The following is a 56,817-nucleotide window of genomic DNA, read 5'->3' on the forward strand; positions in this document are numbered from 1 at the left end:
CGCCACCCCGCGCATGAGCCGCCTGCGCGGCGAATAGCCAGCGCACCCGGCCGGCACAAAAAAGGCGGGCGACCCGGTCGCCCGCCTTTTGCATGTCCGCCGCCGCTGGCTCAGAACCCGCGCATGAACCGCAGCGACAGCTGCCGGTTGTCGCCGCGTCCGCCCAGGCGCTGGTCGTAGCCCAGCGACAGCTGCGCATCGCGCGCGACCCAGGCATCGAGCGACACGCCGAACAATCCGGCGGCGCGTGCGGGCTGCAGGCCATACAGCGGCGCCCAGGCATCGATGCCGGTGAAGCGTGCCTGCAGCGGCCCGGCGCCGGCGGACAGCGCCTGCTGCCACTCGGCGTAGCCGCCCAGCTGCAGCCCGCGCCAGCGGTAGTCGGCGCGCAGGCCGGCCAGGCCGCGCACCTGGCTGGCCTGCCAGCCGCCGGCGCTCAGCCCGAACCCGTAGCCGCCCTGCTCCTGGAACGCGTCGCTGTCGATGCGGGCGTAGTCGGCGCCCAGGTACGGGGTGAACGCGCCCCGTCCCAGCTCGAAGCGATAACCGGCCTCGGCGCTGCCGGACAGGAAGCGGCCGGCGTAACGCGCCATCACCCCGGCACGTTCGCCGCCCAGCAGCAGGCCGCGATCCAGCTCGCGCTGGTAGCAACCCACACCGAGCTGCCCGAGCGCGTATGCCTGGCCCCACTGGCGCCCGGCATAGAACCGGGCCTGGGTCTGGCGGTCGCGGCCGCGGTCACCGGCCTCGCCGCCGGCCAGCTGCGCCTGCACCTGCCCGAACGCGAAGCCCACCCGGGCATCGCCCATGCCGGTCTCGCGGCCCAGCATCCAGCCGCCCAGGCGGTAGTCGCCGCCGGCAAGGCCGCCCTGGCCGCCCTCCCCCAGCGAACGCGACCAGGCCCCGTCGGCGCGGCTGCCGTCCTCGCCGAACTGGGTAGACAAGGCCCGCCGGTTCATGTCGATGCTGTCGAAGGTCATCGCCAGCGCCAGCGCATGCGCTTGGCCGGTGAGGCTGCGCAGGCTCGCGCCCAGCCCGTCGAAACCGCCACCGCCACGCTGCAGGGCGCTGGCACCGGCCGCAAACGCACCTGACTGCAGGGTCACATCGCCATCGAGCAGCTCGAAGGCCTGCTCCACCCGTTGCGCCGCGGCCATCGCCGCGGCATCCGCGCCCGCCACCCGCGCGGCCGCGGTCACGTTGACCCGCTGCAGGTCCAGCCAGGCATTGTGGCTGTCATAACCGTAGCCGGCCTGCAGCAGTGCAACGCCGGCATTCTGGGTGGCGGCAGGGGCCGCGTCGAACTGGCCGCTGACACCGCCATCGGCGCGGATCAGGCCCTGCCGCGTGCCGTCCTGTGGCACGTAACCGGGCACCACCCCGTTGATCAGCACCCCGCCGCCCTGCAGGGTTGCGCTGCCGGTGACCTGCAGCGCATTGACGCCCAGCGCGATCAGCAGGCGGGAACCGCTGCGCTGCAGGTAATCGCCGTCGATGATGCTGCTGTTGCCACCGCCAAGCATCACGATGCTGGCACCGTTGTCGACATTGCCGGTCACCCGGGTGGCACCGCCCATGAACTGCAGGGCTGCCTGCGTCGGATCGGACCGCGGCACGAGGGTGACGCTGGAGCGTATCGAGGCGCCATCGCGCAGGGCCAGCGTGCCCTGTTCGATGCGGGTGGCGCCGCCGTAGGTATTGGCACCAGCCAGGGTCAGCGCCCCTGCGCCGCGCTTGACCAGCCCGCCGGCGCCGCTGATGTCATTGCTCCAGACCGATCCCAGCCCCAACTGGTTGACGTCCACCGTCACGTCGCCCCAGTCGAACCGGGCCGGGCCCTTCACCGCCTTGCCGACGTTGAGCAGGCCATAGCCGAACACCGCATCCGGGCCGGGATCGCCCAGGTCGGTGGCGGTGCCCAGCAGGGTCTGCCGCACCAGGTTGTTGTCGAAATACGGGAACGCCTGCCACACCAGCGCCGCCGCGCCCGATACCAGCGGCGCGGCGTAGGAGGTGCCGCTGCCGTAGTAGTAGGACAGGTTCGACGCCGTGGCGCTGGGCCCCACGAAGGCGGACGTGCCCGGCGCCACCAGGCAGTAGTTGCGGGCCACGCCGCAGGCGTTGGAGTAATCGGCCAGGCGCCCCGGGTTGGCCGTGTCCAGCGCCGCCACCGCCAGCCAGCCACGCTCCAGGTCGGCCGCCGGGCGCGAGCCATTCTCGCCCGGCTGGCTGGGCAGCGCGGCCATGTCGCTGGGATTGGCGCGCGATTCGTTGCCGGTGGCGAACACCACCAGCCCGTCGTTGCCGGCGATGAACGGGCGGTACTCGGCGGCGATCTGCGCCGTCACCGTCGGCCGCGTCCAGTACAGCCCGCCCCAGGAGTTGTTCATGATGCGCACGCCGGCGCGGATCAGGTCGTCATGGACGCCGCCCATGCCCAGGCCACCGGTGACCTCGTTGCCCTGCCCGGAGCCATCGTCCTTGGGCCGCTCGTCGTTGATGATGCGCGCCGAGACGATCTGCGCGCCCGGCGCGATGCCCCCGGGCCATTGCCCGGTGGCCGCACCGGCGGCCAGCTGCGCCACCGTGGTGCCATGACCGACCACGTCGTCCACCGCCAGATTGTTGCGGCGCGGATCCACGTAGCTGAAATTGGCCACCACCCGCCCGGCCAGCGTGGGATGGTTGCGCATCACGCCCGAATCGACCACGCCGATGCGGACGCCGGCACCGGTGAAGCCGGCGGCCTGCGCGGCGCGGGCGTTGGTCAGCGCCAGATGCGCGTCCATCGCCGGCTGCGGCGTGGTCGAAGTGGGCGGCGGCGAGGTCGGCGGCGGACTGGGCGGCGGTGGCGGGGTCGATTTGCTGCCACCGCCGCCGCCGCAGGCGGCCAGCGCCAGTGCCATCGAAGCGGCCAGTGCGGTGTGGCCCCTGAACGTGTTGCGCATGCCCTCTCCCCCATGACTGGCCGGACACCGGTATCCCTGCGGACGGGGCCACCGGCCGGCCATGCGGTGGCTCACCTTCTATACTGCAACGACAAACCGCTGTCTGCCGGGATGTGCCGTTGGTCCAATGGGCACCCCGCCGGCGGCTTTCGATAATCGTTGCAGGATACAACCGAGACCGCACATGTCCGACATCGTCATCGCCGCCGCAAAGCGCACCGCCATCGGCTCCTTCCTCGGCCAGTTCAACGGCGTCCCCACCCCGACCCTCGGCGCCACCGCGATCCGCGCGGCCATGGAGCAGTCCGGCGTTGCCGCCGCCGATGTGTCCGAAGTGATCATGGGCTGCGTACTGCCGGCCAACCTCGGCCAGGCGCCGGCGCGCCAGGCATCGCTCGCCGCCGGCCTGCCGGCCAGCACCGGCTGCACCACGCTCAACAAGGTGTGCGGCTCGGGCATGAAAGCGATCATGCTGGGCCATGACCTGATCAAGGCCGGCTCGGCCAGCATCGTCGTCGCCGGCGGCATGGAGTCCATGTCCAACGCGCCGCACATGATCCCGAACTCGCGCACCGGCAACCGCTACGGTAACTTCCAGGCGGTGGACCACATGGCCTGGGACGGCCTGACCAACCCCTACGACGGCCAGGCCATGGGCGTGTTCGCCGAAGGCACCGTCGCCAAGTTCGGCTTCACCCGCGAGGAGCAGGACGCCTACGCCATCGAATCGGTCAAGCGCGCGCAGGCCGCGCAGGCCACCGGCGCGTTCAAGGACGAGATCGTCGCGGTGAAGGTGGCCACCCGCAAGGGCGAGGTCGAGGTCGACCAGGACGAACAGCCGGGCAGGTCCGACATCACCAAGATCCCGACCCTGAAGCCGGCCTTCAAGAAGGACGGCAGCGTCACCGCGGCCAGTTCCTCCAGCATCTCCGACGGTGCCGCCGCGGTGGTGCTGATGGACGCCGCCGACGCCGCGCGCCGCGGGGTGCAGCCGCTGGCCCGCATCGTCGCCCACGCCACCTACGCGCAGGAGCCGGAGTGGTTCACCACCGCGCCGATCGGTGCGGTCAGGCAGGTGCTGGACAAGGCCGGCTGGCAGGTCGGCGACGTGGATCTGTTCGAGATCAACGAAGCCTTCGCGGTGGTGGCGATGGCGCCGATCCGTGAACTCGGGATCCCGCATGACAAGCTCAACGTCAACGGCGGCGCCTGCGCGCTGGGCCATCCGATCGGCGCCTCGGGCGCGCGCCTGGTGGTCACGCTGGTCCACGCCTTGCGCAGCCGTGGCCTCAAGCGTGGCGTCGCCTCTCTCTGCATCGGCGGCGGCGAAGCAACGGCCATCGCCATCGAATTGATTTGATTGGACTTAATGCCTTTTTTACAAAAATGAATGCGCGGTCGCTTGACAGCCCAAACGGGCTTGTCATCATGTTTAAGGCGCGCAATGGCGCGTTGCCTAATCTAACGACGAGGATTCACACAATGAGCATCAACAAGCTGCTGATCGCGATGGCCCTGGGCCTGGCCCTGGCCGCCTGCTCGAAGCAGGAAGCTGCCCAGGACGCCGCTGCTTCGGCCAACGAAGCCGCCACCGACGCCCAGGCCGCCGCTGACCAGGCTGCTGCCGCCGGCGCCGAAACCGCCGACGCCGCCCAGGCTGCTGCCGACACCGCCGCCACCGCTGCTGACGCCGCTGGTGACGCCGCTGCCGCCGCTGCCGGCGCCGCCACCGACGCCGCTGCCGGCGCCGCTGCCGACACCGCCAAGGCTGCTGAAGACGTGGCCGACAAGGCCAAGGACGCTGCCGAAGAAGCCAAGAAGTAATAACTTCTGCTTCGACGCAAGTCGGAAAAGCCGCTGGTTCGCCAGCGGCTTTTTTTTTGCCTTCTCCCGCCTGTTCCCCGCGGCCACAGGGGCCAGGCGCGCGCGCCACCCAGCCGCGGATCGCCCAAGGCGCCGATGGCCGGCGCAGCCGGCGGTGCCGGGTCGGCGTTGACGCAATCTGAATCCGCGTCCGCCTACGCTGCGCGCGTCGTCCCCCAAACCCAGGAGAACGCGATGAAGCTGTTTGTACCGCTGCTGGCCGGCAGCCTGATGCTGGCCCTGTCCGCCTGCAACGACCCCAATGCCGAACAGGCCAAGCGCGATGCCGAAGCCGCGGCCGACCACGCCGCCGATGCCGCGCGCAACGCCGGTGAGTCGGCGGCCGACGCCGCCCACAGCGCCGCCGACCGTGCCGCCGACGCCACCCGCGAGGCCGCCGCCAAGTCGGAGCATGCGCTGGACCGCGCGGCCAACGCCACCAGCGCCGCGGCCGAAGATGCGTCGGCGGCCGCCAAGGAGGCCGCGGCCGATGCCAGCGCCGCCACCGCCAACGCCGCGCAGAAGGTCGCCGACGAAGCGCACGACGCGGCCGAGAAGGCGCGCCAGAAGGCGGACGACGCCAAGCACTGATCGTCCCCACCCCGTCGCGCAGCCGTCCCTGGCGGGCGGCTGCGCGATCCCTGCGACGGCGGCGACGCCGTCCAGCGACCTGTCCGGCGCCGTGGATGCCGGTTACCGAGGCCAGCGCGCTCAGGGTGCCGGCACGGCCCGCTCCAGGATGTCCGCGAACGCCACCGACGCATCCAGCATGCCGTAGGCGGGCGGCAGCGGCGCCGCCAGCCGCGCGGCCACGAACAGGCCCGCCACCGGGCTCCCGGCCCGCAGCAGCGTGGCCGCCTGCAGCAGCAGCGCCAGCGAAGCGGCCACGCGCCGTGCCGCGGCTTCGGCCACCGTTGCCCCGTCCAGCAAGGGCGGCAAGGCCTCCAGCGCCGCGTCGTAGGCCGCCTCGCGCCCACGCGCCTGCTCCAGTTCGCGCAGCAGCGCCTGCCGCGATTGCGGTTCGCGTGACAGCGCGCGCAGCACGTCCAGGCATTGCACGTTGCCGCTGCCTTCCCAGATCGAATTGAGCGGCGCCTGCCGGTACAGCCGCGGCAGCATCGATTCCTCGATGTAGCCTGCACCGCCCAGGCACTCCTGCGCCTCGTTGACGAAGCCCGCCGCGCGCCGGCAGACCCAGAATTTGCCGAGGGCCGTGGCGACGCGCGCGAACGCCGCTTCGGCGGGGTCGCGCGCGGCCGCATCCACCGCGCGCGCGACCCGCAGCGCCAGCGCGGTGGAGGCCTCCGATTCCAGCGCCAGGTCGGCCAGCACGTTGGCCATCAGCGGCTGCTCGACCAGGCGCCGGCCGAAGGCGCGGCGGTGCCGTGCATGGTGCAGCGCCTGGGCCAGCGCCATGCGCATTTCCGCGGCCGCGCCGAGCATGCAGTCCAGCCGCGTCAGCATCACCATCTCGATGATGGTCGCCACGCCGCGCCCTTCGGCGCCGATGCGCCTTGCCCACGCGCCGCAGAACTCGACCTCGCTCGAGGCGTTGGCCCAGTCGCCGAGCTTGTCCTTCAGCCGCATCAGCCGGAAGCCGTTGCGCGCACCGTCGGGCAGGCGCCGCGGCATCAGCAAGCAGCTCAATCCGCCCGGCGCCTGCGCCAGCACCAGCCAGCCGTCGGACATGGGCGCGGACAGGAACCACTTGTGCCCGACCAGCGAGTATTCGCCCTCGCCGGCCAGCGGCGTCGCGCAGGTGCGGTTGCTGCGCACGTCCGAGCCGCCCTGCTTCTCGGTCATGCCCATGCCTATGGTGATGCCGGGCTTCTGCGCGATGGGCAGGTCGCGCGGGTCGTAGTGCGGCGCGGCGGCCTTGGCCGCCCACTCGGCCAGCGCCGGTTCGCGGCGCAGCACCGGCACCGCGGCATGGGTCATGGTCAGCGGGCAGCTGCTGCCCGCCTCCGCCTGGTGGTGCAGGAAGCTCAACGCGGCGCGCGCGACGTGCGCGCCCGGTTGCGGCTGCCGCCACGACAGCCCGGCCACGCCGTGCGCCTTGGCCGCGTCCATCAAGCGGTGCCAGGCGGGGTGGAAATCCACGGTGTCGATGCGCTGGCCCTGCGCGTCGTGGGTGCGCAGCAGCGGCCGGTTGCGGTTGGCGTCGAAGCCGAGCCGGTACAGTTCGCCGCCAGCCAGCGCGCCGTAGTCGTCCAGCGCCGTGGCGAACGCGCCGCCGCCTTCGCGTGCGACCGCCTCGCGCAGCACCCGGTCGTCGCGCCACAGGTTGCATTCGGGAAACGGCGGCGGCTGGTTGAATACCACGTGGGTTTCGAACGGCGCTGCTTCGGTGTTCATGGCCGGCCCCTGCGCACGGGAGGATGCCGTCCATTCTGCCGCACGCCGGGACCGCGCCGTACGGCGCCGGGGCGGCCGGCTCAGCCGCCGGTGGCCAGCGCCTGTACGAACCCGGGCGCCAGCGGCAACGTGCCGAACACCCCCTGCTGGGTGCCGCTGAGCACGCGCAGCATGTGCCCGCGCCCGCCCGGCATGCGCCCCAGCGGCCCGAACAGGAGATCGCGCGCATGCGCGATCCAGTCGCGGTCGGACTGGAACAGCGGCGTCAGCCAGCGGCTCCAGAACTGGTACAGGCGCACATGCGCCTGGCGGGTTGCCTGGTAATGCGCCAATGCCGCATCGAGGTCGGGCTGCCCGCGCAGTGCGTCGCGCAGGGCCAGGGCGTCGAGCAGCGCCATGTTCACGCCCTGCCCGAGCTGCGGACTCATCGAATGCGCGGCGTCGCCGGCCAGCACCAGGCGGCCGCGGTACCAGCGGTCCAGCACCGCGTCGCGGTAGCTGGCCCGCGCCAGCTGCGACGGCATGCCGATGTCCTGCATCCGCAGCCGTGCCTCCGGCCACAGCTGCGCGATCTCGTCGAGCCAGGGCGAGAGCCCGGCCCGCTCCCAGGCCTCGAAGCCATCGCCCGGCAGGCTCCAGAAGAAGCTCAGCCGCGGCACCGCGTCGCCGGGGCGCGTGCCCACCGGCAACAGGCCGATCATCCGCCGCGCGGCCACGTAGCGCTGCCGCAGTTCGTCGACGAACGGCCAGTCGCCGGCCGGCAGCAGGCACCACAGCGCGCCCCACGGGTACGGGCGGTCCAGCCGCGTGCCGCGCACCTGCGCGCGCAACGCCGACGCCGCGCCGTCGGTGGCGACCACCAGGTCGAAGGGGCCGTGCCACTGCCCGTGCTGGTCGCGTACCCGGCGCAGGCCGTCGTCGATGGCGCCGATGCAGCAGTCCACGTGCAGTGCGTCGCCAGGCTCCCACGCCGCGTCCAGCAGCGCGAACAGCGCCCCGCGCTGCATGCCCACCCCGTGCAGGCGCGCATCCAGCCCGGCATAGCGCATGTCCATCACCGCGCGCCCGCACGGGGTCTCGCCGTACAGGCGGCGTACCGCCGCGCCATGGGCCAGCACCTGCGGCAGCAGGCCCATCCGCCACAGCACCTGCAGCCCGCTGGGCTGCAGCAGGAAGCCGGCGCCCACCGGCCCGGGCCGCGGCGCGCGTTCGAATACCTGCACGCGGTGGCCGTCGCGCGACAGCAGCACGGCCAGCGACTGGCCGGCGGTGCCGTAACCGACGATGGCGATATCCAGTGACCTGTTCATTGCGTTCCCCGGAGGCGGCCGGCTAAAAAAAAACCCCGCCTCGGCGGGGTTTTTCCGGCACAGCCGAGTGGATCACTCGACCGGCGTGATATTGGAAGCCTGGGCGCCCTTCGGGCCCTGGGTCACGTCATAGCTGACGCGCTGTCCTTCCTGCAGGCTGCGGAAACCCTTGGAATTGATCGCGGAGAAGTGCGCGAAGACATCGGCGCTGCCGTCCTCCGGTGAGATGAAGCCAAATCCCTTGGCGTCGTTGAACCACTTGACGGTACCGTTCGGCATGGTGATGCGAGACCTTGTTCGATGAATGGATTGATGCACGCTGAATGAAGCGCGCTCGCGGAGTATGCAAAGCTTGGGCCGCGATGACAATCACCCCCGGGCCAGCTCCCCCACCAGCGCGGGCAGCCCAGCCGAGGCGGCGGCGACGTTGGCCAGCACTTCTTCCATGGTGATCTCGGCCGCGTCACCGCAGCCCGCCGCCCAGTTGGCGACGATGGCCAGGCAGGCGTAATCCAGCCCCAGCTCGCGTGCCAGCCCGGCCTCGGGCATGCCGGTCATGCCGACCAGGTCGCAGCCGTCGCGGCGCATCCGCGCGATTTCGGCGATGGTCTCCAGGCGCGGGCCCTGGGTGGCGCCATAGCAGCCGCCGTCATGCACCGCGACGCCACGCGCACGTGCCGCGGCCAGCACCTGCGCGCGCAGCGCAGGCGTATAGGGATGGCCGAAATCCACGTGCAGCACCTCGCTGCCCTCCTCCTCGCACAGCGTGGAAACGCGGCCCCAGGTGTAGTCGATCAGCTGGTCCGGGCAAGCCAGCACGCGCGGACCGAAATCGCCGGTGATGCCGCCGACCGTGTTCAGGGCGAGCACGCGGGTGGCGCCCAGCTGCTTCAACGCGGCCAGGTTGGCGCGGTAGTTGACCTTGTGCGGCGGGATCGAATGCCCTTCGCCATGGCGGGCGAGGAACGCCACCCGACGGCCATCCAGCCGTCCGACCCGCACCGGGCCCGACGGCGCACCGTAGCGGGTCGGGACCTCATGGGCCTGGACATCGTCCAGCGCGGCGAGCTTGTAGACACCGGTGCCGCCGATCACGGCCAGTGCGATATCGTCCATCGTGGTTTCCTGGTTTCTGTACGCAGTCGGGGGCGACACGGGGCGTGGCCCCGTCATCGTAGCGGCCGCACGCCGGCGCCCACCAGCGCGCCGGGGCCCGGGACACGGCCCGCACCCCGGCCGCTGCGGGTCGGCGCGCGTTGCGCGGGAGGCGGCAGCGCGATCGCGCGGACCGGTTACCCGGCCGTTACTGCTTCATCGCGTAGATCGCCGGCAGCGAGCGCAGCGATTCGCTCACGTCCATGCCGAAGCCGAAGACGAAGCGGTCCGGCAGCTCGATGCCCGCGTAGTCGGCCTTGACGCCGTCCAGGCAGCGGTCGTGCTTCTTGACCGTCAGCACCGCGATACGGACGTCGGTAGCGCCCTGTTCCAGGCACCAGTCGCGCACGCCCTGCAGGGTGAACCCCTCATCGAGGATGTCATCCACCAGCAGCACGCGGCGGCCGAACAGCGAGGATACCGGGCGGTGCTTCCAGACCAGCTCGCCACCGCTCTCGCCGTGGTAGCGCGAGGCCTGCATGTAGTCGAACTGCGCATCCTGGCCGCGCGCGCCCAGTTCCAGCGCAAGCTGGCCGGCGAACGGCAGCGCGCCATTCATGATCGACAGGAACACCGGCACCTCGCCCTTGTAATCGCGCGCGATGGCGTCGGCGATGCTGGCGATGGCCTGGTCGATGGCGGGACGATCGACCAGCAGGTCGGCCTGGGCCACGGCTTGTGCAAGAGTGAGTTTGGACATCAGGCGGTTCTTCCAAGAGTTTCGAGCAGACGGGTTCGGGTATCGCCGTGGCGGGCATCGGCCAGCAGGCCGCCCCAGCCCATGGCACCGTGGGCGATCAGGCCCAGCAGCGCGGCGGTGTTGAGGCTGCGGCCGGCCACGGCCTGCAGCGATTCTTCGACCAGCTCCGGGTGGCAGACCAGCACCACGTCGCAGCCGGCATCCAGATGGGCTTCGACCCGGGCCTTGACCCCACCGGCGGCGGACGAGGCCGCCATGCCGATGTCGTCGGAGAACACCACGCCGCGGAAGCCCATCTGCCCGCGCAGGATCTGGTTGATCCAGCGCGGCGAGTAGCCGGCCGGTTCCGGCGCCACCTGCGGGTAGATGACGTGGGCCATCATCACCGCATCGGCGCCGGCGTCGATGCCGGCGCGGAACGGTAGCAGATCCTCCGCTTCCAGCGCGTGCAGCGGGCGCGGGTCGATGGCGGTGTCGTGGTGGGTGTCCTCGCGCACCGTGCCGTGGCCCGGGAAGTGCTTGAGCGTGGCGGCCATGCCGGCCGCGTGCATGCCGCGCACATAGGCCTGGGCCAGCGCCGCCACGACCTGCGGGTCCCCGGCGAAGGCGCGGTTGCCGATGGCCAGGTTGCCGCGCCCCAGGTCCACCACCGGGGCGAAGCTCAGGTCCAGCCCGGTCGCGCGGATTTCGCTGGCCATCAGCCAGGCATGCTGCTCGGCCAGCGCCAGCGCGGCGTCCGGGTCGGTGGCGTGCAGCCGGCCAAAGCCGTCCAGCGGCGGCAGTTCGGTGAAGCCGGCGTGGAAGCGCTGCACGCGGCCGCCTTCCTGGTCCACCGCCACCAGCAGCGGACGCGCGGTGGCGGCACGGATCGCAGCGGTCAGCTCGACCACCTGGTCGCGCGAAGCGAAATTGCGCTTGAACAGCACCACGCCGGCCACGGCGTCATGCTGCAGCCAGTCGCGTTCCCGTGCGGTCAGTGTGGTGCCGGCGACGCCGATCAGAAGCATGTGCGGATTCCCATACGGCCAAGCCCGGCATTGTCGCAGATGGCGCCCGCCGCGTCAGACGCTGCAGCCGTCCGCACCGCAGCCCGGTTCATGGTTCCCGGCCACCGGCGCCGGCGCCAGCTCGGCGGCCACCTTCTCCAGCACCTGCATGAACACCTCCGGCGGTTGCGCGCCCTGCACCGCGTAGCGGCCGTTGATGACGAAGGTCGGCACCGACTGGATGCCCAGCGCCTGCGCCTGTCCCAGCCCGGCACGGACCTCGGCCAGGCCTTCGTCCGAGGCCAGCAGGGCCTCGACGCGCGCGGCCGGAATGCCGCCGGCGGCCGCGGCCTCCGCCAGCACCTGCGGGTCGGCCAGGTTGCGGCCCTGCTCGAAATGGGCGCGGAACAGCGCCTCGCCGACCGCGTCCTGCACGCCCTCGCGCCCGGCCAGCCACAGCAGGCGGTGCGCCGGCAGCGTGGTCACCCGGACCTGGCCGCGGTCGAAATCCATCGGCAGGCCTTCGGCGCGGGCGGTGGACTGGGTCTGCGCCAGTATCTGCTCGGTACGCTCGGCGCCACCGAACTTGGCCGCGTAGGCCTCGCGCAGCGGTACCGGCGTGGCGTCGGCGCCGGGGTCGAGCAGGAACGGATGCCAGCGCACCTCCACCTGCGGCGCCTTGTCGCCCATCAGCGCCAGCGCGCGCTGGAAGCGGTGCTTGCCGATCCAGCACCAGGGGCAGACCACGTCGGACCAGATGTCGATGCGCATGGGGGTTCCTTCTGTTCTCCCGGGGGCTCAGCCGCGCTCGGCGGCGCTCCAACGGGTGTAGGGGTGCGAGGCCAGGGCGAGATTGTAGTAGCGCGGCGCGTCGGTCACTTCGGCACCGGCCCAGTCCGGTTTGTCGAATGGCTGGTCGGCGCTTTCCAGCTCCACCTCGGCCACCACCAGCCCGGCGTTGTCGCCGAGGAACTCGTCCACTTCCCACAGCAGGCCGGCGTGCCTGACCAGGTGGCGGCGCTTGTCGACCAGGCCGCCGACGCACAGCACCAGCAGTTCGCGGGCCTCGTCCACCGGCACCGGGTAGTCGAACTCCTGGCGGGTATGGCCCAGCTCGCGCGATTTGATGTTCAGGTACGCCGCATCGCCCTGGATGCGCACCCGCACCGAAGCCTTCTGCGCGCCGCTGTCCATCGCCGCCATGTCATTGATGTAGCCCTGCGCCATCGGGATGACGGCATGCGCGGCAGCGCGCCAGGCGTCGCCGGTGACCAGGAATTTGCGTTCGATCTCGATGCCCATCACCACCTCGTTGGTGCGCCCGTTGGTGCGCGTTTCCCGCGTGACCCCGCGCGTCGCTGCGCGTGCGATTCGTTGATGCCGAAGCAGCGCACGTCCGTGCGCGCGGAGTCAACCGGCGCCAATCCCCCCGCAGGAGCGGCTGCACATCCCTGTGCGCGGATTTTATTTTTTCTCGAACACCGCGATGCTTTCCACGTGCGCGGTGTGCGGGAACATGTCCATCGCGCCGGCCGAGACCAGGGTGAAGCCCTGTTCGTTGACCAGGTAACCGGCATCGCGCGCCAGCGAACCGGGGTGGCAGCTGACGTAGACGATGCGCTTGAACTGCTTGAGCGGCAGCTGCTGCAGCACGTCGATCGCGCCCGAGCGCGGCGGGTCGAGCAGCAGCTTGTCGAAGCCCTGCCGCATCCACGGCGCGGCGCGCTGGTCCTGGGTGAGGTCGGCGGCAAAGAACTGCGCGTTGTCCAGGCCGTTGCGCTGCGCGTTTTCCCTCGCCCGCACCACCAGCCCGGCCTCGCCCTCCACGCCCACCACCTCGCGCACGGTGCGCGCCAGCGGCAGGGTGAAATTGCCCAGGCCGCAGAACAGGTCGAGCACGCGCTCGTCCGGCTGTGCGTCCAGCAGGGCCAGCGCATGCGCGATCATCTGCTGGTTGAGCTTGGCGTTGACCTGGATGAAGTCCAGCGGACGGAACGCCAGCTCCACGTCCCACTGCGGCAGCGCGAAGGACAGCGGCACGCCGTCGGCCGGCCACAAGGGATGCACCGACTCCAGCCCGCCGGGCTGCAGATAGATGGCGAAGCCGTGCTGCTGGCCGAACGCCTGCCAGGCCTGGCGGTCCGCGTCGGACAGCGGCTGCAGGTGGCGCACGGTCAGGGCGATGGCGGCATCGCCGCCGATGAACTCGATCTGCGGAATGTCGCGCTTGCCGTCCAGGCCCTCGATGAAGGCCGACAGTGCCGCCACCCGGGTACCGATCTCGGGAATCACGGTCAGGCACTGCGACAGGTCGGCGACGAAGCGCGGGTCCTGCTCGCGGAAGCCCACCAGGGTCTTGTCCTTCTTCTCGACCCGGCGCACCGAGAACCGGCCCTTGCGCCGATACCCCCAGTTGTCGCCGACCAGCGGCGCCAGCACCGTGCCCGGGCTGACATGGCCGATGCGGGTCAGGTTGTCCATCAGCACCTGCTGCTTGGCCACGATCTGCTGGCCCTCGTCCAGGTGCTGCAGCACGCAGCCGGCGCAGACGCCGAAATGCGGGCAGCGGGGCTGCACCCGGTGCGGCGAGGCCGTGAGCACCTCCACGGTCCGCGCCTCGTCGAAATGGCGGCTCTTGCCGGTCTGTTCGGCCATCACCGTCTCGCCAGGCAGCGCACCGGCCACGAAGGTCACCTTGCCGCCCTCGCCTTCACGGCGGGCAACGCCGCGTCCGTCATGGCTGAGGTCGAGGATGTCGGTCTGGAACGGGGTCTTGTCGATGCGGGATCTGGATCGGGCCACGTGGCGAAAGGCTGCGGGTTGCGGGGCGCCATTGTCGCAGATGCACATCGGCCTGACTTCCGCCGCTTGCGCGGCACGGCCACATCGCCAATGATGCCGGGCACGGCTGACATGGAGGCAGCATATGAATACGCACGCCCAGGGGCATCCACCGCGCCTGCTGCTGGTCGAGGACGACGCGACCAGCCAGGGCTTTTTCCGGGCCGCGCTGGAAGCGTTGCCGGCCACGGTCGACATCGCCGGCTCGGTCGCGCAGGCATTGCGGATGGGCAGCGCCGTCCGCTACGACCTGTGGCTGGTGGACGTCCATCTTCCCGATGGCAGCGGCCACGCGCTGCTGCGGCAGCTGCGCGCGCTGCACCCGCAGGTGCCCGCGCTGGCGCACACCGCCGACAATGGCGCGGACATCCGGCGGTCGCTGCACGAGGCCGGTTTCGAGCGGGTACTGGTCAAGCCGATGACCCGCGCCGAACTGCAGGCCGCGGTGCGTGAGGGCCTCGGCCAGGCCACCGCCGGCGAGGCCCCGGCCAGCGAGGATGCGGCCGCGCCCGACTGGGACGAAGGCGCGGCGCTGAGCGCGCTCAATGGCCAGCAGGCGCATGTCGTGGCGTTGCGCGAACTGTTCCTGTCCGAACTGCCGGTGGCCCGCGACGCGGTGTCGGTGGCGCTGCGGCAGCATGACGATGGCGCCCTGCGCCGGCAGCTGCACCGGCTGCAGGCCAGCTGCGGTTTCGTCGGCGCCTCGCGGCTCGGCCGCGCGGTGCGGCAACTGCACCAGGCGCCGGAGTCGGACATGGCGCGGCGCCAGTTCGATGCGGCGGTGAGTGCGCTACTGCATTGAAGCCAGGAGTGAGTGAAGAGGAGTGAGGAGTGAGAAGAAGCAAGAGCGATCTCCGCCTTCGTGGAGATGACGGCTTTTGCTCCTGCCTTTTCTCACTCCTCACTCCTCTTCACTCACTCCTGCCTCTCAAATCCCCCAGCATTTCCCAGGACTTGAGCCCGCGCCCCCCCAGGTGGTGCAGCAGCACCGCGCGCATCTGCGGCCGCAGGCTGGCGATGTCGGCCGCCGCCGGCGGCTGGTCCGCGGCCAGTGCCAGCAGCGCCGCGCCGGTGGCCAGGCCCCGGCGTTCGCTGGCGTTGCGCTCGCTGAGCAGCCGCAGCGGCCCCTCCTGCGGGTCCAGCCGGTAGCGGGCCGCCGGATCGATGGGCTGCCCGTCCGCGGTACAGGTCCAGTCGAAACCGAACCCCAGCGCCTCGAGCAGGTCGCGCTCGAAACACCGCAGCGCCCACGCCAGCCCCGCCGCGTCGGCCAGCCGGCCGCGGACCTGGCCATAGGCATGGTGCAGCTCGGGCAAGGGGTCGTGGCGCGGCGCCAGCCGCAGCACCAGTTCGTTGACGTAGAAGGCGGCCAGCATCGCCTGCCCATGCAGCCGCGGTGCCGCGTCCTGGCTCTCGGCGCGCCGCAGCTGCGCCAGTTCGCCGCGCATCACCGCATCCAGGCGGATCGACTGCAGCGGCTGCAGCGCGGCGCGCAGGAGCTGCTTTTTCGGGCCATGCACGCCACGCGCCAGCAGGCCGATGCGGCCATGCCCGCGGGTCAGCGCCTCGACCAACAGGCTGGTTTCGCGCCAGGGGCGCGCATGCAGCACGTAAGCGGGTTCGTCGTCGATGCGCATGCGCTGGAGCCGGGAGTGGGAAGCAGGGGTCGGGGGATGCAACCGTGCCGCGTCCGCAGTCTGGCAGAGCGCCGGCCACCTGCCACCCGCGGGCCGTGGCACGACGGTGCGGAGCCGACTACGCGCGCGCCCTCATTCCTGGTCGCCCGCCCCCGTTACCGGCCTCACTCGTAACCGAACGCCTTGAGCGCGGCCTCGTCGTCGGACCAGCCTTCGCGTACGCGCACCCAGGTTTCCAGGAACACCTTGGCGCCGAACAGGCGCTCCATCTGCAGGCGGGCCTTGGCGCCGATTTCCTTCAGCCGTGCGCCGCCCTTGCCGATCACGATGGCCTTCTGGCCCTCGCGCTCGACCCAGATCACCGCGCCGATGCGCAGCAGGTTGCCGTCCTCGGCGAAGCGTTCGATCTCCACCGTGGTCGCATACGGCAGCTCCTCGCCGAGCTGGCGCATCAACTGCTCGCGCACCAGTTCGCCGGCCAGGAAGCGCTGGCTGCGGTCGGTGATCTCGTCCTCGCCGAACATCGGCGGGGCCTCCGGCAGCAGCTTGAGCACGTCGCGCACCAGTGCTTCCAGGCCATTGCGCTTCTGCGCCGAGATCGGGTGCACGCCGGCGAAGTCGCGGCCTTCGGTGATTTCCTGCAGGAACGGCAGCAGCGCGCCCTTGTCCTTCAGCCGGTCGACCTTGTTGACCACCAGCAGCACCGGGATGCCGGCGTCGCGCAGCACGTTGAAGGCCAGCGTGTCCTCCTCGTCCCAGCGCCCGGCCTCGATCACCAGCAGGCCGGCGTCCACGCCTTCCAGCGACCCGCGCGCGGCGCGGTTCATCACCCGGTTCATCGCCCGCTTCTGCTGGCGGTGCAGCCCGGGGGTGTCGACCAGCACCAGCTGCCCCTCGGGGAAGGTGGCGATGCCCAGCAGGCGGTGACGGGTGGTCTGCGGCCGGTTGGAGACGATGCTGACCTTGGCGCCCACCAGGGCGTTGGTCAGGGTCGATTTGCCGACATTGGGGCGGCCGATGACGGCGACGCTGCCACAGCGGTGGGAGGAGGTGTCGTTCACTTGGAATCCAGTTGCTCGATCGCGGCCGCAGCCGCCTGTTGTTCGGCCAGCCGCCGGGAGCTGCCCTCGCCCGCGGTGGTCACATCCGGGTCGGTCAGGCGGCAGCGTACCCGGAAATGCCGGGCATGGTCATCGCCGGTTTCCGATACCAGTTCATACACCGGCAGCGGTTTCTGCCGCGCCTGCAGCCATTCCTGCAGCCGGGTCTTGGGGTCTTTCTCGGGCTTGCCGACCGGCACCGCGGCCATCGGCGCCTCGAACCAGGGCAACACCCGCGCACGGCAGGCCTCGAACCCGGCATCCAGGTAGATCGCCGCCACCACCGCCTCGAAGGCGTCGGCCAGGATCGAATCGCGGCGGTGGCCACCGGATTTCATCTCGCCGGGGCCCAGGGTCAGGCGCTCGCCCAGGTCCAGGGTACGCGCCATGGCCGCCAGTGCGGCTTCGCACACCAGCGCCGCCCGCGCCCGGGTCAACGCGCCTTCGTCGGCCTTGGGCCAGCGCGCGAACAGCGCCTCGGCCACGATCAGGTTGACGATGCTGTCGCCGAGGAACTCCAGGCGCTCGTTGTGCGGCGCGCCCGCGCTGCGATGGGTCAGGGCCTGCCGCAGCAGACCCGGATCCCGGAACGGGTGGCCGATGCGGTCACCCCGCGTCACCGTCCTACTCACCGTGCGAGGTCAGGTCCTGGGAGTTCTCGAAGCGGCCGACGATGTCGAGGTTGCCGACCAGCGGGCGGCGCACTTCATAGCTCACGTTCATGCGCACGCCACCGTCGATGCGGTCGAACTTGATGTTGTCGCGCTTGACGCTGTCCGAGTAGTTCATGTCCATGCGCTTGAAGAACAGCTCCTGCGCCTTGGCCGGATCCGACGTGCCCGGCTCCTTGGCCAGCGCCTTCATCGAGGTCTTTACCGCGTAGAACTCCTGGTACATCGGGAACAGCTTCATGCCCACGTAGAGCGCGAAACCGACCACGGCCAGCACCATCAGGAACGACGTCAGCGTCATGCCGCCTTGCTTGCGATTCATAGCATTCTCCCCCGGTTTGCGCCTAGGTTACTGGATGCCCGAGCCGATCCGCGACGGCTCGAAGCCGTCCTTGCAGAACCAGCCGCTGCAGTTGAGCCAGATCAGGAACGCCTTGCCGCGCAGGTTCTGCTCCGGCAGGAAGCCCCAGAAACGGCCGTCGTCGCTGTTGTCGCGGTTGTCGCCCATGACCAGGTACTGGCCCTGCGGCACCTGCCAGTCGCCCTGGCCGGCCGGATTGGCGCGGCCCAGGTACTCCAGCACGGTGTGCGGACGGCCCGGCAACGCCTCGCCGAGCAGGGTGGCGCCATTCATTTCGGCACCGCGGCCCTTGCCCACGTACTCGCCCTTGATCTCGTAGGCCAGCGGCTGCCCGTTGATCGACAGGGTGTCGCCGTGGAAGCCGATGCGGTCGCCCGGCAGGCCGATGACGCGCTTGATGAAATTCTCGCCGCGCTGCGGGTCACCGGGCATGTCCGGGTGGCCGGGGAACTGGAACACCACCACGTCGCCGCGCTTGGGCTCGCCGGTCGGGATCACCTTGGTGTTGGTGATCGGCAGGCGGATGCCGTAGGCGAACTTGTTGACCAGGATGAAGTCGCCGATGAGCAGGTTGGGCATCATCGAGCTGGACGGGATCTTGTACGGCTCGGCGATGAAGCTGCGCAGCACCAGCACCACCGCCAGCACCGGGAAGAACGCGCGCGAGTAATCGACGAGCGCCGGTTCTTCGCTGTCCAGCAGGCTGCCCTTGGTCGCGCGGCGCTTGGCCAGGAACAGTTTGTCCAGCAGCAGGACCAGGCCCGATCCCAGGGTCAGCACCACCAGGGCGATTTCAAACCATTTCATTCCAGAGTCCTTGAGTGCGGGGACCGGGGGCCGGAGACCCCTGGCCTCTTACTTGTTGTCCATCTGCAGCACGGCCAGGAAGGCTTCCTGCGGGATCTCCACGCGGCCGACCTGCTTCATGCGCTTCTTGCCTTCCTTCTGCTTCTCCAGCAGCTTCTTCTTGCGCGAAACGTCGCCACCATAGCACTTGGCCAGCACGTTCTTGCGCATCGCCTTGACCGTGGTGCGGGCGATGATCTGCGAGCCGACGGCGGCCTGGATGGCGACGTCGAACATCTGCCGCGGGATCAGGTCCTTCATCTTCTCGCACAGCTCGCGGCCGCGGCGGTCGGCATGGCTGCGGTGCACGATCAGCGACAGCGCGTCGACCTTGTCGCCGTTGATCAGCACGTCCACGCGCACGAACGGGCCGGCCTCGAAGCGCACGAAGTGGTAGTCCAGCGACGCATAGCCGCGGCTGACCGACTTGAGCTTGTCGAAGAAGTCCAGCACCACCTCGGCCATCGGCAGCTCGTAGCTGATCTGCACCTGGCTGCCCAGGTAATTGATGCCGATCTGGGTGCCGCGCTTCTCTTCGCACAACTTGATGATGTTGCCGATGTACTCCTCGGGGGTGAGCACGTTGGCGCGGATGATCGGCTCGCGGATCTCCTCGACCTGGTTGACCGGGGGCAGCTTGGCCGGGTTGTCCATCATCACGATGGAGCCGTCGCTCTTGAGCACCTCGTAGACCACGGTCGGCGCGGTGCTGATCAGGTCCAGGTCGTACTCGCGCTCCAGGCGCTCCTGCACGATCTCCATGTGCAGCATGCCGAGGAAGCCACAGCGGAAGCCGAAGCCCATCGCCTCGGAGCTTTCCGGCTCGAAGCGCAGCGCGGCGTCGTTCAGGCGCAGCTTGTCCAGCGCCTCGCGCAGGTCCGGGTAGTCCTCGGCGTCGACCGGGAACAGGCCGGCGAACACGCGCGGCTGCATTTCCTGGAAGCCGGGCAGCGGCGCCGGCGCCGGGTCGGCGGCCAGGGTCAGGGTGTCGCCGACCGGCGCGCCGTGCACGTCCTTGATCGACGCGGTGATCCAGCCCACCTCGCCGGCCGACAGTTTGCCGGTGACCTTGCGCTTGGGCGTGAACACGCCCACCGCGTCGACCTGGTGGTTGCGGCCGGTGGACATGACCAGCAGCTTGTCGCCGGTCTTGACCTCGCCCTGCATCACCCGCACCAGCGAGACCACGCCCAGGTAGTTGTCGAACCAGGAGTCGATGATCAGCGCCTGCAGCTTGTCGGTATCGCGCGGGGCCGGCGGCGGGATGCGGTGGACGATGGCCTCCAGCACCTCTTCCACGTTCAGCCCGGTCTTGGCCGATACCGGCACCGCGTCGGTGGCGTCGATGCCGATCACCGCCTCGATCTCGGCCTTGGCGCGCTCGGTGTCGGCGGTGGGCAGGTCGATCTTGTTCAGCACCGGCACCACTTCCAGGCCCATCTCCACCGCGGTATAGCAGTTGGCCACGGACTGGGCTTCCACGCCCTGCGCCGCGTCCACCACCAGCAGCGCGCCCTCGCAGGCGGCCAGCGAACGGCTGACCTCATAGGAGAAGTCGACGTGGCCGGGGGTGTCGATGAAGTTCAGGTAGTAGGTTTCGCCGTTGCGCGCGGTGTACGGCAGCGACACCGACTGCGCCTTGATGGTGATGCCACGCTCGCGCTCGATCGGGTTGTTGTCCAGGACCTGCGCTTCCATTTCGCGCGCGGTCAGGCCGCCGCAGATCTGGATGATGCGGTCGGCCAGGGTGGACTTGCCATGGTCGACGTGGGCGATGATGGAGAAATTGCGGATGTTCCGCATCGAATCGGCAGACATAAGGTGGCGGCGGCGCGTCGCGTCGTCAGGATAACGCGCCATTATCGCACGGCCGGCGGGCAGCCCGCACAGGGCGGCCGCCGCAACGGCAGGGGCCGCCCGGAGGCGGCCCCTGCGTACAGCTTGATGAATATCGGGTTCAGCCGCCGGCACGGACCGCGACGAAGGCGCTGTTGGCGCCCGCGCGCACCAGCAGCATCACCACGTCGCCCTTCTTGTAGCCGGCCAGCTCGCGGTTGAGCGCGGCCACGCTGCCGACCGGGGTACGCCCGACCTGCAGCACCACCATGCCCGGCGCCAGCCGTGCCTCGCGCGCGGCCTGGCTGTTCACGGCGGTGATGCGCACGCCCTCGCCGGCATCCAGGCCCAGCTGGCGGCGCTCGGCGGCGGTCAGGTCGGCCACTTCCAGCCCCAGCAGCGCGTTGGCACCGGCCTGCGGCTTGTCCTCGCCGGCCGTGGCCGGGGCATTGGCCGTGCGCGCGGCGTCCTCGGCCAGTTCCGTCAGGGTCACGGTGATCTCGCGCGGCTTGCCGTCGCGCAGGATGCCCAGCCGCACCTTGCTGCCCGGCGGCATGGCGCCGATCAGCGGCGGCAGGTCGCTGGAGGCGGCGATCTCGGTGCCGTTGACCGAGCGGATGACGTCACCCAGCTGCACACCGGCCTTCGCCGCAGCCGAGTCCTCGACCATCTGGTTGACCAGCGCGCCACGGCTGTCCGGCAGCTTGAAGCCCTGCGCGATGTCGGCGGTCACCGCGCCAACCATCACGCCCAGCTGGCCGCGGCTGACCTTGCCGGTCTTCTTGATCTGCTCCACCGCGCTCATCGCCAGGTCGATCGGAATGGCGAAGCTGATGCCCATGTAGCCACCGGAGGCGGAGAAGATCTGCGAATTGATGCCGACCACCTCGCCGCGGGTGTTGAGCAGCGGGCCGCCGGAGTTGCCCTGGTTGATCGCCACGTCGGTCTGGATGAACGGCACGTAGCGCTGTTCGGCGTAGGGGTTGCTGCGGCCGGTGGCGCTGACGATGCCGGCGGTCACCGAGTGATCCAGGCCGAACGGCGAGCCGATCGCCACCACCCACTGGCCGGGCTTGAGCGTGTTGGAATCGCCCACGCGCACGGTCGGCAGGCCCTTGGCGTCGATCTTCAGCAGCGCCACGTCGTACTGCTGGTCGCTGCCGACGACCTTGGCGTCGAACTCGCGGCGGTCGCTGAGCTTGACCTTGACCGTCTCGGCGCCGTCGATCACGTGGTGGTTGGTGAGCACGTAGCCGTCGGCGGAAATGATGAAGCCCGAGCCCATGCCGCGGCCGCGCGGGCCGTCCTCAGGCGCCTCGCGCGGCATCTGGAAATCCGGCCCGAAGAAGCGCCGGAAGAATTCCGGCATCTGGTCCATGTCCGGTCGTCCACCGCCAGCCATGCGCGGCCCGCGCCGCGCGCCGATGACGGTCTCGACGTTGACCACGCCGGGCCCGACCCGGTCCACTAGCTGGGTGAAGTCGGGCAGGCCGCTGACCAGCTGCGGGGCCGGCGTGGCCGGGCGCGCGGCGACCGCCTGTTCGGCGGGGGCGGTGGGGGCATTGCTCTGGGCGCAGGCGACCAGCGGCAGGGTCATTGCCAGCAGGCCGAACAGCCGCGTGGGGATACGGTGGGTCATCAGACTCGAGCCTCCGATTGGAAAATGAAGAAACACGCTCCGCCCGGCAGTGGCCGCCAGACGGGGAAATCCCGGGAAAAGGTACCCGCCGCACAGCGCCGCGGGCACCTGGACAAACGCCGGCTCAGGGCCGCGCCGGCTGCGCGTCCGGCTGCGCCGGCGCCCCCTGCGGGGGCAGGCGCGGCTCGAACGGGTAGAAGGTCGCACCGCCTTCGGCAGACGCGCTGGCATTCAGGGCATTGCCCGACGACAGCGCCGGCGCCAGGCTCGAGCGCGGCCATGGCCGCGCCTGCAGCACGCTGCCGGGGTCGGCGAACGGGTCATGGCGCACGACCGGCAGCGGCGCCTGCACGGCCACCGCGCGTGCCGGCTCGGCCTGCCGCGCGGCGACGCCGCGTGCCACCTGCTGGTTGCGGGTGGCGCTGCCGCGGCGTGCGGCGGCATCTGCCCGCCGCAGTGCGACGGCGGCCACGGCGGGCGCCGCGGCGGCCAGCCCGGCTTCGGCATCGGAGGTCGTGGCCGGGCCGGCATCGGCGACGACGGGGGTCGCCGGGACCTGCGCCGCGGTGGCGATCACGGTTTCGGGCACGCCCGGCGCCGGCAGCTGTCCGCGCGCCATGAACAGCGCCACGGCCGCGACCGACGCGGCCAGGGCGGCACCGCCGCCCCAGCGCCGCCAGCCCGCGCGACGCGACGGGCGCACGGAGACCGTGCCCCCCTGCTCCGCGTCGGCGGCGATCGCCGCACGGATCCGGCGGTCGAACCCGGCCGGTGCCGGCGCGCAGGCCTGGCCGCGCAGTACGTCGCCCAACAACTGCCAGCGCTCATGGCAGCCGGACAACTCGTCGTCGTGCTCAAGCCGGCGCAGCAGGAAGCGCGCCTCGTCGGTGGCAAGCTCGCCATCGACCAGCGCCGACAGCTGCTGCCGGTAGTGCAGTTCGAATTTGTCGGCGGCATTGCCCGCCGCCGCATCGACGCGGCCGGAAACATTCATGCGCGGCTCCTCTCGCGGGTGGCGCTGGCGGTGTCCAGCAGGGGACGCAACTGCGCGTCGATGGCTTCGCGGGCACGGAATATCCGCGAGCGCACGGTGCCGATCGGGCACCCCATTTTCTGTGCGATTTCCTCGTAGCTCATGCCTTCCACCTCTCGCAACGTGATGGCCGAACGCAGCTCCTCGGGAAGCGCGTCGACCGCCTTCATCACGGTCTGTTCCAGTTCCTGCCGCATCAGTTCGCGCTCGGGCGTGTCGGTATCGCGCAGGCGCGCGCCGGCGTCGAACTGTTCGGCATCGCCGATCTCGACGTCGTCGGTGGGCGGGCGCCGGTTGTGTGCGGCAAGGTAGTTCTTGGCGGTATTCACTGCGATTCGATGCAACCAGGTATAGAACTGGGCGTCGCCACGGAAATTCCCGATCGCGCGATAGGCGCGGACGAAAGTGTCCTGGGCCACGTCCTGACATTCACTCCAGTCGGCGATGTAGCGCCCGATCAGCGCGACGATGCGGTGCTGGTACTTGCGCACCAGGACATCGAACGCCGCGCTCTCGCCGCGCTGCACGCGCCGGACCAGCTCCAGATCCAGCTCCTGCGGTGTTTCAACCTCGGCCATGCGGGGCCGCACTCCTGTCAGCCCAACCGACGTCGGGCAATGAGACCGCCTGGGGCGGAAAAAGTTCAGCGTCCCGTCCCCGGAGCGCCGCGCCGTCCTTCAGAGCATGTTTACCTTGCGGCCGCCAGGCCCGGGCCGGCGCGCACTGCACCCGAGCATAGCGGCTGCCCTGCGCGCGCCGCCGTGACGCGCGCGCACGGGATGTAGACATGCTGCAACCCGCGTTCGGATAGCCTGTCGCTGGCGACCGGCCGGCGCGAACGCGCCTGCCTCCCCAGCATTGGGATTTGACGCCGGGGAAACAACCTCTGGATCATAGCGATCTTCTCCATACACAACCGGATGGAACGTCCCATGCTTTCAGGTTTCGATGGGCTCCGCTTCACTCACTGGCAGGCCGAAATCCGCGACGACGGCGTCGTCGTGCTGGCCCTGGACCGCCGCGACAGTCCGGTCAACGCGATGTCCCAGGACGTGCTGCTGGAACTGGGCGACATCGTCGAACGGCTGGCGATCGACCCGCCCAGGGGGGTGGTGATCCGCTCGGCCAAGGCCGCCGGCTTCATTGCCGGGGCGGACCTGAAGGAGTTCCAGGAGTTCGACCGCCGCGGCACCGTCAATGACGCCATCCGCCGCGGCCAGTCCACCTACCAGAAGCTGGCCGAGCTGCCCTGCCCCACCGTGGCCGCGATCCACGGCCACTGCCTGGGCGGCGGCACCGAGCTGGCCCTGGCCTGCCGCTACCGCGTGGCCTCCAGCGATCCATCCACCCGCATCGGCCTGCCCGAGACCCAGCTGGGCATCTTCCCGGGCTGGGGCGGCAGCGCGCGCCTGCCGCGCCTGGTCGGCGCACCGGCGGCGATGGACATGATGCTGACCGGACGCACCCTGTCGGCGTCGGCCGCCCGTGGCATCGGCCTGGTCGACAAGGTCGCCGCCCCGGCGGTACTGGTCGACGCGGCGGTAGCGCTGCTGCAGTCAGGCGTGACCCGGCCGTTCAGGCAACGCGCCACCGCCTGGGCCACCAATACCTGGCTGGCGCGCAGGATCCTGGCCCCGCAGATGGCCAGGCAGGTCGCGCGCAAGGCCAGGAAGGAGCATTACCCGGCGCCGTACGCGCTGATCTCGACCTGGGAACGCAGCGGCGGCAGCGGCATCCAGGCGCGGCTGGACGCCGAGCGCCGCGCGGTGGTCAAGCTGGCCGGCGGCCCGACCGCGCGCAACCTGATCCGCATCTTCTTCCTGACCGAGCGGCTCAAGGCCCTGGGCGGCAAGGAATCGGACATCCGCCACGTGCACGTGGTCGGCGCCGGGGTGATGGGCGGCGACATCGCCGCGTGGGCGGCCTACAAGGGGTTCGACGTGACCCTGCAGGACCGCGAACAGCGCTTCATCGACCCGGCCATGGCCCGTGCCCAGGTGCTGTTCGAGAAAAAGGTGAAGGACCCGGCCAGGCGCGCGGATGTCGCCGCCCGGTTGAAGGCCGATCTGGCCGGCGACGGCGTGGCCCAGGCCGACCTGGTGATCGAGGCGATCATCGAGAACCCGGAAGCCAAGCGCGCGCTGTACCAGGCGCTGGAGCCGCGGCTGAAGGCCGACGCGCTGCTGACCACCAACACCTCCTCGATCCCGCTGGACGAACTGCGCGAACACATCGCGCAGCCGGCCCGGTTCGCCGGCCTGCACTACTTCAATCCGGTGGCGCAGATGCCGCTGGTGGAGATCATCCACCACGACCGCATGGCGCCGCAGACCGGACAGCGGCTGGCCGCGTTCTGCAAGGCGCTGGGCAAGTTCCCTGTGCCGGTGGCCGGCACCCCGGGGTTCCTGGTCAACCGGGTGCTGTTCCCGTACATGCTGGAAGCGGCCACCGCCTATGCCGAAGGCATCCCCGGCCCGGTGATCGACCGCGCCGCGGTGAAGTTCGGCATGCCGATGGGCCCGATCGAACTGCTCGACACCGTCGGCCTGGACGTGGCTGCCAGTGTCGGCCGCGAGCTGGCGCCGTTCCTGGGCCTGCAGATCCCGGCCGCGCTGGCGTCCGTGGACGCCGGCAAGCGCGGCAAGAAGGACGGCCAGGGCATCTACAAATGGGAGAACGGGCGCGCGGTGAAGCCGGAGGTGGTCAAGGACTACCAGGCGCCGTCGGACCTGGAGGACCGCCTGATCCTGCCGCTGCTCAACGAGGCGGTCGCCTGCCTGCACGACGGCGTGGTCGCCGATGCCGACCTGCTCGATGCCGGGGTGATCTTCGGCACCGGCTTCGCGCCGTTCCGCGGTGGCCCGATCCAGCACATCCGCGCCACCGGCGCCGACGCTCTGGTGGAAAAACTCAGGACCCTGCAGGCCCGCCACGGCGACCGTTTCGCGCCGCGTCCGGGCTGGGACATGCCGGTACTGCGCACGCCCGTGGCCTGACCGCTGGCGGCGGTCGCCCTCCCCGGGCCGCGCCATGCCCCCGGGGGACGCCGCTTTTGCGCTTTTGCGCTTTTGCGCTTTTGCCTTTTTGCTCCTTTGCTCCCTCATGCGTTCGCCGCGGCTTCCGCGGCGTCGACCGCGCATCCGGGGGAAGCACGCCGAACGCGCCGATGCCGGCCACCGCCGGCTTGATTGACCCAGATCAAGGAAATCCGGCGCGTCTGGACCGACCCTATGCGCGTCGCCCGGCACACGCCTGCGCCGGGCCGTGACGGTCAGGCCGCACGCTGCGTCCACACATATCCCACAGGAGCAACACCCATGAAAACCTCGCGCCGTCTTCTCCTCGCCCTGGCCCTTGTCGGTGCCGCGGGCGCGGCCCAGGCTGCCGGCAACTGCACCGTTTCGCTCAAGGGCAACGACGCGATGCAGTTCGATCTCAAGGAAGCCACCGTCTCGGCCGGCTGCGCCACGATCACCCTCGAACTGACCCATACCGGCAAGCTCCCGGCCACCGCCATGGGCCACAACGTGGTGGTGTCCACCACCGCCGACATGGCCGGCGTCAACCGTGACGCGATCCGCGCCGGCGTGGCCAACAACTACGTGCCGGCCAAGGACGCCCGCGTGATCGCCCACACCAGCCTGATCGGCGGCGGGCAGAAGACCCAGGTGCGCTTCCCGGGCAACAAGCTCACCGCCGGCGGCGACTACAGCTTCTACTGCTCGTTCCCCGGCCACTCGGCCATGATGAAGGGCAAGCTGGTCGTAACCCGCTGATTCCGCTGCACCTGGACGGAGGCCCGGGCGACCCAGTCGCCCCGGCCACCCGAGAATAAGGTTCAAGATGGCCTCCACCCGGACCGCGCGGGTCCCCGCCCCCCCGCCCGCGCGCCCCGGGCCCCCCCGCCCCCCGGGCCTCCGTCATATACTGTTCAGGATGGCATCCACGGGGAAGGATCCATGGATGGCCGCAACCGCCCGGGACACGGATTGATTCAAGTCAATGCCCGGAGTGCTCCACACGGGGGATGATTTTCCCCGTTCAGACCGAGGATCAGGCCGCATGCAAAGCGTGCAGGGGACGTATAACGACAAGGTGGTGCGCCAGTTCGCGGTGATGACCGTGGTCTGGGGCATCGTGGGGATGCTGGTGGGCGTGATCATCGCCGCCCAGCTTTACTGGCCGACGCTCGGCGAAGGCATACCGTGGCTGGGCTACGGGCGGCTGCGACCGCTGCACACCAATGCGGTGATCTTCGCCTTCGGTGGCTGCGCGCTGTTCGCCACCAGCCTGCACGTGGTGCAGCGTACCTGCCACGTCCGGCTGATATCGGACAAACTGGCGGCCTTCGTGTTCTGGGGCTGGCAGCTGGTGATCGTGGCCGCGGCCATCACCCTGCCGCTGGGTTACACCCAGGGCAAGGAATACGCCGAGCTGGAATGGCCGATCGACATCCTGATCGCCGCGGTGTGGGTGGCCTACGCGGTGCTGTTCATCGGCACCATCGCCAAGCGCCGGGTCAAGCACATCTATGTGGCGAACTGGTTCTACGCCAGCTTCATCATCGCCATCGCGCTGCTGCACATCGTCAACAACATCTCCATGCCGGCCGGCGCGACCAAGTCCTACTCGGTCTACAGCGGCGCGGTGGACGCGATGGTGCAGTGGTGGTACGGCCATAACGCGGTGGGCTTCTTCCTGACCGCCGGCTTCCTGGGAATGATGTACTACTTCGTGCCCAAGCAGGCCGGCCGCCCGGTGTACTCCTACCGGCTGTCGATCGTGCACTTCTGGGCGCTGATCGCGGTCTACATGTGGGCCGGCCCGCACCACCTGCAGTACACGGCCCTGCCCGACTGGGCGCAGTCGCTGGGCATGGTGTTCTCGCTGATCCTGCTGGCCCCGTCGTGGGGTGGCGCGATCAACGGCGTGCTGACCCTGTCCGGCGTATGGCACAAGCTGCGCACCGACCCGATCCTGAAGTTCCTGATCGTGGCCGTGTCGTTCTACATGATCGCCACCTTCGAAGGCCCGATGATGTCGATCAAGACGGTCAACTCGCTGTCCCACTACACCGACTGGACCGTGGGCCACGTCCACGCCGGCGCACTGGGCTGGGTGGCGATGATCTCGATCGGCTCGATCTACGCGCTGATGCCCAAGCTGCTGGGCCGCGAGCAGATGTATTCGGTCAAGGCCATCGACACGCACTTCTGGCTGCACACCATCGGCGTGGTGCTGTACATCGCCTCGATGTGGATCGCCGGCGTGATGCAGGGCCTGATGTGGCGCGCGACCAATGACGACGGCACCCTGACCTACACCTTCGTCGAATCGCTGAAGTTCACCTATCCGTACTACCTGATCCGCCTCGGCGGCGGCCTGGTGGTGCTGAGCGGCATGTGCCTGATGGCCTGGAACGTCTGGCGTACCTGGCGTACCGCCCCCGCGATCGAACCGCAGCCGCTGCTGCCCGTCGACGCCTCCGAAGTGCGTGCCTGAGGAGGAAGGAACCCCATGAGCGAGAACAAGAATCCCCACGAGAAAGTCGAGAAGAACGTCGGCCTGATGGCGGTGCTGATCGCGGTCGCCGTGTCGTTCGGCGGCCTGGCCGAGATCGTGCCGCTGATGTTCCAGGCCGAGGCGATCAAGCCGCTGGAGGGCGTCGAGCCCTACCCGGCGCTGGAACTGGCCGGCCGTGACGTCTACGTCCGCGAGGGCTGCTACAACTGCCATTCGCAGATGGTGCGCACCCTGCGCTTCGAGACCGAGCGCTACGGCCACTACTCGCTGGCCGGCGAATCGGTCTACGACCGCCCCTTCCAGTGGGGCAGCAAGCGCACCGGCCCGGACCTGGCGCGTGTCGGCGGCCGTTATTCCGACGCCTGGCACCGCGTGCACCTGATCAATCCGCGCGACGTGGTGCCGGAGTCGAACATGCCCAGCTTCCCGTGGCTGGAGAAGAACCAGGTCGACGGCGCCACCGTGGCCCGGCACATGAGCGCGCTCAAGGCGCTGGGCGACCCGTACAGCGACGAGCAGATCGCCAGCGCCGCCGAGGACGTCAAGGGCAAGACCGAGCTGGATGCGGTCGTGGCCTACCTGCAGGGACTGGGCCGTCATGCGCCGCGGGGAGGCCAGCCATGATCTCCGGCATCGTGACCGCGCTGCTGCTGGTGCTGTTCGTCGGCGGCTGGATCTGGGCCTGGAGCCCGAAGCGCAAGCGTGAGTTCGAGGATGCGGCACGCCTGCCGCTGGAAGATGACAACGTGCAATACGGCAACGGGGGAGAGCGCGGATGATGAGCATGGGATGGACGTGGTACGTCATCGCCCTGGTTGCGCTGAACATCCTGGGCTGCGTGTGGCTGCTCTGGTGGACCGCACGCCGCCGCCCGGGCGACCCGAAGCCCGAGGACACGCTGCACACCTGGGACGGTGACATCACCGAGTACAACAAGCCGCTGCCGCGCTGGTGGATCAACCTGTTCTACCTGACCATCTTCTTCAGCATCGGCTACCTGTTCTGGTACGGCGGGCTGGGCAACATCCCCGGTTACAGCGGCTGGACCTCCAAGGGAGAGCACGCCAAGGAGAAGGCCATCGAGGACGCCAAGCTCGAGCAGACCTTCAAGCCGTATGCCGGCAAGCCGATCGACCAGCTGGCCAAGGATCCCAAGGCGCTGGCGCTGGGCCGCTCGATCTTCGGCAACACCTGCGCCACCTGCCACGGCTCCTCGGGCCAGGGTGCCATCGGCTACCCGAACCTGACCGACGACATCTGGCACTGGGGTGGCTCGCCCGAGCGCATCCTGGAAACGGTGCTGGACGGCCGCGAAGGCATCATGCCCGAGTGGGGCACCGTGCTCACCGGCATGGGCGGCCCGGAGGCGATCGACTACACCATCGCCTACGTGCGCACCCTGTCGGCCCCGGAGACCCTGCAGAACAACTACATGGCCGCCCGCGGCAAGAAGCTCTACGAGGGCGTCTGCGTGGCCTGCCATGGGGTCGACGGCAAGGGCAACCAGGACATCGGCGCGCCGGACCTGACCGACAACTACTGGCTCTACGGCAACAGCCGCGAAAGCCTGTACAAGACGATCACCGAAGGCCGCCACGGCAGCATGCCGGCGCACCGCGAACTGCTCGGCGAGACCCGGGTCCGGCTGGTCGCTGCCTATGTCTGGTCGTTGTCGCATAATCAGGCGGACACCCCGGCAGGCACGAGCGCAAAGTGACCGACTTCAGCGAGCCACGCTTCGACCACCCCCCACGTCCGCTGACCCAGCGCGTGGGGGCCATCGCCTGGCCCAGCTTCTTTGCCGCCGGCGTGGCGACGATGGTGTTCTTCGCCTTCGTCGACCCGCTGACGCTGCGCGACATGACCTTCCCCGACCTGCCCATTTCACGCGAGCTCGGCTATACGCTGGGCTTCGCCATGTTCTGGCTGGCCACCGCGTCCTCCAGCCTGTTCACCTGGATCCTGCTGCGGCCCGCCAGCCGCTTCAACCGCGCCCTGCCGCCGGATCGCTGAGCGGCGGCTGCGACAATCCGTCGCTTCCTTGCCTCCGTTACGGACCGATACTGAGCGCTCCCGCGCAGCAACACGCCCCGCAGACCCCATGACCGCTTACCGCCCGTTCCCGCTCCCTCCCCCGCCAGCCCCCATGGAACGCACGCCATGAGCAAGCGCATTCCGCTGGATGTCGTGGACGAACAGGGCAATTCGTTCTACGTCAGCGAGCGCAAGGTCTACCCGCGCGATGTCTCGGGCCGCTTCAACCGCCTGCGGGTGGCCGCGGTGGTGTGGCTGTTGGGCATGTACTACGTGTTCCCGTGGCTGTCGTGGGACGGCCGCCAGGCGGTGCTGTTCGACCTGCCCGCGCGCAAGTTCTACATCTTCGGGCTGGTGTTCTGGCCGCAGGACTTCCTGTTCCTGGCGCTGCTGCTGATCATCGCGGCGATGACCCTGTTCTTCTCGACCGCGCTGTCCGGCCGGCTGTGGTGCGGCTATGCCTGCCCGCAGACGGTGTGGACCGAGACCTTCCTGTGGATGGAGCGCTGGACCGAGGGCGACCGCCCGCGGCGGATGAAACTCGACGCCGGCCCGTGGAACCGCGAAAAGGTGCTGCGCAAGGGCAGCAAGCACCTGCTGTGGCTGCTGTTCGCGCTGTGGACCGGGTTCACCTTCGTCGGCTTCTTCACCCCGATCAAGGACCTGGGCGCACGCCTGCTGCCGTTCGAATGGGGCGGCTGGGAGACCTTCTGGGTACTGTTCTACGCGCTGGCCACCTGGGGCAACGCCGGCGTCCTGCGCGAGCAGGTGTGCAAGTACATGTGCCCGTATGCGCGCTTCCAGAGCGCGATGTTCGACCGCAACACGCTGCTGATCGCCTACGACCCGATGCGCGGCGAACCGCGCGGCCCGCGCAAACGCGGCCTCGGCAGCGTGCTGGAGCGCGCACGCGGCCTGCTGATCCCGTCGGTCGCCTATGACTACGTGTTCCGTGCCGGCCGCCATCCGTCCGCCGCCACCCAGGCCGCCCACGCCAAGGGCACGATCACCTGGGACGGCGACCTGGCCGAAGTCGCGCCGCTGCCGAAATTCGCGCCCGAGGAACTGGGCGACTGCATCGACTGCACCATCTGCGTGCAGGTCTGCCCGACCGGCATCGACATCCGCAACGGCCTGCAGTACGAATGCATCGCCTGCGGCGCCTGCATCGACGCCTGCGACGAAGTCATGGACAAGATGGGCTACCCGCATGGCCTGATCCGCTACTCCACGCAGAACGCCATCGACGGCAAGCCGACCCGCGTGCTGCGCCCGCGCATCTTCGTCTACGGCCTGCTGCTGCTGGGCCTGTGCAGCGCCTGGGTGTGGGGCGTGGGCCACCGCAGCGAGCTGATCGCCGAAGTCCTGCGCGACCGTAATGCGCTGTACCGGCAGTCCGCCGACGGCACCATCGCCAACGACTACACGCTCAAGCTGATCAACAAGAGCCAGGAGACGCGGCGTTACCGCATCACCCTGGAGCCTGCCGACGCCGGCCTGCGCCTGCAGGGCCAGACCGAGGTCCAGGCCGGCCCCGAGCAGGTGCTGCCGGTGGCACTGAACGTGGTCGCCGACGGCCAGGTCAGCGGCCGCCGCGCGCTGCGCTTCGTGGTCGAGCGCGAGGGGGGCGACGAGAAGCGCGTCGTCGAAAGCAGTTTCTTTGGTCCGGTGCAATGAACGAACGTCCGAAATCCCCCTGGCGGGTCCCCGTGTTCTGGCTGGTGGTCGGCCTGCCGCTGCTGTCGATCGTGGCCGGTGTCGGACTGGTGATCGTTGCCGTGCGTTCCGGCGGCGCCGATGTCGTGTCCGACCCGGTACAGCGCGTGTCGCAGATCCAGACCACCGACCTGGGGCCGGATGAAGCGGCCGCCAAGCTGGGCCTGAGCGCGGTGCTGCGGGTCGAGGACGGCGTGGTCGAAGTGCTGCCGGCCACCGGCAGGTTCGCCAGCGCGGCGGCGCTGCAGCTGGTGCTGGAACACCCCACCCGGCAGTCCGACGACCTGCGCCTGGAACTGCTGCCGCAGGGCCCGGGCTGGCGCGTCGAGCAGGCGGTGGACGGCGAGCACGACTGGGTCGTGCAGCTGCGCGACGCCGACGGCCGCTGGCGCCTGCACGGCCGGCTGCCGAAACAGCAGCACGCCGCACGCCTGTCCCCCTCGCTGGGCGGGGCACACTGAGCCCGGACGTGATCGCCGATCCGGCGCGGTCGCCCGCCGTCATGGCGGCCACCGGCACCTGCCACCACTGCGGCGAAGCACTGCCGGCCCAGCCCCACATGGCGGCGCTGGGCGGCGGCACGCACGCGTTCTGCTGCCACGGCTGCGCCGCCGCCGCCGAGTGGATCGCCAGCGCCGACCTGGACGGGTACTACCGCCTGCGCAGCGCCAATGCCGCGCGCGTCGGCGAGGACCTGCCCGACCTTGCGGTCTGGGACCGCGCCGACGTGCAGGCCGAGCACAGCCGCCCGGTCGACGGCGGCCGCGAGATCACCCTGCTCACCGACGGCATGCGCTGCGCGGCCTGCGCGTGGCTGATCGATCGCGCGCTGGCGCGCGAGCCGGGCGTGATCGACTGCGGCGCCAACGCCGTCACCGGCCGCATCCGCATCGCCTGGGACCCGGCGCGGACCGCGCTGTCGGCGCCGCTGCGGCGGCTGGCGATGCTCGGCTACCGCCCGTACCTGGCCGGCAGCGAGGCCGCCGAGCGGCAGCGCACCCGCGAACGCCGGCGCTGGCTGCTGCGGCTGGGCATCGCCGGCCTGGGCATGCTGCAGGCGATGATGCTGGCCGAGGCGCTGTACCTGGACTTCAACAGCACCATGCCGGTGCCGACCCGCGATTTCTTCCGCTGGCTGACGTTCCTGCTGTGCACGCCGGTGGTGTTCTATTCCGGCTGGCCGTTCCTGTCCGGGGCAATGCGCGAACTGCGCGAACGCCGCCTGGGCATGGATGTGCTGATCGCCAGCTCGACCCTGCTCGCCTATTTCGCCAGCCTGTTCGAGACCCTCCGCGGCGGCCCGCATGTCTGGTACGACGCGGCGGTGATGTTCGTGTTCCTGCTGCTGGCCGCGCGCATGCTGGAGCAACGCGCGCGCGCGGTGGCCAGCGCCCAGGTCGACGCGCTGGCCCGCGCGCGCCCGGCGTTCGCCACCCGCGAGCGCGCCGACGGCCAGCGCGAGGCGGTACCGCTGGCGGCACTGAGCGTCGGCGACGTGGCCTGCGTGGCCGCCGGCGAGGCGGTACCGGCCGACGGCGTGCTGCTCGGCGGCGACGGCGACGAGGCATGGTTCGAGGAAGCGCTGTTGACCGGCGAATCCGAACCGGTACGCAAGCAACCCGGTGAGCCGGTCTATGCCGGCACCGTATGCCGCGAGCGTCCGGCGCGGCTGCGCGTCACCCTCACCGGCACCGCCACCCGCCTGTCACAGCTGGCGCGGCTGGTCGAACAGGCGCAGGCGCACCGGCCGGCGCTGGCGCGGCTGGCCGACCGCATCGGCAGCCGCTTCGTGCTGGCGCTGCTGCCGGTGGCGCTGGTCGTGTTCGCCGGCTGGTGGCATTACCAGCCCGAACGCGCACTGGAAGTCACCCTCGCCCTGCTGGTGATCAGCTGCCCCTGCGCGCTGTCGCTGTCGGTGCCGGCGGCACTGGCCACCGCGCATGGCGCGCTGGCGCGCATCGGCCTGCTGGCGGTACGCGCGGACGCGATGGATACGCTGGCACGCGCCACCGACATCGTGTTCGACAAGACCGGCACGCTCAGCGACGGCCGCCCGGTGCTGGCCGCCACCCAGGTGCTGGATGCGTCGCTGGATGCGGCCGCCGCGCTGGATATCGCCGCCGCACTGGAGCGCGACAGCGGCCACCCGCTGGCCGCCGCCTTCACCCGCGGCAATGCCGCCGCGCTGCCCGCCACGCAGGTCCAGGCGGTTCCCGGGCGCGGCGTGCAGGGCATGGTCGATGGCCGCCACTGGCGCCTGGGCCGGGCCGATTTCGCCGCCGCGCAGCCCGACGACGGTGCGCTGTGGCTCGGCGACGGCCAGCGCGCCGCCGCCCGCTTCGTGCTGGAAGAACGCGCCCGCGACGACGCAGCGCAGGCGCTCGCCGCGCTGCGCGCGCAGGGCCTGCGCGTGCACCTGGCCAGCGGCGACGGCGAAGCGGCGGTGCGGCGCATGGCCGCGGCGCTGGGGCTGGACGATGCCCACGCGCGGCAGTCGCCGGAGGACAAGCTGGCGCTGGTGCGGCGCCTGCAGGCCGAAGGCCGGGTGGTGGCGATGGTCGGCGACGGCCTCAACGACGCGCCGGTGCTGGCGGGCGCCGACGTTTCCATCGCCATGGGCGAAGGCGCCTCGCTGGCGCACCGCGCCGCCGACCTGGTCACCACCGGCGGCGGCCTGCGCCGGATTCCGGCCGCGGTCACCCTGGCGCGTGCCACCCAGCGCATCATCCGCCAGAATCTGGCCTGGGCCACCGGCTACAACCTGCTGGCGCTGCCGCTGGCCGCGGCCGGCTGGGTCACGCCGTGGCTGGCGGCGCTGGGCATGGCGCTGTCGTCGCTGATCGTCACCCTCAACGCGCTGCGCCTGGCGCGGCTCAAGACCCCCACGGAGGCACCCTGATGGCCATCCTGCTGATGTTGATCCCGATCAGCCTGGTGCTGCTGGGCGCGGCCGTGGGCGCCTTTGTCTGGGCAGTCAAGCGCGGCCAGTTCGATGACCTCGACACCCCCGCGCTGGACATCCTGGAAGACAACGACCGCCCCGCGCCGCCCCCGGTCCAGGCGGGCGACGACCGCCGCGGCAGCGCGGACCCGGCCCGCGAAGACTGACCGTGTTGCCACTGGACATCCCGGTCCTGACCGCCGCGTTCGTCGCCGGGTTGCTCGGCGGGCTGCACTGCGCGGTGATGTGTGGCGGCATCGCCACCGGCTTCCCGGCGATGGCCCCGGGCCGTGCCCTGGGCGTGGCCTGGCAGGCCAATCTCGGCCGCGTCAGCGGCTACACCGTGGCCGGCGCGCTGGCCGGCGGACTGGGCGGCGGCATCCTGCGGCTGGCACGCAGCGACACCCTGGCGCTGGGCGTGCGCGTCGCCGCCGGCCTCGCCCTGGTGCTGCTGGCGCTGCGCCTGCTCGGCCGCGGCGGCCGCCTGGACCTGCTGGCCCGTCCCGGCCAGCAGCTGTGGCAATGGCTGCGGCCGCTGCACCGGCACCTGCTGCCGGCGGACCGCGCCTGGCGCCGCCTGGCGCTGGGTGCGCTGTGGGGCTGGATGCCGTGCGGCCTGAGCCTGAGCCTGCTGAGCGTGGCCTGGCTGCAGGCCAACGCACTGGGCGGCGCGCTGGTGATGGCGGTATTCGGCCTGGCCACCCTGCCGGTGATGGTGCCGCTAACCTGGTCCGGCACGCGCATCGGCCGTGGGCTGCAACGCCCGGGCCTGCGCATGGCGCTGGCCGGTTTCATCCTCGCCGCCGGCCTGCTGACCATCGCCGCCCCATGGCTGATGCAGGTACCGGCCCTGCATGGCGTACTCAGCGCGCTGGGCTGCATTCCCCGGCATTGACGACTTGCCGGGTGGAGACACCGGCACCTGCGCGGAGATGCGGGCTTGCCCCGCATGGGGCTTTTTCCGTTGGGGCAACAGCGTGCGAGGCAAGCCTCGCACCTACCGCGTCAATGCCGGCGGTGGTTGGATCCTGTCGATGATCGGTGGTCGGGACCTCGTACGATCCGCGCACGGCGCAGGCGGGCGCCCACCTGCGCAGGTGCCGGGCTTGCCCCGCATGGGGCTTTTTCCGTTGTGGCAACAGCGTGCGAGGCAAGCCTCGCACCTGCCGCGTCAATGCTGGCGGTGGTTGGATCCTGTCGATGATCGGTGGTCGGGACCTCGTACGATCCGCGCACGGCGCAGGCAGGCGCCCACCTGCGTAGGTGCGGGGCTTGCCCCGCATGGGCCTTTCCGTTGTGGCAACAGCGTGCGAGGCAAGCCTCGCACCTGCCGCGTCAATGCCGGCGGTGGTTGGATCCTCTCGATGATCGGTGGTCGGGACCTCGTACGATCCGCGCACGGCGCAGGCAGGCGCCCACCTGCGTAGGTGCGGGGCTTGCCCCGCATGGGCCTTTCCGTTGGGGCAACAGCGTGCGAGGCAAGCCTCGCACCTACCGCGTCAATGCCGGCGGTGGTTGGATCCTCTCGATGATCGGTGGTCGGGACCTCGTACGATCCGCGCACGGCGCAGGCAGGCGCCCACCTGCGCAGGTGCGGGGCTTGCCCCGCATGGGCCTTTCCGTTGTGGCAACAGCGTGGGAGGCAAGCCGCGCACCTGCCGTGGCAAGGCCGGCGGTGGTGACCGCGCTGATCAATCCCCTGCCGGACCGCCGGCCCTGGCCATGAACGAGGGCAGCCGGCCCTTCAGCGCGACATGGCCGAACAGGCATACGGCATACAGTGCGCCGAGCAGGGACACCGGCAGCCAATAATCAAACGGGATGCGGCCGATGGCGACCTGATGCACCCGATACGCCATCGCCGCCATGCCCATCAGCGCCAGCGCGGCACAGAGCGAACGCAGCACGAGGCGCGAATCGACGATTTCCTGCGCGGTTTTCATGCACGGCCTCCGCTGCCCGGTGTCCTGCCGCGAGGATACGCCGCTTCCCGCCAGCCGCCGGCAACGCCGCTCAATGCCCGTGATCGTGGCCGTCGTGGTCGCCATCGGCGTGCGCGCCCTGCCGCGCGTGCACGGCGCAGGCATCGCCACAATGGTCGGCCTCCACCTGCAGGGTCACGTGGTCGATGCCGAAGCGCTCGTGCAGCATGGCGGCCAGGGTGCGCCGCAGCGTGTCCGCGTCCTGGCCGGTGGCCGCCGTCACCACGTGCGCGGTCAACGCCGGCGTGCTCGAGCCCAGCGCCCAGACATGCAGGTCGTGGATGTCGGTGACGCCGGCATGGCCGCGCAGCGCCTGCTCCACCTCGGCCAGCGCGATGCCCTTGGGCACGCCTTCGAGCAGCACGTTCAGCGCGTCGCGCAGCAGCACCCAGGTGCGCGGCAGCACCCACAGGCCGATCAGCACGGCGAGGATCGGGTCGACCAGGGTCCAGCCGGTGAAGCGGATGATCAGCGCGGCGATGATCACCGCCACCGAGCCGAGCATGTCGCTCCACACTTCCAGGTAGGCGCCCTTGACGTTCAGGCTCTCGCCGCTGCCGGCGCTGAGCAGGCGCATGGCGATCAGGTTGACCAGCAGGCCGAAGCCGGCCACCCACAGCATGCCGGTGGAGGCGATGGGCTGCGGCGCGCGGAAGCGGCCCACGGCCTCCCACAGGATGTACAGGCCGACCGCGAACAGCAGGCCGCCGTTGGCCAGCGCGCCCAGCGCTTCCAGCCGCGCGTAGCCATAGGTGCGGCGCGCGTCGGCCGGGCGCCGGCTGAGCCGCACCGCGGTCAGCGCGATCACCAGCGCCAGCGCGTCGGTGGCCATGTGCGCGGCATCGGACAACAGCGCCAGGCTGTTGGTCATGAACGCACCGACCACCTCCACCACCAGGTAGGACGAGGTCAGCGCCAGCGCCCACCACAGGGGCTTTTCGTGGCGTATCTCGCTGGGGACGTGGTTGTGGTCGTGGCTCATGGCGGGCTCCGTGCAGGACCCCGCCAGCTTAGTCAGCCCGGCGCGGCGGAGACTATTACATCGCCGCCGGCCGCCATGGCGCGGTGCCCGCGGGCGCCGCGATCAGCGCGGCCCCAGCACCGCCTGCAGGTCATCGCCCTGCGGCAGGCCCGAGCGCGTCTGCACGCTGCCGTCGGCGTCCTTGAACACGATGCCCGGCGTGCCCTGGAACCCGAGCTCCAGCATCGCCAGTTCGTTGTCGCGCAGCTTGGCCTCGATCGCGGCCGGCACCTTGGCCACGCCCTTGATCCCGCCGCGGGAAAAGTCGCGTTCGTTCTGCTGCAGCGCCTGCTCCGGCGACGCCGCGCCGAGGATCGCCGCGGCCTTGTTGGCGCTGTCCTCGCGGATCACGCCCACCAGGATCTGCCGGATCTGCACCTTGCCCGATTCCACCCACGGCCGCGCCGCCTCCCAGAAGCGGTTGCAGTACGGGCAGTTGGGGTCGCTGAAGGCGTACACGATGCGCGGCGCGTCGGCCTTGCCGTCGGCCACCCAGTGGCTGGCCTCGACCCGCTGCCACAGCTTGGCGCCCATCGGCCCGGACACCAGCGCCTTGAGCCTGGCGGCACCGACGTCTTCGCCCTTGGCATTGACCAGGGTGCCGACGATCGCATGCTGCCCGTCGCTGGACACGTACACCGCCAGCGGCCGCTGCCCGGCGACGCCGGCGTAGCCGGTCAATCCCACCGGCGTGTCGAACGTGCCCATGAACTCCACGCCCTGCCCGCGCAGGGTCTTGACCACCTCCGGCTCGGCGGTGGCGGTAGTGCCTGCCGGCGGGGATGCCGGTGGCGTGGCACCGCCGTCGCGGGCACAGGCAACCGGCGCCAGCAATGTGGCCGAGAGCAGGAACAGGAGCGGACGGGAACGGGTCATCACATATCTCACGGAAGGAATCGGGAAGTCATTGCAGCTCGCGCAGGCGCGCCTCCAGCGTGGCCCGCGACAGTTCGCCCATGTGCGCGCGGCGCAGCCGGCCATCGGCGTCGAAGAACAGCGTGGTCGGCAGCGCGCGCGCGCCGGTCAGGCGCATCAGCTCCGACTCCGGATCCAGCAGGATGTTCCCCGGCGCCAGCATTTCGGCGCGCAGGTAATCGGCCACCTCGCCGGCGTCCTCGCCCTGGTTGGCGAACACGAAGGCCACCTGCGGATGCTCCGCCTGCGCGCGCGCCAGGGTCGGCATCTCGCGCCGGCACGGGCCGCACCAGCTCGCCCACAGGTTGATCACCAGCGGTCTGCCGGCATGCGTGGACAGCGGCACCGCGGCGCCCTGCATGTCGGTGAGCACGATGTCGGGCAGGACGATGGTGGAGCGCTGCACCGCGAACAGCGCCATGCCGCCGACCAGCCAGAACACGGCGCCCGCGGCCAACCCGAGCAGCACCGGCCTGCGTGGCGCCTGGCGCCGGGTCCGCCACAGCGCGTACACCGCGGCCACGACCACGCCAGCCCCCACCGAGTACCCACCATCGCCCAGGCGGATGATCGACAGCGGCTGCGGCAGGTAGTCCGTGGCATGCCACAGCACATGCACCACGCGCGCGCCCAGCACCCCGAGCAGGAACGCGTCGAGCACCACCGCGCCGGCGCGGCGGCGTCCGCCATCGGCGGCGCTGGCAACGCCGCGCGCGAACAACCAGGCGATCAGGGCCGCGATCAGACCCAGCACTGCCATCAGCGGAAACGGCCCGGCGCTGATCACGGACATGGCGCGCCTCCGAGCGGCGGGCAAAGCTGAACGGGGACGAGCCGGATCATGTGCAGCGGCTGCGGACGCGCCGGCGGAAAAACGGGGGCAAAAGCGCTGGACGACACGTTGGCATGGACCGTTGCGGATAAGCCCTCAAACAGTAGCCGCTACGGCCGATAATGTCTCTTCGCCCCCGACACGTCCCCCCGCCATCGCCATGCCCAACACCGCTCCTGCCCGCGCCGACCACGACGACAACAGCCTTGCCGCGGACTGGCGCAGGAACCTGGTCGAGGCCGGCCCCGAAGCCACGCAGGTGCTGGCGGCGCTGGCGGAAACCGACGCGGCGGCGATGGCGGTGCATTTCTACCAGGTGATGATGGGCGACCCGCGCGCCTCGCGCCTGCTGTCGCACGAGCAGGTGCGCACGCGCCTGCAGCCGGCGATGCAACGCTGGGTGAACGGCCTGCTGCGCGCCACGCCGGACGACGTCGAGGGGCTGATCGCCGCGCAGCGGGTGATCGGCGACGTGCATGCCCGCGTCGGCATCCCGGTGGACCTGGTGACGCGCGGCACCCGCGTGCTCAAGCAGCGCCTGTTCCAGTCCATCGCCGCACTGGCCGGCCATGGCCAGGTCGCGCATGCGGCCGTGGCCAGCCTCACCGCCTCGTTCGACATCGCGCTGGAAGGCATGACCCTAGCTTATTCCAACGCGCGCGAACGCTCCTCGCGTACCGATGCCGCCTACCGCCTGTTCTCGCTGGTGCAGAACGTCGGCACCGAGCGCGAGCGCCAGCGCGCGCTGCTGCTGGACTGGGAAAACACCCTGCTCTACGCCCTGGCGAGCCAGTGCGACACCGCCGGCTTCCCGTCGCTGGCCGGCTCGGAGTTCGGGCTGTGGTTCACCCACAAGGGCGTGCCCAGCTTTGGCGAAAGCGCCGAAACCCGGCAGATCTGCGAACTCATCGGCGAAATCGACAACGCCCTGCAGCAGACCCTGCGCGGCGAGAACGATCCGCGCGTGCGCGCCATCCAGCTGCAGGACATCCGCAGCCGCGTCAGCCAGGTCCGCAGCCTGCTGGGCATGCTGTTCGAACGCATCGGCGAACTCGACGCCGGCTGCGACACGCTGACCAACCTGCTCAACCGGCGCTTCCTGCCCACCGTGCTGCGCCGCGAAATCGAACTGGCGGCCAAATCGCAGAGCAGCTTCGCGGTGCTGCTGCTGGACCTGGACCACTTCAAGGCGATCAACGACGAACACGGCCACGAAGTGGGCGACCGCGCGCTGCAGCACGTAGCCACCATCCTCGGCCAGTTCACCCGCGGCAGCGACTACGTGTTCCGCTACGGCGGCGAGGAATTCGTGGTGGTGCTGGTGGCGGTGGACGAGCCGCAGGCGCTGGTGATCGCCAACAGCCTGTGCCGGCGCGTGGCCGAGTCGCCGGTGGCGCTGGCCAATGGCGATGCGCTGGCGATCACCACCAGCATCGGCGTGGCCGTGCATGACGGCCATCCGGACTACGAGCGGGTCATGGCCCGTGCCGACGCGGCGATGTACCAGGCCAAGAAGCGCGGCCGCAACCGCGTGGTGCTGGCCGACGGCTCGCTGCCGGAAGCGCCGGGACGGATCGCCCTGCAGCGCGGCTGAGCGGACGCGGGCCAGCGCACCGGGCACGTGGCATGATCGGGCTGCCACCGCCACAGGAAAGCCCGATGCCGACTTGCCGCCCGTCGTTCCGCCGCATGCTCCTGGCCTGCTGGGTGCTGCTCGCCAGCACCGCCGCGCTGGCCGCCCCGCCGCTGGCCGAGCCCGCGCATGTCGATGCCGACGGTCCCTACGTGTTCCGGGAAAACGGCCATCTGCGCGCCCGCTGGATCTGCGACGACGCGGTGCAGGAGCAGGTATGGGACGACGCGCAGGCGACGGTTGCGGCGCGCTGCGGCTATCCGCACCCGGTCGCGGTGGCGCCACCGCTGCCGGTGGCCACGGCGGTACTGCCGCAGGCCGCGCGCATCGTCGCCGTGTCCGACATCCACGGCCAGTACGGCCTGCTGGTGAAACTGCTGCGCGCCCACGGCGTCATCGACGAACAGGACCGCTGGACCCTGGGCCGCGACACGCTGGTGATCGCCGGCGACGTGTTCGACCGCGGGCCGCAGGTCACCGACGTGTTCTGGCTGCTGTACGGCCTGCAGCAGCAGGCCACCGCGGCCGGCGGTGCGGTGCATTTCGTGCTCGGCAACCACGAGACCATGGTGCTGTACGACGACCTGCGCTACGTCAACCCCAAGTACCTGCGCAGCGCGCGGCTGCTCGGTCGCAGCTACCCGCAGCTGTACGGCGCCGATTCGGTGATCGGGCAGTGGCTGCGCACCCGCCCGGTGCTGCTGCGGGTCGGCGACACGCTGTTCCTGCACGGCGGCATCTCCCCCGAGGCGCTGCAGCTGGCCCTGGACCCGGCCGCCACCAATGCCGCCTACCAGGCATCGCTCGGGCGCCCCAAGGCGGAGGTCAAGGCCGATCCGGCCACCGCGCCGCTGTACGACGGCAAGACCAGCCCGATCTGGTACCGCGGCTACTTCGACGGCCGCTTGGATACCGCCGGCGTGCAGGCCCTGCTCGAGCGGCTGGGGCTGGAGCGCATCGTCGTCGGCCATACCTCGATGGCGCACGTGAGCACCTTCCACGGCGGCCGCGTCATCGCCATCGACAGCAGCATCAAGAACGGCGACAACGGCGAACTGCTGTTCATCGAAAACGGGAAGCTCAGCCGCGGCCTGCTCGACGGCACCCGGGCACCACTGGCCGAGGGGACGCCCGACGCGGACGGCTGAGCCGCCGTACGGTGCCTCGCGCCGCCCTCGCCGCACCATGCGGCCGGCCGGCGCGCGCTGTACGCGCCATCCTGCCCCGCCGGTCCCGCCCGCGCCGCCCATGAACGCGCGGTCGCCGCGTGACTGGCGTTCCAGAAACGACTGCCTCCACCCAGGTTTCACACCCCCGTCATGAAACCCGCGCCAGCCTGACCAGGCGGGCGTCGCCGGACATCGGGAATCGCCGGAGCGCCCGCGACGACCGACAGAAGCCGCGCCCGGGCAAGCGCCCGGCGCGACGTGGTGTTTGCAGAGCTTGGGACAGGCGATGAAACCACGCGCACTTGCGATGCTGCCGTTGTTGCTGGCCCCGGGAACCGCGCTCGCGCAGGACTCGGTCAGCGCACTGCGGCAGGAAATCAGCCAGGCCCAGGCGCACCTGCAGGCCCTGACCGCGCGCCTGGACGCGCTGGAACGCCAGCAGGGCCACGCGCCGCCCGACACTCCCGCGGCAACCGGCGCGCAGGCCACGCCACCCCCGGCACCCCCACCGGCAGCGCCCGCCAGCGCACGGACCGCGGTGGCCGCGGCGTCCATCCTCCCGCCCCGCGATTCGGTCGCCGACCCGTCCACCGCGGCATCGCGCCCGGACAGCGCGGCCTCGCCCACCGACCCGGAACTCAAGGGCTTCTTCGCCATCCCCGGCACCCAGACCCGGATCCGCCTCGGTGGCTATGCCAAGCTCGACGCCATCGCCGACAACCATGCCGCCGGCGACAACGAGCAGTTCATTCCCTCGTCCATCCCGGTCGGCGGCCCGCACCGGGATGTCGCGCATTTCGGCATGCACGCCAAGCAGACCCGTTTCAGCTTCGAGGCGCGCCGGCCGACCACCCATGGCGCGCTGCGCTTCTACCTTGAGAACGACTTCTTCGGCAGCAGCGACGGCTACCAGTTCCGTCTGCGGCATGCCTACGGGCAGCTGGGCAACACCTACGCCGGTTACGGCTACGCCACGTTCATGGATGCCGATTCGCTGCCCGACACGCTGGATTTCGCCGGCCCCGGCGCCGCCGGCTACCTGCTGGTGGCCGGCATCCACCACAGTTTCGCACTGGGCAAGGGCAACACGCTGACCCTGGCCGCCGAGGACCCCGATTCGCAGCTGGCCGCTGCCGGCGATGCCGACATCAGCACCGAACGCCTGCCCGACATCAGCCTGGTGGCGCGCATGGAGCGCGAGTGGGGCCACCTGCAGTTGGGAGCGGTCGCCCGCAGCCTGGGCTACGACGGTGATGGACGCGCCGACCGGACCTTCGGCGGCGGATTGCAGCTCAGCGGCTCCTACACCGTGGCCGAACGCGACCTGCTGCTGTTCGGGCTGGTCGGCGGCAAGGGCATCGCCCGCTATACCGCCGACCTCACCGGCTCGGGGCTGGACGCGGCGATTGATGCCGACGGCCGGCTCAGGGCGTTGCCGCTGCACGGCGGCTTCTTCGGCTACACCCACTACTGGTCGGACATGTGGCGCTCGAACCTGGTCTACGGCCGCCTGTACCTGGGCGATGCCGGGGCGCTGGCCGGCGACGCCTTCCGCCGCAGCCAGTACGCCGCATTGAACCTGATCTGGAGCCCGGCGCCGTCGTGGACGATGGGCATGGAAGTGCTCTACGGCCAGCAGCGGCTGCAGGACGGCCGCAGCGCCGACACCCTGCGCGTGCAGGGCAGCCTGCAGTACAGCTTCATCAAATAGCCCGCGCCCGCGCGGGCGCCAGCGCCGTTTCCACTGGAGTCACACCGGCATACCCGTTGAAAGGAGAACCCCATGGCAGGCCAGAAGAAGATCGGCGTGGTTGGAGCAACCTTCCTGGTTGCCGGCAACATGATGGGCTCGGGCGTGTTCCTGCTGCCCTCCAGCCTGGCCAAGATCGGCACCGCCTCGATCTGGGGCTGGCTGATCACCACCGCCGGCGCGCTGCTGCTGGCGTTCGTGTTCGCCAAGCTCGGCAAGCTCGCGCCCAAGGCCGGCGGCCCCTACGCCTATGCGCGCGACTGGTTCGGCCCGTACATGGGCTTCCAGACCAACACCATCTACTGGTTCGCCAACTGGATCGGCAACGTGGCCATCCCGATCGCGGCGGTGGGCTACTTCAGCTATTTCTTCCCGATCCTGTCCGAGCCGCTGCCGCGCTGCATCGCGGTGCTGCTGCTGGTGTGGGCGCTGAGCCTGGCAAACGTCGTCGGCCCGGCCTTCGTCAGCCGCGTGCAGACGGTTACCACCAGCTTCGCGCTGGTGCCGATCCTGGGCATCGCGGTGTTCGGCTGGTTCTTCTTCGACCCGGCCATCTTCAGGGGCGCCTACAACGTCTCGGGCCAGTCCAACTTCGGCGCGGTGTCCAGCGCCGCGGCACTGACCCTGTGGGCGTTCATCGGCGTGGAATCGGCCTCGGTGACCGCCGGCGTGGTCGAGAACCCGGAGAAGAACGTCGCCCGCGCCACCCTGGCCGGCGTGTTCCTGTCCGCCATCGCCTACATCGCCAGTTCCTCGGTGATCATGGGCATGGTGCCGAACGCGCAGCTGCAGGTCTCCGACGCGCCGTTCGCTTTGGCGGCGGCCAATGCGGTCGGCGGCTGGGGCGGCGCGCTGGTGAGCCTGTGCGCGTTCCTGGGCGCGGCCGGCTCGCTGGGCGGGTGGATCCTGCTGACCGCGCAGAGCGCCAAGGCGGCCTCGGACGACGGCCTGTTCCCCGGCGTGTTCAGCCGCACCAACCAGGATGACGTGCCGGTCAAGGGGGTGCTGATCGTCGCGGTGCTGATGACCGTGGCAGTGTTGATCACCTCCACCTCGAAGACCGCATCGGCACAGTTCGACGTCATCACCTCCGCCGCCGTGGTGCTGACCCTGCTGCCCTACATCTACTCCTGCGTGGCCTGCTACTTCGTGGTGGAGCGCTCGCACACGCTGGTGCACACCGGCGCGTTCTGGGTACTGACCAGCATCACCGTGGTCTATTGCCTGTGGGCGATCTTCGGCTCGTCCGGCGCGATCGTGCAGTACGCCTTCCTGTTCGTGCTGTTCATCACCGTCTTCTATCCGTTCTTCAGCGAAGAGCGTCGCAGGCAGCGGCTTGCCCGGCTCACTCCCGCCGGCGCCCCGCGTGCCGGGTCGAACTGAATCCCCCCGCCCGGCTGCACAAGGAAACCGCCATGTACTTCAAATCCCTGGACTATCCCATCGTCATCATCGACGCGGACTATGACTCGCCGCGCATCAACGGCATCCTGATCCGCGCCCTGGCCGACGAGCTGCGCCACAACGACCAGCGCGTGCTGTGCGGGCTGACCCTGGACGACGCGCGCGCCGGCGCCCGCACCTACGTGGCCGCCTCGGCGGTGCTGATTTCCATCGACGGCACCGAGGAAAACGACGAGCAGTTCCAGCAGCTGCTGGCGTTCCTGCGCGAACAGAGCAAGCGCCGCGCCGACCTGCCGGTGTTCCTGTACGGCGACCGCCGCACCATCGAGAAAGTGCCGAGCAAGCTGCTCAAATTCGTGCACGGCTACATCTTCCTGTTCGAGGACACCAAGAGCTTCATCGCCCGCCAGGTGATGCGCGCGGCCGAGGACTATATGGCCCGGCTGCTGCCGCCGTTCTTCAAGGCGCTGATCCACCATGCCGCCGAGTCCAACTACTCCTGGCATACCCCGGGCCACGCCGGCGGCGTGGCCTTCACCAAATCGCCGGTGGGCCGTGCGCTGCACCAGTTCTACGGCGAAAACACGCTGCGCAGCGACCTGTCGATCTCGGTGCCGGAGCTGGGCTCGCTGCTGGACCACACCGGCCCGATCCGCGCGGCCGAGGCCGAGGCCGCGCGCAACTTCGGCGCCGACCACACCTTCTTCGTCACCAACGGCACCTCCACCGCCAACAAGATCGTCTGGCACGGCACCGTGGCCCGCGGCGACATCGTGTTCGTGGACCGCAACTGCCACAAGTCGCTGCTGCACTCGCTGATCATGACCGGCGGCATTCCGGTGTACTTCACCCCCAGTCGCAACGCCCACGGCATCATCGGGCCGATCAGCCTGGAGCAGTTCTCCGGCGAAGCGATGCAGCGGATGATCCAGGCCAACCCGCTGGCCAGCAAGGCCGCCCGCCCCGGCGCCCGGCCGCGCATCGCGGTGGTCACCAACTCCACCTATGACGGGCTCTGCTACAACGCCGAGAAGATCGCCGACAACCTCGGCACCGCGGTCGACTACCTGCACTTCGACGAAGCCTGGTATGGCTACGCCGCGTTCCACCCGTTCTACGAGAACCACTACGGCATGGCCAAGGGCAAGCCGCGCGAGCAGGACGCGATCATCTTCACCACCCAGTCCACGCACAAGCTGCTGGCCGCGTTCTCGCAGGCATCGATGATCCACGTGCGCAATGCCGCCACCCGCGCGCTGGATGCGGAGCGGTTCAACGAATCGTTCATGATGCACACCTCCACCAGCCCGCACTACGGGATCATCGCCTCCTGCGATGTCGCCTCGAAGATGATGGAAGGCGAAGCCGGCCGCTCGCTGGTGCAGGAGATGCACGACGAGGCGGTGGCGTTCCGCCGTGCGATGCTGCATGTCAGCCGCGACCTCGGTCGCGACGACTGGTGGTTCAAGGTGTGGCAACCCGATGGCGTGGAACGTGCGCTTGCGCGCGAGGACGCCGCCCGGCCGATGGCCACCTCGCGCCCGGACTGGTACTTGCGCCCCGACGCGCACTGGCATGGCTTCGACAACCTGGCCGACGACTACGTGCTGATCGACCCGGTCAAGGTCACCCTGCTCACCCCGGGGCTGTCCATGGACGGCGAGATGGGCCGGCGCGGCATCCCCGCCGCGGTGCTGAGCAAGTTCCTGTGGACCCGCGGCATCACCGTGGAGAAGACCAACCTGTACTCGGTGCTGTTCCTGTTCTCGATGGGCGTCACCAAGGGCAAGTGGAGCACGCTGGTCACCGAGCTGCTGGCGTTCAAGGACCTGTACGACGCCAATGCGCCGCTGGCCCAGGCGCTGCCGGGCCTGGCGCGGGAACATCCGGCCGCCTACGCCGACTGGGGCCTGCGCGACCTGTGCGAGGCGCTGCACGACTTCAACCGCGAGTTCCGCGTGGCCGAGGTCATGCGCGAGATGTACGTGGACCTGCCCGAGCCGGTCATGACCCCGGCGCAGGCGTACGACCACCTGGTGCGCGGCGAGATCGAGCGGGTCGACATCGACCACATCAGCGGCCGCGTCGCCGGCACCATGCTGGTGCCGTATCCGCCGGGCATCCCGACCATCATGCCCGGCGAGCGCTTCGGTGCGCAGGACGAGCCGATCATCCAGTCGCTGCGCATCGCCCGCGAGCAGAACGCGCGCTTCCCGGGCTTCGAGTCCGACGTGCACGGCCTGATCATCGATGACAGCGGCGCGCAGCCCGGCTATAAGGTGGAGGTACTGAAACTGTGAGCCCGGCATGCGGCCGGGTGCGCCGCAACCGCCAGCCGACAGCCCGATGACCGGTACCCGACAGGAACAACGCGTACTGCAGCGCTCGATCGCGGCCACCGTGCTGGTCGCCGCGATCGGTTTTTTCGGCGGGCTGCTGGCGCGCTCGCAGGCGATCCTGTTCGACGGCGTCTACAGCCTGGTCGACGTCGCCCTCACCCTGGTCGCGCTGGCGGTGCTGCGGCTGATGGCCAGCGAGCAGAGCCCGCGCTTCCAGTACGGGTTCTGGCACCTGGAGCCGATGGTCGAAGCGCTGGGCGGGGCGATCCTCAGCCTCGCCTGCATCTACGCGCTGGCCAACGCCGTCATCGGCTTCAGCGATGGCGGCCATGAGCCCCGGCTCGGCCCCGGCCTGGCCTGGGCCGCGCTGCTGGCCGCGGTCGACCTGGTCATGGCGCTGTGGATCGGCCGCCATGCGCGCCGGCTGCAGTCCGGGCTGCTGGCGCTCGACGCCCGCGCCTGGCTGCTGACCGGGCTGATGAGCCTGGCGGTGGTCCTGTCGTTCCTGATCGCCCTGGCCCTGCGCGGCGGCGCGCATGCGCACTGGATCCCCTACATCGACCCGCTGGTGCTGGCCGGCATCAGCCTGGTGGCGCTGCCGGTGCCGCTGCGCGCGGCGTGGAAGGCCGCGCGCGAGGTACTGCAGGTGGCCCCGGACGACCTGGACCGGCAGGTACGCGAGGTCATGCGGGCGTTCGTCGCCGAACACGGCTTCGAGGGCTTCACCAGCCACGTCGCCAAGATCGGCAGGATGCAGTTCATCGAGATCCATGTGCTCACCCGGCCCGATGCACGGCTGGGCAGCATCGGCGATGTCGACCGCCTGCGCGATGGCATCGCCGAACGCCTGGATGCGCGCTCGGGCCGGTTCTGGCTGACCATCGACTTCACCTCCGACCCGGCCTGGACCTGAGCGTCTCCCTCGCGGCCGGCGGCGGGCGCCTGCCCGGCAGATGCGCGCAGGGCTTCCGGGCGGCGCCGGGCGTGACCGGCGCGGTCAAGCCGCGGATGCGTGCCGCGCGCGCTGGCCGCGACATCGGCGCCGGTACCGGCGCACCGCGATTCGTGCTGCCCATGCCCAGCCACTACAATGGCCGCAGCCCCTGTCCGGCTATCGAAGTGGAATGCGCGTGACCGAGAAAAAGCCCGAACACACCCCGTTGATGAAGCAGTTCTTCGCAGCCAAGGCCGATTACCCGGACCTGCTGCTGTTCTTCCGGATGGGCGATTTCTACGAGCTGTTCTATGACGACGCGCGCAAGGCCGCGCGGCTGCTGGACATCACCCTGACCCAGCGCGGCAGCTCCGGCGGCGCGCCGATCCCGATGGCCGGGGTGCCGGTGCATGCCTACGAGGGCTACCTGGCACGGCTGGTGGCGCTGGGCGAGTCGGTGGCGATCTGCGAGCAGATCGGCGACCCGGCGCTGGCCAAGGGCCTGGTCGAACGCAAGGTGGTGCGCATCGTCACCCCCGGCACGGTCACCGACGAAGCCCTGCTGGACGAACGCCGCGACACCCTGCTGATGGCGCTGTCGCGCAGCAAGCAGGGCTACGGCCTGGCCTGGGCCGACCTGGCCGGCGGCCGCTTCCTGGTCAACGAGGTCGAGACCGAGGACGCGCTGGAAGCGGAGCTGGCACGGCTGGAGCCGGCCGAGCTGCTGGTGCCGGACGAGGAGAACTGGCCGGGATTCCTGCGCCAGCGCAGTGGCGTGCGGCGCCGCGCGCCGTGGCTGTTCGACGCCGACAGCGGCCGCCGGCAGCTGCTTGCCTTCTTCAAGCTGCACGACCTTTCCGGCTTCGGCATCGACGACAAGCCGCGCGCCACCGCCGCCGCCGGCGCGCTGCTCGGCTATGTCGAGGAAACCCAGAAGCAGCGGCTGCCGCACCTGACCTCGATCGCGGTGGAAACCGCCGGCGAGGCGATCGCGATGAATGCCGCCACCCGCCGCCACCTGGAGCTGGACACGCGCGTGGACGGCGACACCCGCAACACCCTGCTGGGCGTGCTCGACAGCACGGTGACGCCGATGGGCGGGCGCCTGCTGCGACGCTGGCTGCACCGCCCGCTGCGCCTGCGCGAGGTGCTGCAGCAGCGTCACCACGCGGTGGCGACGTTGATCGACCGCGGCGTCGATGCCGACCTGCGCGAGTCGTTCCGCGCGCTTGGCGACATCGAGCGCATTCTCACCCGCATGGCGCTGCGCTCGGCGCGCCCGCGCGATTTCTCCACCCTGCGCGACGGCCTGGGCATGCTGCCGGCGATCGCCACGCAGTTGCAGGCGCTGGATTCGCCGCGCCTGCAGCAACTGCGCGCCGAGCTCGGCTCGCATGACGACAGCGCGCAGCTGCTGGCCGGCGCCATCGCCACGCAACCGCCGCTCAAGCTGTCCGACGGCGGGGTGATCGCCGAGGGCTTCGATGCCGAACTGGACGAGCTGCGTCGGCTGTCCACCCACGCCGACCAGTTCCTGATCGACCTGGAACTGCGCGAGCGCGAGAGCAGCGGCATCCCGACCCTAAAGGTCGGCTACAACCGGGTGCACGGCTACTACATCGAGATCAGTAAGGGCCAGGCCGACAAGGCGCCGGTGCACTACACCCGGCGGCAGACCCTGGCCAACGCCGAGCGCTACATCACCGAGGAGCTCAAGAACTTCGAGGACAAGGTGCTGTCGGCGCGGGAGCGCTCGCTGTCGCGCGAGAAATTGTTGTACGAAGGCCTGCTGGACAGCATCGGCGAGCGCCTGGAACCGCTCCGGCGCTGCGCCGCCGCGCTCAGCGAACTGGACGTGCTGGCCTGCTTCGCCGAGCGCGCGCAGGCGCTGGACTGGGCGCGACCGGAACTGGACACCGCGCCGTGCCTGAAGATCGAGCGCGGCCGCCATCCGGTGGTGGAAGCGGTGCGCGAGGCGCCGTTCGAGCCCAACGACCTGGACCTGCACCCACAGCGGCGCATGCTGGTCATCACCGGCCCGAACATGGGCGGCAAATCGACCTACATGCGGCAGAACGCACTGATCGTGCTGCTGGCCCACATCGGCAGCTTCGTGCCGGCCAGCCGCGCGGTGATCGGCCCGATCGACCGCATCCTCACCCGCATCGGCGCCGGCGACGACCTGGCCAAGGGCCAGTCGACCTTCATGGTGGAAATGGCCGAGACCAGTTACATCCTGCACCACGCCACCGCGCATTCGCTGGTGCTGATGGACGAGATCGGCCGCGGCACCTCCACCTACGACGGCCTGGCCCTGGCCGACGCGGTCGCGCGCCACCTGGCCCACGTCAACCGCTGCTACACCCTGTTCGCCACCCACTACTTCGAACTGACCGCGCTGGCCGATGAAACCCACGAGGGCGGCCCCAGTGGTATCGCCAACGTGCACCTGGACGCGGTGGAACATCACGATAAAAGCGGCGGCGAGACACTGGTGTTCATGCACGCGGTCAAGGACGGCCCGGCCAACCGCAGCTTCGGCCTGCAGGTGGCCGCGCTGGCCGGGTTGCCGCGCGCCACCGTGGCGCAGGCGCGGCGCCGCCTGGCCGAGCTGGAACAGCGTGGCGGCGAGACCCACGCCGCGCAGATGGCGCCACAGGCGCTGGACGCACCGCAGCAGTTCGGGTTGTTCGCGCCGGTGTCCTCGGCGGCACTGGAGGCGCTGCAGGCGATCGACCCGGACGAGCTGACGCCGAAACAGGCGCTGGAGGCGCTGTACCGCATGAAGTCGCTGCTGTGAGCGCACGCCCGCCGGCTGCACGCCCCTGCAGTTGCAGTTGCAGTTGCAGTTGCGGTTGCGGTTGCGGTTGCGGTTGCGGTTGCGGTTGCGGTTGCCCGTGATTGTGCTGTTGCTCTCCAGCTTTTGATTTCCGGGCCCCCTTCCGCAGCGACGGAGCCGGCGGGAAAAACCCGAAGGGCGACGCGCAGGGACGCGCGTCGTTTTTCGACGAGACAGGGACGTCTCGTCGAAAAATCCCACCGGCGGAGTGGACCCAGCCCGCGCAGTGGGCTGGGCGCGTAGGCAGGGGCGTGCTTTCTCTTGGTTACTTCTCTTTGCACGAGCAAAGAGAAGTAACTCGCTCCTGCGAAGCAGGGGCGAAAGCTCTGCTTTCAAGCTTCCGCTTCATGCTTGGCCTCTGCCTTGCGCTTAGCCTTGGGCTCTATCCTTTCCTCTGGCACTGGCTTGGCCTCTGGCTTGGTCCTTTGCCTATCGCTTTGACACACGCCTCCAAGAGAAGCGAGAGCAAGGGCAGAAACAGGATCAAAGGCTTTCGCTCCCCTTCGGTGCGCGAGCCACCTTGACCAGCCATCCGGCTGTTGAAAAACGCATCTTTGCTCGTGCAAAGAAACGTGGCCCAAAGAGGCGCTTTTCAACAGCCGGATGGCTGGTCAACACGCCCCTGTCTACGCGCCCGACGCGCTGCGCGCGCCGGGTCCACTCCGCCGGTGGGATTTTTCGACACGACCCAGCTGCGATGCAGCTGGGGCCGGGGCAGTCGCCTCACGGCGCCAGCCCGCTCACCGGGGCGAAGCAGTGCTTCGCCTATTTCCGGTTCGCCCCTGTCGTGTCGAAAAACGACGTGCGTCCCTGCACGTCGCCCCTGCGGGGTCTTGTCCGTTGGCTCCGTCACTGCGGAAAGGGATCCGGAAGTCAAAAGCGGAGCAACTTCACAAGCATGGCAACGGCAACAGCAACGGTGGGCAGCGTGCCGCACTCAGGCACTCTCCGCCCGTTCCGCCACCAGCGCATCGTCCCGCGCATTGGCCCGCTGCGCCGCCGGCCGCTGCAGATGCGCCGCCGCATACGCCTCGAACACCGGCCGCGATTCCAGCTCGCCGATACGCATGTAGTAGCCAAGCAACGCCGCCATGTACAGATCGGCGACGCTGAACCGGTCACCCACCAGATAACGCCTGCCCGCCAGCGCGCCTTCCACGGTGTGCATCAGGTCGGCCTCGTTGCCATAACCGGCCTCCCTCGCCGGCGCCAGCGCGCCGTGCCGGCGCGCGGTGATGAACGACTCCAGCGGACCGGCGGCGAAAAGCACCCAGCGATAGCACGCACCGCGCGCCGCGGTGCCGGGCGGCGGCAGCAGCGCCTTTTCCGGCACCAGGTCGGCCAGGTGCAGGCAGATGGCCGCGTTCTCGGTCACCACGGTGTCGTCGTGGCGCAGCGCGGGCACCTTACCCATCGGGTTGATCGCCAGGTACGCCGGCGCCTTCATCGTGGTGCCGTAATCGAGGATGACCTCCTCGTAGGGCAGGCCGGCCTCTTCCAGCATCCAGCGCGCGATGCGGCCGCGGGAGAACGGATGGGTGTAGAAGGTCAGCGTGGTCATGGCGGGCTCCGGTACGGGAAGGAGCCGGCAGTGTGCGCGGAGCCTGCTGACAGCCGCTGTCAGCAGTCAGCCGCCAGTGCCTGGCGCTGGCGCCGCTGCTCGCCCCAGCGCTTGAGCAGGCGGTGCCGCTGCTCCGGGTAGCACTGGCCGGTGTCGTGCAGGGCCAGCACGCGGTCGGCGCGGAAATGGCGGAAGTCGCCGCGCATCTCGCACCAGGCCGCCAACAGCCGGACCTCGGCCAGGAAGGCCATCGCGAACGGCCAGATCACCCGCTCGCTGGCGCGGTCTTCGGCATCGCGGTAATGGATGCGCACCGCATGCCCGGCGCGGATCGCGCGACGCAGCGCCGGCAACCAGGGTTCGGGCTCGGTCGGGTGCCACTGCGGCGCGTACAGGCCGCTGGTCTCGACCTGCAGGCGCAGGTTCTCCGGCAGCACCCCGGTCACCCGGTCCAGCGCGGCGCCGGCGGCAACGGCCAGGTCCGGATCGGCATGCGAGGCCACCCAGCGCACGCCGAGCACGATCGCCTCCAGTTCCTCGGCCGAGAACATCATCGGCGGCAGCAGGAATCCGCCCCGCAGCTGGTAGCCGACGCCGGGGTCGCCGCCGATATCCGCGCCCTGCCCGCGCAACGCGTCGATGTCACGGTACAGCGTGCGCAGGCTCACCCCCAGGTGCTCGGCCAGGTGCGCGCCGCGCACCGGCTTGCGCCGCCGCCGCAGTTCGTCCAGCAGGTGCAGCAGGCGGGTGGCGCGTTCGCTCATGCGGGACAATCCAGGGCGGTCCGGGGGCAGGCGCAGTCTGGCAGATGCCGGCCACCGCCGACATCCGGCACCGGCCGGGCCACCTTGCGCGGCGCCGGCATTGCGCCCACATTGCCGGCGTCGGCATCCGCCGCGGAGGGCTTCCATGTCGCTGCTGCTGTATGGCCACCCGTTCTCCTCGTACACCCAGAAGGTGCTCATCGCCCTGTACGAGAACGCCACCGCGTTCGAGTTCCGCATGCTCGGCCCGGATGCGCCGCTCAACGTGGCCGAATGGCTGCAGCGCTGGCCGCTGCGCAGGTTCCCGCTGCTGCTGGACGACGGACGCAGCGTGGTGGAGAGCAGCATCATCATCGAATACCTGCAGCAGCGGCACCGCGGACCGGTGCCGCTGCTGCCGGACGATGCCGGCGCCGCGCTGGAGGTGCGCTTCCTCGACCGCTTCTTCGACCTGCACGTGATGAGCCCGGTGCAGCACGCGGTCGGCGGCGCGCTCAGCGGCGACGCCGGCAAGGCCGGCGATGCCCTGGCCAACGCGGTGGAACGGCTGGAGCTGGCCTACGGCTGGCTCGAGGACGCGCTGGCCGGCAGGCGGTGGGCGGCCGGGGCGGACTTCACCCTGGCCGACTGCGCCGCCGCGCCGGCGCTGTTCTATGCCGACTGGACCCACCGCATCGACGCCCGCTACCCGGTGCTGCGCGACTACCGGGCGCGGCTGCTCGCCCGCCCTTCGTTCGCCCGCGCGGTCGCCGCGGCGCGTCCCTATCGCGCGTTGTTCCCGCTGGGCGCGCCGGACCGCGACTGAGCGCAGGCGGCGGGCGCAACCGGGCTGCAACGCCATAGGCGGACCCTATGGTTCCGAGCGGATCATTCGATTTTTCATTTCACCGTCCCGTCGCTATCGTCGTCGCACGATGTTTCCCGATGCCAGCCAGGAGCCCGCCATGAGCAGCAACGACAGCAAACCCACCTGCCCGTACCATGCCGCGCCCACGCCGGCGCAGGCCGCGCAGTCGCAGCGCGACACCAGTACCACCCCGGCCCAGAAGCACGGTGACGCGCCGACCACGCCAATGACCACGGCGTTCGGCGCGCCGGTGGTGGACAACCAGAACAGCCGCACCGCCGGGCCGCGCGGACCGCTGCTGATGGAAGACGTGTGGCTGCTGGAGAAGCTGGCCAACCTCAACCGCGAAGTGATCCCCGAGCGGCGCATGCACGCCAAGGGTTCCGGCGCGTTCGGCACCTTCACCGTCACCCACGACATCACCCGCTATACCCGCGCCAGGCTCTTCTCCGAGGTCGGCAAGAAGACGGAGATGTTCGCCCGCTTCACCACCGTGGCCGGCGAACGCGGCGCGGCCGATGCCGAGCGCGACATCCGCGGCTTCGCGCTGAAGTTCTACACCGAGGAAGGCAACTGGGACCTGGTGGGCAACAACACCCCGGTGTTCTTCCTGCGCGACCCGCGCAAGTTCGCCGACCTCAACAAGGCGGTCAAGCGCGACCCGCACACCAACCTGCGCAGCGCGCGCAACAACTGGGATTTCTGGACCCTGCTGCCGGAGGCGCTGCTGCAGGTCACCGTGGTGATGAGCGACCGCGGCATCCCGCGCACGTTCCGCCACATGCATGGCTTCGGCTCGCATACCTACAGCTTCACCAACGCCGACGGCGAGCGCTTCTGGGTGAAGTTCCACTTCCACAGCCAGCAGGGCATCGAAGCGCTGACCGACGCGCAGGCGCAGGTGCTGGTCGGGCACGACCGCGAAAGCCACGGCCGCGACCTGTTCCAGGCGATCGAGCGCGGCGACTTCCCCCGGTGGAAGCTGTTCGTGCAGGTCATGCCGGAGCTGGAGGCTGAGACCTACCGCATCCACCCGTTCGACCTGACCAAGGTGTGGCCCAAGAGCGACTACCCGCTGATCGAGGTGGGCGAGTTCGAGCTCAACCGCAACCCGGCGAACTGGTACCAGGACGTGGAGCAGTCGGCGTTCGCGCCGAGCAACCTGGTACCGGGCATCGGTCCTTCGCCGGACAAGATGCTGCAGGCGCGGCTGTTCGCCTACTCCGACGCGCAGCGCTACCGGCTGGGCGTCAACCACCACCAGATCCCGGTGAACGCGGCGCGCTGCCCGGTGCACAGCAACCACCGCGACGGTGCCATGCGGGTGGACGG

The 56,817-nt window shown here is 70.2% G+C and carries 51 protein-coding genes (2 of these 51 cut by a window edge); 26 read left to right on the plus strand and 25 right to left on the minus strand.

Annotated features, from left to right (window positions below):
• Positions 1-37: the 3' end of a Glu/Leu/Phe/Val dehydrogenase dimerization domain-containing protein gene (locus MKP15_RS01385; protein ID WP_104938427.1), read on the plus strand. Its footprint begins 1,061 nt before the window's first position; the window shows 37 of its 1,098 coding nt (coding positions 1,062-1,098); the start codon falls outside the window, past its left edge; it ends in the stop codon at positions 35-37.
• A 73-nt stretch (positions 38-110) separates the two neighbouring features.
• Here MKP15_RS01385 and MKP15_RS01390 read toward each other — a convergent pair whose 3' ends face one another.
• Entirely contained in the window at positions 111-2,948 is a 2,838-nt protein-coding gene (locus MKP15_RS01390; protein WP_240211550.1) for an autotransporter serine protease, read from the minus strand.
• A gap of 184 nt (positions 2,949-3,132) precedes the next feature.
• Between MKP15_RS01390 and MKP15_RS01395 the strand changes: the two genes are divergently transcribed.
• The 3 genes from MKP15_RS01395 (at position 3,133) to MKP15_RS01405 (ending at position 5,402) form a co-directional block, all read left to right on the plus strand.
• The gene (locus MKP15_RS01395) at positions 3,133-4,308 is read left to right on the plus strand and encodes a thiolase family protein (protein ID WP_240211551.1); all 1,176 of its coding nucleotides are present in this window, start codon (positions 3,133-3,135) and stop codon (positions 4,306-4,308) included.
• Positions 4,309-4,430: 122 nt separating this feature from the next.
• Positions 4,431-4,772, plus strand: coding sequence for a hypothetical protein (locus MKP15_RS01400; protein ID WP_054664409.1), 342 nt, complete (start codon positions 4,431-4,433; stop codon positions 4,770-4,772).
• Positions 4,773-5,006: 234 nt separating this feature from the next.
• Positions 5,007-5,402, plus strand: a complete 396-nt coding sequence (locus MKP15_RS01405) for a hypothetical protein (RefSeq protein WP_240211552.1) — start codon at positions 5,007-5,009, stop codon at positions 5,400-5,402.
• Positions 5,403-5,522: 120 nt separating this feature from the next.
• Here the strand turns inward: MKP15_RS01405 and MKP15_RS01410 are convergent, their stop codons facing one another.
• From MKP15_RS01410 to rlmD, 9 genes are all read right to left on the minus strand, one after another.
• Positions 5,523-7,166, minus strand: coding sequence for an acyl-CoA dehydrogenase family protein (locus tag MKP15_RS01410; protein ID WP_240211553.1), 1,644 nt, complete (start codon positions 7,164-7,166; stop codon positions 5,523-5,525).
• An 80-nt stretch (positions 7,167-7,246) separates the two neighbouring features.
• Positions 7,247-8,476, minus strand: a complete 1,230-nt coding sequence (locus MKP15_RS01415; protein WP_240211554.1) for an NAD(P)/FAD-dependent oxidoreductase — start codon at positions 8,474-8,476, stop codon at positions 7,247-7,249.
• Between the two features lie 72 nt (positions 8,477-8,548).
• A complete protein-coding gene (locus tag MKP15_RS01420; protein WP_003488188.1) occupies positions 8,549-8,755 on the minus strand; it encodes a cold-shock protein in 207 nt (68 codons plus the stop codon).
• 90 nt (positions 8,756-8,845) lie between these two features.
• Complete coding sequence (locus MKP15_RS01425) at positions 8,846-9,592, minus strand: S-methyl-5'-thioinosine phosphorylase (protein ID WP_104938422.1); 747 nt, start codon at positions 9,590-9,592, stop codon at positions 8,846-8,848.
• A 187-nt stretch (positions 9,593-9,779) separates the two neighbouring features.
• A complete protein-coding gene (locus MKP15_RS01430; RefSeq protein WP_240211555.1) occupies positions 9,780-10,331 on the minus strand; it encodes a hypoxanthine-guanine phosphoribosyltransferase in 552 nt (183 codons plus the stop codon).
• On the minus strand, positions 10,331-11,338 hold the full coding sequence (gene nagZ, locus MKP15_RS01435; RefSeq protein WP_104938420.1) for a beta-N-acetylhexosaminidase: 1,008 nt from the start codon (positions 11,336-11,338) through the stop codon (positions 10,331-10,333). The genes MKP15_RS01430 and nagZ overlap by 1 nt, the downstream gene beginning before the upstream one ends.
• 54 nt (positions 11,339-11,392) lie before the next feature.
• Positions 11,393-12,088: a DsbA family oxidoreductase gene (locus tag MKP15_RS01440; RefSeq protein ID WP_240211556.1), complete on the minus strand. Its 696-nt coding sequence runs from the start codon at positions 12,086-12,088 to the stop codon at positions 11,393-11,395.
• 27 nt (positions 12,089-12,115) lie between these two features.
• Positions 12,116-12,619 (minus strand): CYTH domain-containing protein, encoded by a 504-nt coding sequence (locus tag MKP15_RS01445; protein WP_240211557.1) that lies wholly within the window; start codon positions 12,617-12,619, stop codon positions 12,116-12,118.
• A 162-nt stretch (positions 12,620-12,781) separates the two neighbouring features.
• Entirely contained in the window at positions 12,782-14,119 is a 1,338-nt protein-coding gene (gene rlmD / locus MKP15_RS01450; RefSeq protein ID WP_240211558.1) for a 23S rRNA (uracil(1939)-C(5))-methyltransferase RlmD, read from the minus strand.
• 124 nt (positions 14,120-14,243) lie between these two features.
• On the opposite strand from rlmD, the gene MKP15_RS01455 reads away from it, so the two are divergent.
• Positions 14,244-14,960 carry a response regulator gene (locus MKP15_RS01455; protein WP_240211559.1) on the plus strand — a complete coding sequence of 239 codons (717 nt, stop codon included), beginning with the start codon at positions 14,244-14,246 and terminating at the stop codon, positions 14,958-14,960.
• Between the two features lie 109 nt (positions 14,961-15,069).
• On the opposite strand, the gene MKP15_RS01460 is transcribed toward MKP15_RS01455, so the two are convergent.
• From MKP15_RS01460 to rpoE, 9 genes are all read right to left on the minus strand, one after another.
• Positions 15,070-15,795, minus strand: a complete 726-nt coding sequence (locus MKP15_RS01460; RefSeq protein ID WP_240211560.1) for a DNA repair protein RecO C-terminal domain-containing protein — start codon at positions 15,793-15,795, stop codon at positions 15,070-15,072.
• Positions 15,796-15,959: 164 nt separating this feature from the next.
• Positions 15,960-16,856, minus strand: a complete 897-nt coding sequence (gene era / locus MKP15_RS01465; protein WP_104938415.1) for a GTPase Era — start codon at positions 16,854-16,856, stop codon at positions 15,960-15,962.
• Positions 16,853-17,527: a ribonuclease III gene (gene rnc / locus MKP15_RS01470; protein WP_104938414.1), complete on the minus strand. Its 675-nt coding sequence runs from the start codon at positions 17,525-17,527 to the stop codon at positions 16,853-16,855. The genes era and rnc overlap by 4 nt, the downstream gene beginning before the upstream one ends.
• Positions 17,520-17,888, minus strand: coding sequence for a DUF4845 domain-containing protein (locus MKP15_RS01475; protein WP_104938413.1), 369 nt, complete (start codon positions 17,886-17,888; stop codon positions 17,520-17,522). The genes rnc and MKP15_RS01475 overlap by 8 nt, the downstream gene beginning before the upstream one ends.
• A 27-nt stretch (positions 17,889-17,915) precedes the next feature.
• Positions 17,916-18,734, minus strand: a complete 819-nt coding sequence (lepB, locus tag MKP15_RS01480) for a signal peptidase I (protein ID WP_161614702.1) — start codon at positions 18,732-18,734, stop codon at positions 17,916-17,918.
• A gap of 48 nt (positions 18,735-18,782) precedes the next feature.
• The gene (gene lepA, locus MKP15_RS01485) at positions 18,783-20,576 is read right to left on the minus strand and encodes a translation elongation factor 4 (RefSeq protein ID WP_161614703.1); all 1,794 of its coding nucleotides are present in this window, start codon (positions 20,574-20,576) and stop codon (positions 18,783-18,785) included.
• 154 nt (positions 20,577-20,730) lie between these two features.
• Positions 20,731-22,248: a DegQ family serine endoprotease gene (locus tag MKP15_RS01490; RefSeq protein ID WP_240211561.1), complete on the minus strand. Its 1,518-nt coding sequence runs from the start codon at positions 22,246-22,248 to the stop codon at positions 20,731-20,733.
• Between the two features lie 124 nt (positions 22,249-22,372).
• A complete protein-coding gene (locus tag MKP15_RS01495) occupies positions 22,373-23,242 on the minus strand; it encodes a sigma-E factor negative regulatory protein (protein WP_240211562.1) in 870 nt (289 codons plus the stop codon).
• Complete coding sequence (gene rpoE, locus MKP15_RS01500; protein ID WP_104938409.1) at positions 23,239-23,859, minus strand: RNA polymerase sigma factor RpoE; 621 nt, start codon at positions 23,857-23,859, stop codon at positions 23,239-23,241. The genes MKP15_RS01495 and rpoE overlap by 4 nt, the downstream gene beginning before the upstream one ends.
• Before the next feature lie 354 nt (positions 23,860-24,213).
• Between rpoE and MKP15_RS01505 the strand changes: the two genes are divergently transcribed.
• The 12 genes from MKP15_RS01505 to MKP15_RS01560 all read left to right on the plus strand — a co-directional run bounded on the left by MKP15_RS01505 (position 24,214) and on the right by MKP15_RS01560 (position 36,390).
• Positions 24,214-26,277, plus strand: a complete 2,064-nt coding sequence (locus MKP15_RS01505) for a 3-hydroxyacyl-CoA dehydrogenase NAD-binding domain-containing protein (RefSeq protein ID WP_240211563.1) — start codon at positions 24,214-24,216, stop codon at positions 26,275-26,277.
• A gap of 321 nt (positions 26,278-26,598) precedes the next feature.
• Positions 26,599-27,057: an azurin gene (gene azu / locus MKP15_RS01510; RefSeq protein WP_161613854.1), complete on the plus strand. Its 459-nt coding sequence runs from the start codon at positions 26,599-26,601 to the stop codon at positions 27,055-27,057.
• A gap of 286 nt (positions 27,058-27,343) precedes the next feature.
• Positions 27,344-28,783 (plus strand): cytochrome-c oxidase, cbb3-type subunit I, encoded by a 1,440-nt coding sequence (ccoN, locus tag MKP15_RS01515; protein ID WP_104938405.1) that lies wholly within the window; start codon positions 27,344-27,346, stop codon positions 28,781-28,783.
• Positions 28,784-28,798: 15 nt separating this feature from the next.
• Positions 28,799-29,428: a cytochrome-c oxidase, cbb3-type subunit II gene (gene ccoO / locus MKP15_RS01520; RefSeq protein ID WP_104938404.1), complete on the plus strand. Its 630-nt coding sequence runs from the start codon at positions 28,799-28,801 to the stop codon at positions 29,426-29,428.
• Positions 29,425-29,583, plus strand: a complete 159-nt coding sequence (locus MKP15_RS01525; protein WP_082393911.1) for a cbb3-type cytochrome c oxidase subunit 3 — start codon at positions 29,425-29,427, stop codon at positions 29,581-29,583. Before ccoO ends, MKP15_RS01525 begins: the two co-directional genes overlap by 4 nt.
• A 5-nt stretch (positions 29,584-29,588) precedes the next feature.
• Positions 29,589-30,521 (plus strand): cytochrome-c oxidase, cbb3-type subunit III, encoded by a 933-nt coding sequence (gene ccoP / locus MKP15_RS01530; RefSeq protein WP_240211564.1) that lies wholly within the window; start codon positions 29,589-29,591, stop codon positions 30,519-30,521.
• A complete protein-coding gene (locus tag MKP15_RS01535; RefSeq protein ID WP_240211565.1) occupies positions 30,518-30,817 on the plus strand; it encodes a hypothetical protein in 300 nt (99 codons plus the stop codon). Before ccoP ends, MKP15_RS01535 begins: the two co-directional genes overlap by 4 nt.
• Positions 30,818-30,964: 147 nt before the next feature.
• A complete protein-coding gene (locus tag MKP15_RS01540; RefSeq protein WP_240211566.1) occupies positions 30,965-32,515 on the plus strand; it encodes a 4Fe-4S dicluster domain-containing protein in 1,551 nt (516 codons plus the stop codon).
• Positions 32,512-33,015 (plus strand): FixH family protein, encoded by a 504-nt coding sequence (locus MKP15_RS01545; RefSeq protein WP_240211567.1) that lies wholly within the window; start codon positions 32,512-32,514, stop codon positions 33,013-33,015. The genes MKP15_RS01540 and MKP15_RS01545 overlap by 4 nt, the downstream gene beginning before the upstream one ends.
• Positions 33,016-33,023: 8 nt before the next feature.
• Entirely contained in the window at positions 33,024-35,453 is a 2,430-nt protein-coding gene (locus tag MKP15_RS01550; RefSeq protein WP_240211568.1) for a heavy metal translocating P-type ATPase, read from the plus strand.
• On the plus strand, positions 35,453-35,662 hold the full coding sequence (gene ccoS, locus MKP15_RS01555; protein ID WP_240211569.1) for a cbb3-type cytochrome oxidase assembly protein CcoS: 210 nt from the start codon (positions 35,453-35,455) through the stop codon (positions 35,660-35,662). Before MKP15_RS01550 ends, ccoS begins: the two co-directional genes overlap by 1 nt.
• Positions 35,663-35,664: 2 nt before the next feature.
• Complete coding sequence (locus tag MKP15_RS01560; RefSeq protein ID WP_240211570.1) at positions 35,665-36,390, plus strand: sulfite exporter TauE/SafE family protein; 726 nt, start codon at positions 35,665-35,667, stop codon at positions 36,388-36,390.
• A gap of 796 nt (positions 36,391-37,186) precedes the next feature.
• Here MKP15_RS01560 and MKP15_RS01565 read toward each other — a convergent pair.
• The 4 genes from MKP15_RS01565 to MKP15_RS01580 all read right to left on the minus strand — a co-directional run bounded on the left by MKP15_RS01565 (position 37,187) and on the right by MKP15_RS01580 (position 40,206).
• Positions 37,187-37,438: a hypothetical protein gene (locus MKP15_RS01565; protein ID WP_240211571.1), complete on the minus strand. Its 252-nt coding sequence runs from the start codon at positions 37,436-37,438 to the stop codon at positions 37,187-37,189.
• Between the two features lie 70 nt (positions 37,439-37,508).
• Positions 37,509-38,459: a cation diffusion facilitator family transporter gene (locus MKP15_RS01570; RefSeq protein WP_104938397.1), complete on the minus strand. Its 951-nt coding sequence runs from the start codon at positions 38,457-38,459 to the stop codon at positions 37,509-37,511.
• Positions 38,460-38,561: 102 nt separating this feature from the next.
• Positions 38,562-39,374 carry a thiol:disulfide interchange protein DsbG gene (gene dsbG, locus MKP15_RS01575; RefSeq protein ID WP_240211572.1) on the minus strand — a complete coding sequence of 271 codons (813 nt, stop codon included), beginning with the start codon at positions 39,372-39,374 and terminating at the stop codon, positions 38,562-38,564.
• Between the two features lie 28 nt (positions 39,375-39,402).
• Complete coding sequence (locus tag MKP15_RS01580) at positions 39,403-40,206, minus strand: TlpA disulfide reductase family protein (RefSeq protein ID WP_240211573.1); 804 nt, start codon at positions 40,204-40,206, stop codon at positions 39,403-39,405.
• Between the two features lie 199 nt (positions 40,207-40,405).
• Between MKP15_RS01580 and MKP15_RS01585 the strand changes: the two genes are divergently transcribed.
• From MKP15_RS01585 to mutS, 7 genes are all read left to right on the plus strand, one after another.
• Positions 40,406-41,839, plus strand: a complete 1,434-nt coding sequence (locus MKP15_RS01585; protein WP_240211574.1) for a GGDEF domain-containing protein — start codon at positions 40,406-40,408, stop codon at positions 41,837-41,839.
• Between the two features lie 65 nt (positions 41,840-41,904).
• Entirely contained in the window at positions 41,905-43,026 is a 1,122-nt protein-coding gene (locus tag MKP15_RS01590; protein ID WP_240211575.1) for a metallophosphoesterase, read from the plus strand.
• A 328-nt stretch (positions 43,027-43,354) separates the two neighbouring features.
• Positions 43,355-44,758, plus strand: a complete 1,404-nt coding sequence (locus tag MKP15_RS01595; protein WP_240211709.1) for a DcaP family trimeric outer membrane transporter — start codon at positions 43,355-43,357, stop codon at positions 44,756-44,758.
• 72 nt (positions 44,759-44,830) lie between these two features.
• Positions 44,831-46,180: an arginine/agmatine antiporter gene (gene adiC / locus MKP15_RS01600; protein ID WP_240211576.1), complete on the plus strand. Its 1,350-nt coding sequence runs from the start codon at positions 44,831-44,833 to the stop codon at positions 46,178-46,180.
• A gap of 32 nt (positions 46,181-46,212) precedes the next feature.
• A complete protein-coding gene (locus MKP15_RS01605; RefSeq protein WP_240211577.1) occupies positions 46,213-48,501 on the plus strand; it encodes an Orn/Lys/Arg decarboxylase N-terminal domain-containing protein in 2,289 nt (762 codons plus the stop codon).
• Between the two features lie 46 nt (positions 48,502-48,547).
• Positions 48,548-49,453 (plus strand): cation diffusion facilitator family transporter, encoded by a 906-nt coding sequence (locus MKP15_RS01610; RefSeq protein ID WP_240211578.1) that lies wholly within the window; start codon positions 48,548-48,550, stop codon positions 49,451-49,453.
• Positions 49,454-49,703: 250 nt separating this feature from the next.
• Entirely contained in the window at positions 49,704-52,274 is a 2,571-nt protein-coding gene (mutS, locus tag MKP15_RS01615) for a DNA mismatch repair protein MutS (RefSeq protein WP_240211710.1), read from the plus strand.
• A gap of 976 nt (positions 52,275-53,250) precedes the next feature.
• Here the strand turns inward: mutS and MKP15_RS01620 are convergent.
• Both MKP15_RS01620 and MKP15_RS01625 read right to left on the minus strand, forming a co-directional pair.
• A complete protein-coding gene (locus tag MKP15_RS01620; protein WP_240211579.1) occupies positions 53,251-53,874 on the minus strand; it encodes a glutathione S-transferase family protein in 624 nt (207 codons plus the stop codon).
• A gap of 59 nt (positions 53,875-53,933) precedes the next feature.
• Positions 53,934-54,638 (minus strand): YafY family protein, encoded by a 705-nt coding sequence (locus MKP15_RS01625; protein WP_240211580.1) that lies wholly within the window; start codon positions 54,636-54,638, stop codon positions 53,934-53,936.
• A 145-nt stretch (positions 54,639-54,783) separates the two neighbouring features.
• Here MKP15_RS01625 and MKP15_RS01630 point away from each other — a divergent pair, with 145 nt between their 5' ends.
• Positions 54,784-55,443, plus strand: a complete 660-nt coding sequence (locus MKP15_RS01630) for a glutathione S-transferase family protein (RefSeq protein WP_240211581.1) — start codon at positions 54,784-54,786, stop codon at positions 55,441-55,443.
• Positions 55,444-55,711: 268 nt separating this feature from the next.
• On the plus strand, positions 55,712-56,817 hold the 5' portion of the coding sequence (locus tag MKP15_RS01635) for a catalase (protein ID WP_240211711.1). 409 nt of this gene lie beyond the right edge of the window; 1,106 of the gene's 1,515 nt are visible here — the first part of the coding sequence; it begins with the start codon at positions 55,712-55,714; the stop codon falls past the right edge of the window.

Source organism: Stenotrophomonas sp. Y6 (assembly GCF_022436665.1).
In the GTDB taxonomy this organism is placed as follows: Bacteria; Pseudomonadota; Gammaproteobacteria; order Xanthomonadales; family Xanthomonadaceae; genus Stenotrophomonas; species Stenotrophomonas acidaminiphila_A.

Coding starts and splice junctions, on each gene's coding strand:
- MKP15_RS01390 (WP_240211550.1), bottom strand. CDS start 2,948: ATGCGCAACACGTTCAGGGGCCACACCGCACTGGCCGCTTCGATGGCA.
- MKP15_RS01395 (WP_240211551.1), top strand. CDS start 3,133: ATGTCCGACATCGTCATCGCCGCCGCAAAGCGCACCGCCATCGGCTCC.
- MKP15_RS01400 (WP_054664409.1), top strand. CDS start 4,431: ATGAGCATCAACAAGCTGCTGATCGCGATGGCCCTGGGCCTGGCCCTG.
- MKP15_RS01405 (WP_240211552.1), top strand. CDS start 5,007: ATGAAGCTGTTTGTACCGCTGCTGGCCGGCAGCCTGATGCTGGCCCTG.
- MKP15_RS01410 (WP_240211553.1), bottom strand. CDS start 7,166: ATGAACACCGAAGCAGCGCCGTTCGAAACCCACGTGGTATTCAACCAG.
- MKP15_RS01415 (WP_240211554.1), bottom strand. CDS start 8,476: ATGAACAGGTCACTGGATATCGCCATCGTCGGTTACGGCACCGCCGGC.
- MKP15_RS01420 (WP_003488188.1), bottom strand. CDS start 8,755: ATGCCGAACGGTACCGTCAAGTGGTTCAACGACGCCAAGGGATTTGGC.
- MKP15_RS01425 (WP_104938422.1), bottom strand. CDS start 9,592: ATGGACGATATCGCACTGGCCGTGATCGGCGGCACCGGTGTCTACAAG.
- MKP15_RS01430 (WP_240211555.1), bottom strand. CDS start 10,331: ATGTCCAAACTCACTCTTGCACAAGCCGTGGCCCAGGCCGACCTGCTG.
- nagZ (WP_104938420.1), bottom strand. CDS start 11,338: ATGCTTCTGATCGGCGTCGCCGGCACCACACTGACCGCACGGGAACGC.
- MKP15_RS01440 (WP_240211556.1), bottom strand. CDS start 12,088: ATGCGCATCGACATCTGGTCCGACGTGGTCTGCCCCTGGTGCTGGATC.
- MKP15_RS01445 (WP_240211557.1), bottom strand. CDS start 12,619: ATGGGCATCGAGATCGAACGCAAATTCCTGGTCACCGGCGACGCCTGG.
- MKP15_RS01455 (WP_240211559.1), top strand. CDS start 14,244: ATGAATACGCACGCCCAGGGGCATCCACCGCGCCTGCTGCTGGTCGAG.
- MKP15_RS01460 (WP_240211560.1), bottom strand. CDS start 15,795: ATGCGCATCGACGACGAACCCGCTTACGTGCTGCATGCGCGCCCCTGG.
- MKP15_RS01475 (WP_104938413.1), bottom strand. CDS start 17,888: ATGAATCGCAAGCAAGGCGGCATGACGCTGACGTCGTTCCTGATGGTG.
- lepB (WP_161614702.1), bottom strand. CDS start 18,734: ATGAAATGGTTTGAAATCGCCCTGGTGGTGCTGACCCTGGGATCGGGC.
- lepA (WP_161614703.1), bottom strand. CDS start 20,576: ATGCGGAACATCCGCAATTTCTCCATCATCGCCCACGTCGACCATGGC.
- MKP15_RS01490 (WP_240211561.1), bottom strand. CDS start 22,248: ATGACCCACCGTATCCCCACGCGGCTGTTCGGCCTGCTGGCAATGACC.
- MKP15_RS01495 (WP_240211562.1), bottom strand. CDS start 23,242: ATGAATGTTTCCGGCCGCGTCGATGCGGCGGCGGGCAATGCCGCCGAC.
- rpoE (WP_104938409.1), bottom strand. CDS start 23,859: ATGGCCGAGGTTGAAACACCGCAGGAGCTGGATCTGGAGCTGGTCCGG.
- MKP15_RS01505 (WP_240211563.1), top strand. CDS start 24,214: ATGCTTTCAGGTTTCGATGGGCTCCGCTTCACTCACTGGCAGGCCGAA.
- azu (WP_161613854.1), top strand. CDS start 26,599: ATGAAAACCTCGCGCCGTCTTCTCCTCGCCCTGGCCCTTGTCGGTGCC.
- ccoN (WP_104938405.1), top strand. CDS start 27,344: ATGCAAAGCGTGCAGGGGACGTATAACGACAAGGTGGTGCGCCAGTTC.
- ccoO (WP_104938404.1), top strand. CDS start 28,799: ATGAGCGAGAACAAGAATCCCCACGAGAAAGTCGAGAAGAACGTCGGC.
- MKP15_RS01525 (WP_082393911.1), top strand. CDS start 29,425: ATGATCTCCGGCATCGTGACCGCGCTGCTGCTGGTGCTGTTCGTCGGC.
- ccoP (WP_240211564.1), top strand. CDS start 29,589: ATGGGATGGACGTGGTACGTCATCGCCCTGGTTGCGCTGAACATCCTG.
- MKP15_RS01540 (WP_240211566.1), top strand. CDS start 30,965: ATGAGCAAGCGCATTCCGCTGGATGTCGTGGACGAACAGGGCAATTCG.
- MKP15_RS01545 (WP_240211567.1), top strand. CDS start 32,512: ATGAACGAACGTCCGAAATCCCCCTGGCGGGTCCCCGTGTTCTGGCTG.
- ccoS (WP_240211569.1), top strand. CDS start 35,453: ATGGCCATCCTGCTGATGTTGATCCCGATCAGCCTGGTGCTGCTGGGC.
- MKP15_RS01565 (WP_240211571.1), bottom strand. CDS start 37,438: ATGAAAACCGCGCAGGAAATCGTCGATTCGCGCCTCGTGCTGCGTTCG.
- MKP15_RS01570 (WP_104938397.1), bottom strand. CDS start 38,459: ATGAGCCACGACCACAACCACGTCCCCAGCGAGATACGCCACGAAAAG.
- dsbG (WP_240211572.1), bottom strand. CDS start 39,374: ATGACCCGTTCCCGTCCGCTCCTGTTCCTGCTCTCGGCCACATTGCTG.
- MKP15_RS01580 (WP_240211573.1), bottom strand. CDS start 40,206: ATGTCCGTGATCAGCGCCGGGCCGTTTCCGCTGATGGCAGTGCTGGGT.
- MKP15_RS01585 (WP_240211574.1), top strand. CDS start 40,406: ATGCCCAACACCGCTCCTGCCCGCGCCGACCACGACGACAACAGCCTT.
- MKP15_RS01590 (WP_240211575.1), top strand. CDS start 41,905: ATGCCGACTTGCCGCCCGTCGTTCCGCCGCATGCTCCTGGCCTGCTGG.
- MKP15_RS01595 (WP_240211709.1), top strand. CDS start 43,355: ATGCTGCCGTTGTTGCTGGCCCCGGGAACCGCGCTCGCGCAGGACTCG.
- adiC (WP_240211576.1), top strand. CDS start 44,831: ATGGCAGGCCAGAAGAAGATCGGCGTGGTTGGAGCAACCTTCCTGGTT.
- MKP15_RS01605 (WP_240211577.1), top strand. CDS start 46,213: ATGTACTTCAAATCCCTGGACTATCCCATCGTCATCATCGACGCGGAC.
- MKP15_RS01610 (WP_240211578.1), top strand. CDS start 48,548: ATGACCGGTACCCGACAGGAACAACGCGTACTGCAGCGCTCGATCGCG.
- mutS (WP_240211710.1), top strand. CDS start 49,704: ATGAAGCAGTTCTTCGCAGCCAAGGCCGATTACCCGGACCTGCTGCTG.
- MKP15_RS01620 (WP_240211579.1), bottom strand. CDS start 53,874: ATGACCACGCTGACCTTCTACACCCATCCGTTCTCCCGCGGCCGCATC.
- MKP15_RS01625 (WP_240211580.1), bottom strand. CDS start 54,638: ATGAGCGAACGCGCCACCCGCCTGCTGCACCTGCTGGACGAACTGCGG.
- MKP15_RS01630 (WP_240211581.1), top strand. CDS start 54,784: ATGTCGCTGCTGCTGTATGGCCACCCGTTCTCCTCGTACACCCAGAAG.